This window comes from Rhodobacter sp. 4.3.4, from assembly GCF_058724655.1.
Window position 1 is genome coordinate 1633055 of record NZ_CM178967.1, and the last position, 55671, is coordinate 1688725.

Here is a 55671-nt window from a genome sequence, read left to right on the forward strand (position 1 = left end):
AGGCCGCCGAAGTGGTCGAGACCGCGCATGCCGAACTGCTTTCGGCGCTGCTGGCCGATCTGCCCGGGGGGGCGGACGAGGTGTTGGTCGGCTTTCACGGCCAGACCCTGGCGCATGATCCGAACGGGCAGCACGGGGCGCGGCGCACGCATCAGGCGGGCGATGGCGCGGTGCTGGCCGAGGTGCTGGGCCATCCGGTGGTCTGGGATTTCCGCTCCATGGATGTGGAGCTGGGCGGGCAGGGGGCGCCTCTGGTGCCGTTCTTCCATTTCGCCTGTGCGAAATGGGCCGGGCTTTCGGCGCCTTGCGCCTTTCTCAATCTGGGCGGGGTGGGCAATGTCACCTGGCTTGACCCGCGCCTGCCCGCGCCCGAAGCCGAGGGCGCGGTGCTGGCCTTCGACACCGGCCCGGCGAATGCGCCGATCGACGATCTGATGCGCCGCCGTCTGGGGGCTTCCTGCGATGTCGGCGGCGCGCTGGCGCTCTCGGGCCGGGTGGACGAGGCCGCGGTGAGGGCTTTCCTTGGCCATCGGCATTTCTTCCGCATGCCGCCGAAGTCGCTCGACCGCAACGAATTTGCCGAGGCGCTGGCCTTTGTCGACAGTCTCGACGATGCCGATGCGGTGGCGACGCTGACCGCCTGTGCCGCCGCCGCGGTTGCGCGCGGCTTCGAGCATTTCCCCAGCCCGCCCGGGCTGGTGCTGGTCTCGGGCGGCGGTCGGCGCAATGCCGCGATGATGGCGGAGCTGGCGGCGCGGCTGCCCTGTGCGGTGGCGCCGGTCGAAGAGATCGGCCTTGATGGCGACATGCTCGAGGCGCAGGCCTTCGCCCATCTGGCGGTCCGCGTCGCGCGCGGCCTGCCGACCTCGGGGCCTTCGACGACGGGCGTTGCCGCGCTGGTCGGCGGCGGCAAGGTCAGCCGGCCGCGCTGACCCGGTTCCGGTCAGCGCCCCTTGGGCGGGGGCTGGCCGATCTCGATCCCCGGTGCCGCCATCTCGAACCCTTCGAAGCGAAAGCCGGGGCTGACGGTGCACCCGACCAGCGTCCAGTCTCCCAAGGTCCGCGCCGCCTGCCAATGGCCCGCGGGCACGATGCCCTGCACCACCTCGGCGCCCAGCACGTCGGGGCCGAGCCGCAGCCGCGTCACCGGCCCGGCGTCGCTGGCGGCCATCCGCAGCTCCAGCGGGCTTCCGGCGTGAAAATGCCAGATCTCGGCGGCGTCGACGCGGTGCCAATGGCTGGCCTCGCCCGCTTTCAGCAAAAACAGGATCGCCGTGCCCACTGGGCGCGCGCCCGGTTCCGCCTCGGCCACCCAGGTCTGGCGATACCAGCCGCCCTCGGGATGCGGTTCCAGCCCCAGTGTCGCAATGATCCGATCTGCTTCGCCCATGATCCCTCCCTTGTTTTTTCTTGGCGCAAATACGCCCGCCGGAGGCTTGAAAGTCAAAGAAAAACCGCCGCCGGCGCAGGGCCAACGGCGGAATTTGCGTATTTGGACCAGGAAAAAGCCGAGGCTTATTTCAAAATCGCACGGCCCATGTATTCGGCGGTCTCGCCCAGCATTTCCTCGATGCGGATCAGCTGGTTGTATTTCGCCAGCCGGTCCGAGCGCGCCAGCGAGCCGGTCTTGATCTGGCCGCAGTTCGTAGCCACGGCGAGATCGGCGATCGTCGCATCCTCGGTCTCGCCCGAGCGGTGCGACATGACGTTGGTGTAGCGCGCCCGATGCGCCATATCGACCGCCTTCAGCGTCTCCGAGAGCGAGCCGATCTGGTTCACCTTCACCAGCATCGCATTGGCGACGCCTTTCTTGATCCCCTCGGCCAGACGCGCCGGGTTGGTGACGAACAGATCGTCGCCCACCAGCTGCACCTTGTCGCCCAAAGCATCGGTCAGCAGCTTCCAGCCTTCCCAGTCATCCTCGGCACAGCCGTCCTCGATCGAGATGATCGGATATTCGGTGCAAAGCTTGGCCAGATAATCGACATTCTCGGCCGAGGTCAGCGACAGGCCCTCGCCCTTCATCTCGTATTTGCCGCCCTTGAAATATTCGGTCGAGGCGCAGTCGAGCGCCAGATAGATGTCCTCGCCCGGCTTGTAGCCCGCCTTTTCGATCGCCTTCAGGATGAAATCGAGCGCGTCGCGGGTCGAGGCGAGCATCGGCGCAAAGCCGCCCTCGTCGCCCAGACCGGTCGAGAGCCCCTTGGCCGACAGTTCTTTCTTCAGCGTGTGGAAGACTTCCGAGCCCATGCGCACGGCGTCGCGGATATTGCCCGCGCTGACCGGCATGATCATGAATTCCTGAATGTCGATCGGGTTGTCGGCATGTTCGCCGCCGTTGATGATGTTCATCATCGGCACCGGCAGGATGCGCGCCGAAGTGCCGCCGACATAGCGATAAAGCGGCTGCGCGGTGAAATCGGCGGCGGCTTTCGCGCAGGCGAGCGAGACGCCAAGGATTGCATTCGCGCCCAGACGGCCCTTGTTGTGGGTGCCATCCAGCTCGATCATCAGCTTGTCGATGCCTTCCTGATCGGTGACATCCTCGCCCACCAGGTTTTCGGCGATCTCGCCATTCACCGCCATCACGGCTTCCAGCACGCCCTTGCCCATGTAGCGCGCCTTGTCGCCGTCGCGGCGTTCCACCGCCTCATGCGCGCCGGTCGAGGCGCCCGAGGGCACGGCGGCCCGGCCCATCGTGCCGTCTTCGAGGGTCACATCCACCTCGACGGTCGGATTGCCACGGCTGTCGAGAATTTCGCGCGCGTGGATGTCGATGATCGTGCTCATGCGAGTGCTCCGATTGGTAAATCGCCTTCTGCTTAGCCCAATGCAGCCGCAGCGAAAAGGCCCTTGCCTGTGGTAACGGCGCTGTTAGCGTCCGACTTTTCGTGAATTTTTCGCGTCAGGCGGCGGGGGGCGCGGCCTTGGCGCGGGACCGTTCGCGCGCCAGCGTGTAAAGCCCAGAGGCGACGATGACCGCACCGCCGATCAGCGTCCAGCGGTCGGGGGTTTCAGCGAAAACCGCCCAGCCGATGATCAGCGCAAAGATCAGCCGGGTGTAGCGGAACGGGGTGATCACCGAGACCTCGCCCAGCCGCATCGCTGCGATCAGAGCGTAATAGCCCGCCGTGCCAAAGATCAGCGCCCCGGCGATGCCCGCCAGATCGAAGGCGGTGGGCACGACCATCGGGCCCTGAAACGGCACAAGCAGCGCACCCGCGGGAATCACCGAGGCAAATCCGTAGGTTGCAAGCTGCATCGAGGTGATGGATTTCGGCACGCGACGGGTGACGACATCGCGCGCGGCCAGGCCCAGCACGCCGACGACGGCGAAAAGCGAGAGCAGCGAAAAGCCCTCGGTGCCGGGGCGGATTACGATCAGCACGCCCAGAAAGCCGACGCCGATCGCCGACCAGCGCCGCCAGCCGACCTGCTCGCCAAGGAACAGCGCGGCGCCCAGCGTCACCGCCAGCGGCGTCGCCTGCAAGATCGCCGAGGCCTGCGCCAGCGGCGTGAAGGCCACGGCGCAGACGAAGGCCAGCGTGCCGATCAGCTCGCCGAAATTGCGCCCGATCACCGCCGGCGCCAGCAGATCGCGCGAAAACAGCCGGTCGCCGTTGCGCAGCGCCAGCGTCGCAAAGATCGCCGTGCCGCCGACGCCCAGCAGCATCAGGATTTCGCCCACCGGCAGATGCCCGGCCAGGAGTTTAACGCACATGTCCTCGATGGCGAAGCCCGCCATCGCAAGCACCATCAACAGACTTCCGCGGAGATTTTCAGCACCATGTCCCATGGCGGTCCCCTGCCAGCGCGCCGCCGAAAGGTCCAGAGCGGGATTGTATCCGCCACAAGTCAGGTGCCGCAGAAGGTGCGGGTGACGCGCTCCCCGGCTGTGGGGGCGGCCTCATAGGCGGCAAATTCGGGCGCGGGATCAAAGGGATGGGCAAGTGCCGCCTGAAGCTGCCGGAACGGGGCGAAATCGCCCGCGACGGCGGCGGCGATCACCTCTTCCAGACGGTGGTTGCGCGGGATCCGCACCGGATTGGCGGCCGAGAGCACGACTTGCGGCACCACCTCGCGCGAAAGCCGCGCCTGCCAGGCGGGCGCCCAGCTGTCAAAGGCGGCGGGATCGGTGAATTCCGCGCCCGCCCGCCCGGTGGCCAGCCCGCGGAAGGTGCGGGTGAAATCGGCGCCCTCGCTGGCCATGCGCGACAGCAGGCTGTCGATCAGCGGCCGGTCCTCGGGCGTGGCGCGGGCGATGCCGATCTTCCGCCCCATCCGATAGAGCCATTCCGCCTGATACGCGGGGGCAAAACCGTCGAGCACCGCCTGCGCCTCGTCCACCGCCGCCGCCTCGGGGCCGATCAGCGGCAAGAGACACGAAGCGAGCTGCGTCAGGTTCCACAGCGCGATCTGCGGCTGGTTCGCATAGGCGTAACGCCCCAGACGGTCGATCGCGGAAAACACCTTTTGCGGCTGATAGGCGTCGAGAAAGGCGCAGGGGCCATAATCGATCGTCTCGCCCGAGAGCGCGCAATTGTCGGTGTTCATCACGCCATGGATGAAGCCGAAAGACAGCCATTGCGCCACCAGACTTGCCTGTGCGGCCACCGCGGCGGCCAGCAGGCCAAGTGCCCCACCGGCCTCGGGGTAATGGCGGGAAATCGTGTATTCGCAAAGCGTTGCAAGCGCCTCTTCATCCTGCCGCGCGGCGAAATATTCGAAAGTGCCAACCCGGATATGGCTGGAGGCGATGCGCGAGATCACCGCGCCCGGCCGGGAAAACCCGTCGCGATAGACGCTTTGCCCGGTCAGCACCGCGCCAAGCGCCCGCGTCGTCGGCACGCCAAAGGCCGCCATGGTTTCCGACACCAGATATTCGCGCAGAACCGGCCCGATCCAGGCCCGCCCGTCGCCCCCGCGCGACCAGGGCGTGCGGCCCGCGCCTTTCAGCACCCAGTCGAACCGGGCCCCGTCCGGAGCGACGACCTCGCCCAGCAGGATCGCCCGTCCGTCGCCCAGCTGCGGCACGAAGGCGCCGAACTGATGGCCCGCATAGGCCTGCGCGATCGGCGCGGCGCCCTCTGGCACCAGATTTCCGGCCAGAACCGCCGTGCCCTCGGCGCTTTCGAGCCAGTCCGCATCCAGCCCCAGCCGTTCGGCCAGCGCCCGGTTTACCACAACTGCAGCGGGTGCCGTCCCCGGTGTCGGAGCCTGCCGGGCAAAGAACCGCTCGGGCAGGCGGGCATAGGACGGGTCAAAAACCGGATGCATGCGTTAACATTTGGACCGGGCGCGTCTTTGGTCAAGGAAAACTGCGTCTTTTCCGCAAGAAAAAGCGGGCGTTTCCCCGGGGCAAATACGCTTCTGTCTCAGAGCCGGGACAGCCGCTCGGTCAGCAGGCTGTAGAAGCCCTCGGCGTCGATGTCGCGCAGGAACAGCGCATTCGGGTCGCGCGGCGTCACCCGCCACCAATCGGCGACGGTCATGCCCATGGTCAGCTCGGACTGGGTCTCGATCTCGACATTGATGAAGCGGCCCTCGAACAGATCGGGGCGGATCAGCCAGGCGATGACGCAGGGGTCATGCAGCGGCGCCCCGTCCGAGCCATATTTCGCCCTGTCGAAGCGTTCGAAGAAATCGGCCCAGCTCGCCACCGCGGTGCCGACCGGGGTGTTCAGGGCGCGGAAGGCCTCGATCCGCGGCCTTGTGGTCAGCGCCTTATGCGTGGCATCGAGCGGCACGACCACCAGCGGCGCCCCGGATTTAAACACGATTTCCGCGGCTTGCGGGTCGACGTAAATGTTGAACTCGGCCGCCGGGGTGGTGTTGCCGGCCTCGAAACAGGCGCCGCCCATCAAGACGATCTGCGCGACTTTCGAGACGATCTCGGGGGCGCGGCGGAAGGCCGTGGCGATATTCGTCAGCGGCCCGAGCGGGCAGAGCGTCACCGTGCCCGGCGCCTCGGTGCGCAGCGTCTCGATGAGGAAATCGACCGCATGCATGTCTTGCAGGGCCATCGTGGGTTCGGGCAGGGCGATGCCGTCAAGCCCGGTCTTGCCATGCACATATTCCGCCGTCACCAGCGGGCGCAAAAGCGGCCGGTCGCAGCCCGCGAAAACCTTCACATCCCGCCGCCCGGCCAGCTCGCAGACGATCCGCGCGTTCCTTGTCGTCAGCGCCAGCGGCACATTGCCCGCGACACAGGTGATGCCGAGAACCTCAAGCTCCGGGCTGCCCAGCGCCAGAAGGATTGCTACGGCGTCGTCCTGGCCCGGGTCGGTGTCGATGATGATCTTGCGCGTCATGTTTTGTCTCTGCTTCCCGGCCTCTGCCTTCGGGCCGTGCCCTCAGCCCGCCATCGCGGTTTCCAGCGCCTCCAGCGCCGCCATCCAGAGTTCCTCGGCCCGCGCCATCGCTTCGCGCGCCTCGGCGTGTTTGAGCATCCATTTCTCGCGCTCGGCGGCACGGGCGGCTTCGTAAAGGGTAGGATCGGCGAGCTTCTCGTCAAGCTTGCCAAGCATCTCGGCCAGTTTTTCGACCCGGTCTTCGCATTTGCGCGCCTCGGCGCGCAGCGCCAGAATCCGCTCGCGCGAGGGCGGCGGGGCCTTCTTTTCCACCGCTTTCGGCGCGGGCTTGTCGTTGGGATCGCCCGCCAGCAGCTCGGCGCGATAGGCTTCGAGATCCGCGGCATAGGGCGCCACCGCGCCGCCCTTGACCAGCCAGAGCCGGTCGGCGACGAGCGACAAAAGGTGCATGTCATGGCTGACCAGGATCACCGCGCCGGAATAGGCGGTGAGCGCCTCAACCAGCGCCTCGCGGCTTTCGATGTCCAGGTGGTTTGTCGGCTCGTCGAGGATCAGCAGATGCGGCGCGTCCAAAGTGGCCAGAAGCAGCGAGAGCCGCGCCTTCTGCCCGCCCGAGAGCTTGCCCACCGCGGTTTCCGCCTGATCCGCCAGCAGCCCGAAGCCCGCAAGACGGGCGCGCAGCTTCGCCTGATGCTCCTCGGGGCGCAGGCGTTGCAGGTGCAAAAGCGGCGTCGCCGCCAGGTCGAGTTCGTCCACCTGATGCTGGGCGAAATAGCCGATCCGCAGCTTCGACGAGCGCGCAATCCGCCCCTCGCAGGTCTCGAGCTTGCCCGCGAGCAGTTTCGAGAGCGTCGATTTCCCCTCGCCGTTGCGGCCCAGAAGCGCGATCCGGTCATCCTGATCGATGCGCAGATTGAGCCGCCGCAGGATCGGCTTGTCGCCATAGCCCACCGCCGCGCCGTCAAGCGTGATGATCGGCGGCGAAAGCTGTTCCGGCACCGGGAAGCTGAAAACCTGTTTTGCCGCCTCCTCGGGGGCGGTGATCGGCTCCATCTTTTCCAGCATCTTGACGCGCGCCTGCGCCTGCGCGGCCTTCGTCGCCTTGGCCTTGAAGCGATCGACGAAGCTTTGCAGATGCGCGCGCCGCGCCTCCTGTTTCTTCGCTGCCGCCGCCAGATTGGCCCGCGCCGCGGCGCGTTGGCGGGCGAATTGATCGTAAGGCCCGTTCCACAGCGTCAGCTTGCGGTTTTCCAGATGCAGGATCGCGCCCACGGCACGGTTGAGCAGATCGCGGTCGTGGGAAATGATGATGACCGTATGCGGGTAGCGGGCCAGATATTGTTCCAGCCAAAGCGCGCCTTCGAGGTCGAGATAGTTCGTCGGCTCGTCGAGCAGCAACAGATCGGGCTGGGCAAACAGCACCCCCGCCAGCGCGACGCGCATCCGCCAGCCGCCCGAGAAATCCGAACAGGGGCGGCGCTGCGCCTCGGCGTCAAAGCCCAGCCCGCGCAGGATCGCGCTCGCCCGCCCCTCGGCCGACCAGGCGTCGATATCGGCAAGGCGCGTCTGGATTTCCGCGATGCGACCCGGATCGGTGGCCGTCTGCGCTTCCGCCAGCAGATCCGCGCGTTCGGTATCGGCGGCCAGCACCGTATCCAGAAGGCTGGTCGCGGAGGAGGGCACCTCCTGCGCGACGCCGCCGATGCGGGCGCGCTGGGGCAGGCTGATCTCGCCCGATTCGAGCGCAAGCTCGCCCCGGATCAGCCGGAACAGCGTGGTTTTCCCCGCGCCATTGGCGCCGACAAGGCCGACCTTGTGGCCGGTGGGAATGCGGGCCGAGGCTGCGTCGAACAGCGGGCGGCCCTCGATGGCATAGGTGATGGCGTCAAGCGTGAGCATGGTCTGGCTCTGCCTCAGCCGGGCGCGCGCGTCAATGCCGATGCGCCCCCGGCCGCCTTTTGCGCATTTGTCGCATTTCCTGCCCAAAACGGCAGTTGCCCGGGGGTTTTCAACATCCCTGCCGCATGATAGCAGGCGCCAGACGCTTTTCTGACCGGCTCTCCGGTCCCCAACCAAAGAGGCTTCCCCTCATGGCCATCGAACGCACGCTTTCGATCATCAAACCCGACGCGACCCGCCGCAACCTCACCGGCAAGATCAATGCCAAATTCGAGGAAGCGGGCCTGCGCATCGTCGCGCAAAAGCGCCTCAAGCTGAGCCTGGAACAGGCCGGCAAATTCTACGAAGTGCACAAGGAACGCCCCTTCTATGGCGAGCTGTGCGAATTCATGGCGTCCGAGCCGGTCGTCGTGCAGGTGCTCGAAGGTGAAGGCGCGATCGCCAAGAACCGTGAAGTGATGGGCGCCACCAACCCGGCCAATGCCGCCGATGGCACCATCCGCAAGGAATTCGCCCTCTCGGTCGGTGAAAACTCGGTCCATGGTTCGGATGCGCCGGAAACCGCCGCGGCGGAAATCGCCTTCTTCTTCTCTGGCCTCGAACTGGTCGGCTGAGTGCTCAAGCTTTCGGCCTGCGGCTAGCGCCGAAGGCCGACACCGATTTCGTCAAGGGCCGCCTCGATCCCGGGGTGGCCCTTTTCGCTGCCCCGGGTCCGGGCTTTCAGCGCCTCGAAACTGACCCGCAGCGCGTCTTTTTCGGCGCCCCGGCAATCGTTCCAGGGGCGGCCCTGCAGCGCCATCACCAAAGCATAATAGCCGATGAAATGCGGCGGATTGCCCGCGCGCAGCCAGGCTTCATAGGCGGCATCGGCGCCCATGGCGCGCAGCGCCCCGGCGCTGGCGATGCCCGCCCGCAGGAAGCCTTCGGCGGTGGCGGGGCCGATGCCGGGAATGTCGGTCAGCGGAGAGGAAGAGGGAAGGGGGGACTGCATGGGACGCTCCGGATCAGAAGAACTCTCTTCGATCAGGAGCTGCCCCGCAAGTCTGCGCGGCCTTTGGCCTGCGCGGCGGAGCCGGTCAGCGGCCCCGGTCCGAGGGCCTCAGATCGAGGCCCAGTCGGTAAAGGTCTTGCCAGCCTGCACGGGCTTTTCCGCCTGGCCCTGCTGCTGCACCGACGCTTTCGCCTCGGTCTGCTGAGGGTGCACGCCTTCCTGCCGGTCGGAAGACACCATTCCCATTTGTTGCGTCTGTTGCATGTCGGGCCTCGCTTTGTCGCCTTGCCCCGGCATGGGGCGCCTCAATTGCGGCGACACTATGACGCAGCTAAACAGGCCCGCGCGAAAGTTCAACTCACGATGAAAGGAGCGTTAGCGTTACCCGGAAGGGCCGGGCGGAAAATGGCCGACCCCGCGCGCCGAAACGCCGCGGGGCTGCCGGAATCCCGTTGATTTTGAAACATTTCCGTGAGGCGCGCTCAGGCCTCAAGATCCGCCGTCAGCGTCGTGCGCGCCCGCGCCCCCGCGCCGCAAATGCCGATCCGCGGCGCCCCGGGCAGGCGCAACAGATGCTCCAATGCGACGTTGTCGCGCACCAGATCGCCCACGGAATGGCTGTCCATCGCGGTGTAGAAGGCCTCGAGCGCCGCCTCGATCGCATCGCGGAAGCGGCAGGCCCCGCAGAGCGGGCAGGTGTTGTTCTCGCCGTCCAGACATTCGACGAAGGGCAGCACCGCCTCGAAAGCGCGCAAGACCTCGCCGACGCCGATCTGATCCATCGGACGCGCCAGCCGCAACCCCCCCGACCGGCCGCGCTGCGTTTCGATGAAGCCGCGCTGCGCCAGCGTGTTCACCACCTGCGCCAGATGGTTTTCCGAGGCGTTGCAGGCCTCGGCGATTTCGTGCTTGCGCACGATCCTGTCGCCGTTCACGGCACAGAACATCAGGGTGCGCATTGCCAGGTTGGTCCGGGTCGTCAGTCGCATGCTGGCTCCAGAGGTTGCCGAAGACGGAATAGGCATGTCACAGATATTGTTTTGACATATGTCAGGATTTTGCGGCGATTGACAGTGCAACGGTGTCCTTGCGGCAATATGTCTGCAAGGTATTCCTTTTGCTGCAAATCCTGGCGCGGTCCGCATCGGGCTGACGCCAAAAGAACAGGCGCGGGGAAGATCCCCGCGCCTTTTGTGCCGCAAATTTGCGCAGACCTCAGTTCATGTGCTCGGGCCGGGGCGTCTGGGCGCTGCGCACCGGCAGGATCGGATGCACCACCTCGGGCTGCTCGCCGGTCAGCGTGCCAAGGAAGGCGGTGATCTGATCGACCTGGGTGTCGTCGAGCGTCGCGCCCAGCTGCGAATTGGCCATCACCGACACCGCCTCGCGCAGATCCCAGACCTTGCCGGAGTGGAAATAGGGCGCGGTCAGCGCGATGTTGCGCAGCGGCCCGGCGCGGAAGACATATTCGTCATCCGCCGTCGCGGTCACCGCAAAGCGGCCCTTGTCGCCCGCGGGCAGCACCTCGGCGCCGGGTTTTTCCACCACGCCGAAGGGATAATAGCCGTTGCCGCCGATGTTGATGCCATTGTGGCACGCCGCGCAGCCGGTATCGATGAAGAGCTTCAGCCCGGCCTTTTCATCCGCGCTCATTGCCCCGTCGGCGCCCATCAGCCATTGGTCGAATTTCGAATTCGGCGTGATCAGCGTGGCCTCGAAAGCCTCGATCGCCAGCGCGAAATTGTCAAAGCTGATCGGGTCTTTCTGCCCCGGGAAGGCCTTGGCGAAGGCCTCGACATAGCCCGGCATCGATTGCACCGTGGCGACCAGATTCTCGGGCGTGTTGTTCATCTCGACGCCCGCCTGCACCGGGCCCTTGGCCTGCGCCGCCAGATCGGGGGCACGGCCATCCCAGAATTGCGCCACGTTGAAGACGGCGTTCAGCGCGGTGGGCGCATTGCGCGGCCCCTTTTGCCAGCCATGCCCGATCGAGGTTTCCAGCCCGTCCACCCCGCCCAGACCCACATTGTGGCAGGACTGGCACGAGAAGACGCCCGATTTCGACATCCGCGGATCAAAGAACAGCATCGCCCCCAGATCGATCTTGTCGCGGGTAACGGCGTTGTTGTCAGACAGTTGCGGCGCCTGCATCGGGATCACTTCGAACAGGCCCCGGGCCTCTTCGCGCAGCGCCGCATCTTCGGCAAGGGCGGGGGTGGCCAGCAGCGTCGCCACGGCCAACAGGCGGATCTGGGTGCGTTTCATCTGTGTCCCTCCGGGTCTTTTGAATATGGAATACTTCTAAACAGGGCGGGGTTGCGGGGTCTTGATCTGCGTCAAGTTGGAATAAGTCCAGATGTGGCGGGGTGACGCAGGGTCGTGATGCAGGTTCTGGGCCTTACGCAACTCTAGCAAGGCGCCATGGGATGAAAAGGGGGCATGGCCTGCGATGGCGGGCGCGCAGGTCGCCATCTGGTTGATCGCGCTTTGCGCTGGCACACCCCGCAAGGGCGTCAACGCATCGTGACGAAGCCCGAGGGGCTTGCACAGTCCCGTTCCCCTGCCTACATCGCGCTGACCACCTCGCGCCCCCGGGCGGCAACACGGAGACATCATGCGCAGCACCTTGCACTATTTCAGCTGGGCATTCGGGTTCACCGCGGTCGGCCTTGCCCTGGCGATGTGGCTTGGCTTCACCTATGAGCACACGACCCACGGGGCGCTGTCCTTCTTCTTCGTCGCCTGCGTGCTGGCGGTGCTGGAAATCTCGCTCTCTTTCGACAATGCGATCATCAACGCCAACAAGCTTGGGCAGATGACGCCGGAATGGCAGCGCCGCTTCCTGACCTGGGGGATCCTGATCGCCGTCTTCGGCATGCGGATCCTGTTTCCGCTGCTGATCGTCGTCATCGCCGCGGGCATCGGCCCGATCGAGGCGCTTCGCATCGCCGCGACGCAACCGGCGGAGTATTCGCGCATCATCGGCGAGGCGCATCTGTCGATCGCGGCCTTTGGCGGCGCCTTCCTGATGATGGTGGCGCTGAGCTATTTCGTCGATGAAAGCAAGGAAGTGCACTGGTTTGTCGCGCTGGAACGGCGGCTCAGCTCCTGGGCCTCGATCCGCGGCATTGAGGTCGGTTTCCTGCTGGCGATCGTGCTGGGCTTTGCCTGGTGGCTGCCGGTGAAGACCGAGGGCACCTTCCTTGTCGCCGCCTGCACCGGCCTTCTGACCTTCCTCGCGGTCGAGGGGCTGGGGCAGGTGCTCGACAAGGCCTCGCTCTCGGGCGATGTCGCCAAGGGCGGGCTGGGCGCCTTTCTTTACCTCGAGGTGCTTGACGCCTCGTTCAGCTTCGACGGGGTGATCGGCGCCTTCGCCTTGACGCAAAACCTGTTCCTGATCGCCATCGGCCTTGGCATCGGCGCGTTCTACGTGCGCTCGATGACGGTGATGCTGGTCGAACGCCAGGCGCTGAGCGAGTTCCGCTATCTGGAACACGGGGCGTTCTGGTCGATTCTGGTGCTCTCGGTGGCGATGTTTGCGCAGACCCTGATGCATGTGCCGGAATGGGCGACCGGGCTTCTGGGCGTCGTCTTCATCGGGCTGAGCCTGATGTCCTCGCTGCGCTGGCGCCGTTCCAATCCGACCTGACCCCCGGGCCGATATCCCCAAGCAGCGAAAAGGGCCGGTGCAGACCGGCCCTTGGTATGTGTCACGCGCCTGCGGTGTTTTTCACGAGGCGCGGCGGAAGCCCTGCGCCCCCGCGCCCTCGTTGCCGGTGCGGAACACCGCGCCGCGCGCCGACAGATGCCCGGCCTGATCGCGCAGCACCGCCACCGCGGCCGAGCTTTCCTCGAACATCGCGGCGTTTTGCTGCGTCACCTGATCGAGCTGGTTCACCGCCGTGGAAATCTCGCCCAGACCCGTCGCCTGCTCCGTCGCCGAATTGGCGATCGCCTGCACCAGCGTATCGACCTCGGCGACGAGATGGTCGATCTCGTCCAGCGCCTGGCCCGAGGAATTCACCAGATCCACCCCCTGCCGCACCTGCCGGCCCGAGGTTTCGATCAGCTCCGCGATCTCGCGCGCCGCTTCCGAAGAGCGCTGCGCCAGCGCCCGCACCTCGGAGGCGACAACGGCAAAGCCGCGCCCGGTCTCGCCCGCGCGCGCCGCTTCCACCCCCGCATTCAGCGCCAGAAGATTGGTCTGGAAGGCGATGTCGTCGATGACGCTGGTGATGCGCGAAATCTGTTCCGAGCTGCGGGCGATGTCGTTCATCGCCGAAATCGTCTCCTGCACGACGCGCCGCCCCTCGGTCGAGCGGTGCCGCGCCTTGCCGACCGCGCCCGCCGCATTGCGCGCCCCCGAGGACGAGCTTTCCACCGAGGAGGCGAGCTGGTTGATCGCCGCCGCGGTTTCCTCAAGCGAGGCGGCCTGGGTTTCGGTGCGCCGCCCCAGCTCCGCCGAGGCCCCGGACAGGCTTTCGGTTTCGCTCTGGATCGATTGCGCGCTGTCGAGGATCGAGCCGACCAGTTCGGCCATGCGCCGGATCGCCTCGTTGTAGTTCTGCCGCAGCGCTTCGAATTCCGCCGCCATCGGCCGGTCGAGCCGGTGGTCAAGCTCGCCCGCGCTGAGCGCGGCAATGGCCTGTTCGAAGTCGAGAATCGCCTCCTTGCGCGCGGTGACATCGGTGGCGAATTTCACCACCTTGTAGGGCTTGCCCTCGGCGTCAAGGATCGGGTTGTAGCTGGCCTGAATCCAGACCTCCTGCCCGGATTTTCCGATCCGGCGGAATTCCCCCACTTGCGGCTTGCCGGCGCGCAGATCTTCCCAGAAGCCGCGATAAGCGGGATTGTCGCGCTCGTCCGCGCTGAGGAAGGTGGAATGGTGCTTGCCGACGATGTCCGGCAACGCATATCCCAAAGCCCGCAAGAAGATATCGTTTGCCGTCAGGGTGTTGCCGTTCATGTCGAATTCGATCATCGCCTGCGACCGGTTCAGCGCCGTGATCTGCCCGGCCTGATCGAGAGAGACCCGCTTCACTTCGGAGATGTCGAAGGCGAATTTCACCACCCCGTTCAGCTTGCCGTCCAACCCGAACAGCGGGTTGTAGGTGGCACGCAGCCACAGATCCTTGCCGCCCTTGGCCACGCGCTGGAACTCTCCGTCGATCACCTCGCCCGCGTGCAGCCGGGCCCAGAACTGCGCATAGTCAGGCAGATCGGCTTTGCCCGCGGGCATGAACAGGGCATGGTGCTGGCCGATCAGTTCGGCGCGCGTGTAGCCCGAGGCCTTGAGAAAGTTCTCGTTCACCTCGGTCACGATGCCGTCCAGGTCGAACTCGATCACCGCGGCAGAGCGGTGGATGGCCCGGAGCATCGCCTCCATCCGTTTCGCGTTCCGTGTCTTTTCCGTGACATCGGTGGCGAAGTTCACAATGTGACCGACCTTGCCCGCGTCGTCCTTGACCGGCACATAGGTCGCTTCGAGCCAGATCGTCTCGCCGTTCTTGCGCCGACGCGCGACAGTGACATTCTGCGCCTTGCCCGCGCGCAGCTCCTCCCAGAACGGCCCTTTTCCAATCTGTCCAGCCTCTTCGGGCGGCATCAGCACGGCCACGGGCTTGCCGATCAATTCCTCCGGCGCATAGCCCAGCAGTTCGGCATAGACCGCATTCACATGGCGGATCGTGCCGCCGATGTCGATGACGACAACCGCAAGCACCGTATCAATGGCGCTTCGCTTGGCTCTTTCGAGAATCGACTCGGTAGCGGGCTTCGGGCGGAAGAACATGACGACTCCGGTGAGACATTGCAGCGCACCTACCTTAAGCACCGGGTCTTGCCGTGACGTTAATCCGCGTCGTTTTTTTACGCCCGGTCCGCGTCCTTCGCCCAGCTTTGTATCACCTTGATATAATTCGCCCGCTCATAGCCTTCGGGGTCCTCGATCGCGCCATGCGCCAGCATGCCGCGCACCGCGCCCAGATGGGTCATTCCCCGCGCCGCCAGCCAGTCTTCAAGCCCGCGCACCAGCACCTCCATATGCCCCGGCCCGTGCCGCAACAGCGCCGAGGTGCTCATCACCACATCCGCCCCGGCCAGAAGATAGCGCACCACATCCTCGGCGCTTTCGACCCCGGTCGAGGCCGCAAGCGAGCCGCCCAGCCGCCCCGAAAGCACCCCCACCCACAAAAGCGGCAGCCGCATCTCGTAGCGGCTCGACAGCTGCAGCGCGGGCGTGACGCTCAGCCCGACCGGGTCGATCTCGGGCTGATAGAAGCGGTTGAACAGCACCACCCCCTTCGCCCCCGCCGCAACGATGCGCCGGGCCATATGCGCGGGCGATGAAAAATAGGGCCCGATCTTCACCGCCACCGGGATCTTCACCGTGTCGCAGACCGCGCGGACCACATCGAGCGTGCGCCGCTCCACATCCGCGCCCGAGACATGCGGATCGGTGGGCAGGAAATAGACGTTCAGCTCAATCGCGGCGGCGCCCGCTTCCTCCATGTCATGCGCGGTGTCGGTCCAGCCGGTGTCGGTGGTGCCGTTGATCGAGGCGATGACCGGCACGCTCAGCGCCGTCGCCGCCTTTTCCACCAGCGCAAGCGTGTTCGAGCTGTCGAAGGCAAAGGCCGCCTGGGCCGGAAAATAGCTCAAGGCCTCGCCGTAGCTTTCGGTGCCATGTTCGACCAGCTGATCAAGGATGCGCTGCTCGTGCCAGATCTGCTCCTCGAAGACCGAGGGCAGCACCACCGCGCCGGCACCACACTCGGCCAGCTGCTGGAGCACATCCAGCCGCGCGTTCATCGGGCTGGCCGAGGCGACGATGGGGCTTGGCAGCTCAAGGCCCAGATAGCGGGTTTTCAGATCCATTCCGGGCTCCTCACATCTTTCCGGCCGCGCCCAGGGCCCGGGCCGGGTCCGGTCCCGCATCCATACGTGTAAACTCCTCGTAACTGCGATATTTTTCAAGCACCGCCTGCTGCGCCTCGTCAAGCAAGGCGGCGGCCTCTTCGGGGCGGGTGGCGGTCAGCGCGGAGTAGCGCAGCTCGTTATAGGCATAGTCCTTGAAGGGCAGGGTCGGGCGCGGACTGTCGAGCCGGAACGGCGCTTGCCCCGTGCCGCGCAGCTGCGGGTCATAGCGCAGAAGCGGCCAGTAGCCCGAGGCGACGGCGCGGTCCTGCTGATCGAGCCCGCGGCGCAGGTCGAAGCCATGCGCGATGCAATGGCTATAGGCCAGGATGAGGGACGGGCCGTCATAGGCCTCGGCCTCGCGGAAGGCCTGCAGCGTCTGTTGCGGATTGGCCCCCATCGCCACCTGCGCGACATAGACATTGCCGTAAGCGACGGCCTGCAGTGCCAGATCCTTGCGCGCGGTGCGCTTGCCCGCGGCGGCGAATTTCGCAATCGCGCCCAAGGGTGTGGCCTTCGACGCCTGACCGCCGGTGTTCGAATAGACCTCGGTGTCCATGACCAGCACGTTCACGTTGCGCCCCGAGGCCAGAACGTGATCGAGCCCGCCATAGCCGATGTCATAGGCCCAGCCATCGCCGCCGACGATCCAGATCGAGCGCCGCACCAGATGGTCGATCACGCTCATCAGATGTTGCGCGCGGCTGTCGTCGCGATGGGCCAGAAGTCGCGTCTTCAGCGTCGCCACAAGCTCGCGCTGCGCCCGGATCTCGCTTTCGCGGATCTGCGGCGCCGAGAGGATCGCGGCCACCAGCTCCTCGCCGACCTCGGGCGCCATGTCCTGCGCAAGGCTTCGGGCCAGCTCCAGATGCTTGTCGGCGGCCAGCCGGAAGCCCAGACCGAATTCGGCGTTATCCTCAAAGAGCGAATTCGCCCAAGCCGGGCCGCGGCCTTCGCAGTTCTTCGTCCAAGGCGTCACCGGCAGGTTGCCCGAATAGATCGAGGAACAGCCGGTGGCATTGGCGATCATCAGCCGGTCGCCGAAAAGCTGGCTGAGCAGCTTGACGTAAGGCGTTTCCCCGCAGCCCGCGCAGGCGCCCGAAAACTCGAACAGCGGTTCCAGGAATTGCACGCCTCGGACATTGCCGAAATCGACGCGGGCGCGGTCATTCACCGGCAGATGCGCGAAGAAGGCCATCGCTTGCCGCGCCTCGTCCAGCAGCGGCGCCTTCTCGGTCAGGTTGATCGCCTTGACGCCCGGCTCGACCGGGCTTTGCGCCGGGCAGGCCTCGATGCAGAGCCCACAGCCGGTGCAATCCTCGACATGGAATTGCAGACTGAACCGCGCGCCCGGATAGCCGCGGGCATTGACCGGGGCGGATTTGAACCCCTCGGGGGCGCCTTCCAGCAGGTCCTCGTCGAAATATTTCGCCCTGATGACGCTGTGCGGGCAGACAAAGCTGCATTGCCCGCATTGGATGCACAGATCGCTGCGCCAAGCCGGAACCTCGTCGGCGACGTTCCTTTTCTCCCAGGCGGCGGTGCCGGTCGGGAAGGTGCCATCCGCAGGCAACAGGCTGACCGGGATCTCGTCGCCGCGGTCCTCCATCATCGGCGCGGTGACGCGGCGGACGAACTCGGGCGCATGGGGCGGCACGACGGGCGGCCGCTCGAAGCTTGAGGTGACGGCGCCTGGCACTTTCACCTCCTGCAGCCGTGCGAGCGTGCCATCGACGGCGGCGCAGTTCTGCTCGATCACCCGTTTGCCCTTGCGGCCATAGGTTTTCCTGATCGCGGCCTTGATCTGCGCGATGGCGTCCTCGCGCGGCAGCACGTTCGAGAGCGCAAAGAAACAGGTCTGCAGGATGGTGTTGGTGCGCCGCCCCAGCCCCACCTCGCGCGCGGCGGTGTTGGCGTCGATGACGAAAAGCTTCAGCCCCTTGTCGAGGATCGTCTGTTGCATGGACCGGGGCAGGCGGTCCCAGACCGTGTCGGGGCCGAAGGGCGCGTTCAAAAGCACCGTCGCGCCGGGCGCGGCCACGCGCAGCACATCGATTTTCGACAGGAAGGGGAATTGGTGGCAGGCGACGAAATTCGCCTGATGGATCAGATAGGGCGCCTTGATCGGCCGCGGCCCGAAGCGCAGATGCGACACCGTCTGCGCCCCCGACTTGTGGCTGTCATAGACGAAATAGCCCTGCGCACAAAGCCCCGCCTCCTCGGCCAGGATCTTCACCGAATTCTTGTTGGCGCCCACCGTGCCATCAGATCCAAGGCCGAAAAAGACTGCGCGAACAACATCTTCCGGCTCGGTGTTGAAATGCGCATCGACGCTCAGGCTGGTGAAGCCGAGATCATCGGTGATGCCCAGGGTGAAGCCCTGTTTCGGGGCGTCTTGCGCCAGCGCGTCGTAAACCGCCTTCACCTGCGCCGGGTCGAAATCCTTGGACGAAAGCCCGTAACGCCCGCCGGTGATGCGCGGCAGGGTTGCGCGCGCCCCGGTGGCGACCGCCTCGCACAGCGTTGCGACGACATCGAGGAACAGGGGCTCGCCGGGGGCGCCGGGCTCCTTGCAGCGATCGAGCACCGCAAGCTTCGTGCAGGACGCGGGCAGGGCGGCCAGAAAGGCCGCGCCCGGGAAGGGGCGGTAAAGCCGCACAATGAGCGCGCCCAGTTTTTCGCCCGTGGCGTTCAGCGCGGTCAGGGCTTCTTCGACCACCTCGGCGCCCGAGCCCATGATGACGATCACGCGGGTTGCCTCGGGATCGCCCAGATAGTCGACCAGCGCATAGCGCCGCCCGGTCAGGGCACCCAGCCGCGCCATTTCCGCGGCGACGATCCCGGGCACGGCGGCGTGGAACGGATTGCCCGCCTCGCGGCCCTGAAAGAACACATCGGGGTTTTGCGCCGTGCCCCGCACGACCGGGTTTTCGGGCGACAGCGCCCGGGCCCGATGCGCACGCACCAGATCATCGTCGATCATCGCGCGGATCGTTTCGTCGGGGATCAGCCGCAGCGTGTTGACCTCATGGCTGGTGCGGAAGCCGTCGAAGAAATGCACGAAGGGCACGCGGGCGCGCAACGTGGCGGCCTGCGCGATCAAGGCCATGTCATGCGCCTCCTGCACCGAGGCCGAGGCCAGCATCGCAAAGCCCGTCGCGCGCACCGCCATCACGTCGGAATGATCGCCAAAGATCGACAGCGCATGCGTGGCCAGCGCGCGCGCCGCGACATGAAACACCGTCGGCGTCAGCTCGCCCGCGATCTTGAACATGTTCGGGATCATCAGCATCAGGCCTTGCGAGGCGGTGAAGGTCGTCGTCAGCGCGCCGGCCTGCAACGCGCCATGCACCGCGCCCGCCGCCCCCGCCTCGGACTGCATTTCCTGAATCACGGGCACATTGCCCCAGATGTTCGTCACCCCGCGCGCCGCCCATTCGTCGGCCAGTTCCGCCATCGTCGACGAGGGCGTGATCGGATAGATGCCGCAGACCTCGTTCACCCGATAGGCGACATGGGCGGCGGCGGTATTGCCATCCATCACCGCCTTTGGCCCAAGCGCGGCGGGGCTGTGCTGTTCCGCCTTGCTGTCACGCATCGGGGGCCTCCTCGGGGATCATCGCAAGCGCCCCGCAGGGGCATTGTTCGGCGCAACTGGCGCAGCCGGTGCATTTCGTCAGCTCGATGCGGTAGCCGCGGCCGGGGCCGTGCTTGACGATCGCCTGTTCCGGGCAGGCGGCAAAGCAGTTGTCGCATTCGTAGCACTGGCCGCAGGAATAGCAGCGTTGCGCCTCGTAGCGGGCTTCCCTTGTGGTCAGCCCCTTGCGGATTTCCTGAAAGCCCCCCAGCCGCGCCGCCTCGGCCAGACGGCGCTGCGCGCTTTGCGCGGCATCGGCATAGACCGGCAGGTTGAGACAGGAAAACCCGGCCAGAGGGGCAGGGGGTTCGGGCCGATGCGTGCCGCCCGCCAGCCAGGCGTCGATATGGCGCGCGGCCAGTTTGCCATGCCCGGTCGAGATCGTCACCGATTGTTGCGCAGGCACCATGTCGCCGCCCGCGAAAATCCCCGCAGCCCCCGTCTGCATGTCGGGGCCGACGACGACCGCACCATCCGGCGTGAAGGCAAGCCCCGGCACGGCTTGCAGAAATCCGCTGTCCGATTGCTGACCGAGCGCCAGCACCAGCGCATCCGCCGAAAGCGTCTCGATCTCGCCCGTGGGCTGCGGACGGCCCTCGGCATCCAGCTCCATCCGCTCGATCTGCAGATCGGAGCCCGAGATTTCCTTGATCGTCGAAAGCCAGCGGATCTTCACCCCCTCTTCCAGCGCCTCGTCGGCTTCAAACCCATGCGCGGGCATATGGGCGCGGTCGCGCCGGTAGACGATGATGGTTTCGGTGGCGCCCAGACGCTTGGCCGTGCGCGCCGCATCCATCGCGGTATTGCCGCCGCCATAGATGACGACGCGCCGCCCCAGCATCGGCGGGGCCGCAGACGAGGTGTCGCGCAGAAGCTTCACCGCATCGAGCACCCGGGCGGCATCGCGCGCCGGGATCTCGACCCGCTTGCCCATCCCGGCCCCGATCGCCAGAAACACCGCGTCAAAGCCGCCCGCGGTCTTTTCCGCCATCAGGTCCGTGACCTTGTGGTTGAGCGTGATCCTGACGCCGAGCGCTTCGATCCGCGCCACATCCGCGGCCAGCTCCGCCCGCGGCATCCGGTAGGCGGGAATGCCGAAATGCATCATCCCGCCCGCCACCGGCCCGGCCTCGCGGATCTCGACATCATGGCCAAGGCGGGCGAGGTGATAGGCGGCCGAAAGCCCCGCGGGGCCTGCGCCGACGATCAGGACGCGTTTGCCCGTGGCATCGCGCAGGCGGTGGAAGGCCCAGCCCTCGCGCGTGGCCATGTCGCCCAGAAAGCGCTCGACCGCATGGATCGACACGGCGCTGTCGACCTCGGCGCGGTTGCAGCCCGACTCGCAGGGGTGATAGCAGACGCGCCCATGCACGGCGGGCATCGGATTGTCTTCGGTCAGCTTTTCCCAAGCCTGGCGGTAGCGCCCCTCCTGCGCCAGCGACAACCAGGCGCGGATGTTTTCCCCCGCCGGGCAGGCGGCCTGACAGGGCGGCGTCAGCGAGACATAGGCGGGATGCTGGCGGCGCACCGGCCCCGTGCTGCCCCGCGATCCGTTTGGAACGATCAGGGGCGTCAAATCCCGTAGCCGCGTGCCCATGCTCTTCTCCGGTGCTGGTGTCCCGACCGGGAAAGCCTAGCCCGCCCGGGCAAGGGCGTGCATGATTTGGATCACGTCCAAATCAGCAGGCCCGGACCGATTGTTGCGGACCGGGCCTTCGATATTGCGGGCCGTTGCGCCCTCAGGCGGAAATCGGGTGCTGCCAGTCCGAGCCCGAAGGCCCGTCGAAGAAGCCATCGGCAAAGCGGCCGCCGGGCGCCTCGGGCAGAAGTTTCGCCACCAGATCGGCGGGCGCGATCTTGCCCGCCAGACGATCCGCATAGCCTTGGCACAGCCCGTTGAAATCGCCCGTCTGCGGCGAGAGCCGCAGCGCCGAAACCCCCGCCTCGGCCAGAGCCTCGGTGTAATAGGCCGCGCAGCCCGTCGCGGCGGAGAGCGTCTGCACCCCGTTCACCGACAGGAAGGCCTGACCGTCGAGCGTGTCGACCTCGCGCCCATCCAGATCGGCGCCGCAGATGAACTGGCAATTGTCCTTGGCCCGGTCATGCAGCCGCGCATGATAGCAGCGCGCCGACATGGCCAGCGGCAGCCGCCCGTGGCCCCAGACCTCGACCGCCACGCCCGCCTCCTTGCCCGCCTTGCACAAAGCCGCAATCGACTTCAGCGGCAGCTCGGGCGGCAGACAGATCCGCGTCGCACCGCGCCGCGCCAGATAGGCCAGCGTGCCCTCGTTATAGACGTTCACCAGCGGACCAACCCAGAAGGGCGTGCCCTCGGGGATGTGCTTGAGCGCGGTGATATCGTTGATCTCGACCGGCAAACCCATGTCGAACAGGTCTTTGGTCTTGGCGCGTTCGCGGTTGAGCGTGATCAGGCCAAGCGTGGAGAGCGCCACTTCCTTGCCCGCATCCCGCAGCGTCGCGACGATCAGCGGGATGTCATGTTCCCAAAACGGCAGCCGTTTCGAGCAGACCACCTCGCCCACCACGACACGCGCCACCGGCGCCGCGCGCAGGCGTTCGTAAAAGCCCCGTGTCGCATCGGTGGTCCAGAAAAACAGGTTGGCACCAACCGTGAGGTCCATCGTCATCTTCAAATCCTCAACGCCAGGTCTTCGCATAGGCCCCGGCCGTGGCCTGCTGGCCCTCGGTCAGACGGGCCAGTTCGGCCAGCGGCAGATCGCGGCCCTCGGCCAGCGCATCGGTGGCGGCGCGGAAGGCGCGCACCACCTCGGCCACATAGGCGCGCGAGCGCTGCCGCCCCTCGATCTTCAGCGCCGTCACCCCCGCCTTGGCCAGCGCCGGGATCAGGTGGCGGGCGTCAAGGCTCACCGGATCTTCGAAGACATGGCCGGTCTGCTCGCCAGAGGTGAAACAGCCCTTGCACAAGGTCGGATAGGGCGCGGGTTGCTCTTTCGGCGTGCGGTGGATGGTGAAGCCGCCCAGCTTCGCCGCCAGATCCGGGCCTTCCTCGGCATAGACGACGTGAGAGGCGGGCGAGCAGACGCCGTTCATGTTCGGCGACAGCCCGGTGGCATAGGAGGAGAGCGCGCAGCGCCCCTCGGCCATCACGCAAAGCCCACCAAAAACAAAGGCTTCCGTCTCGACGTTGATTTCCTTGTTGATCGCGGCAATCTCCTGCACCGTCAGCACGCGCGGCAGGACAACCCGTTTCACGTCAAAGGTTTCGGCGTAGAAGTTGATCGCATCGGGGTTCGAGGCCGCCGCCTGCACCGACAGATGTCGGCGCAGCTTCGGGTGATGCGTCGCGGCGTAATCCAGCAGCCCGATATCGGCAAGGATCACCGCATCGACGCCCGCGGATTCGGCATCGGCCAGCCGCTGATGCCACAGCTTTTCGGCGCCCGCGCGCGGGAAGGTGTTCAGCGCCACCAGAACCTTGGCGCCGCGCTTGTGCGCCCCGGCCACGGCGGCGGTCAGTTCCTCGGTCGAGAAGTTCAGCCCCGGGAAGTTGCGCGCGTTCGTCTCGTCCGAGAACCCGCAATAGACGGCATGCGCCCCCGCCTCGACCGCGGCGCGCAGGGCGGCCGGGGTGCCCGCGGGGCAAACAAGTTCCATCATGTCCAGTCTCCTGCCAGCGTATCGACGCGGTGCAGCACCACGCCCGAGCCTTTTTCGGCGAGGCTCACCGCCTGTTGCACGAAGGGTTTCAGCGGACCCGCCATCTCGGCCAGTTCGGCGGCAAGGTCAAGTTCCGCATCGTCAATCGCATTGCGCAGCGCGACCACGGCCGAGGTGTCGCCCTCGACCACCAGATCGCGCGAAAAGAACAGCGCATCGCCGTCATAGGCGCCATGCATCATGCCAAGGAAAGCCGCGATCGGCCCGGCAATCCGCGCCTCGGCCATCGGTGCGGTGCGATGCGCGCTGACCTTCACGCCGCCCGCGCGCAGATCCAGAAGCAGCAGGAAGGGCAGGTCGGTCGGGTCGAGCAGGAAGCGGCTTTCGCGATAGTGCCCCAACCGGGCGAACAACCCGGGGTGGCGTGTGGCAATCCGTCGCGCCAGCATCGAGAGCGTCACCGAGAGCGGTGCCAGCGGCAGCGGCCGCATCGCCTGTCCCAGCAGGCTGGGCAGGCGGGGAATCGTCTGGTCATGGTCGGACATGGCGCTCCTTTCGTCGGGCGGATGGCCCCTCCGCTAGATGAGCCGCTTTAACGCGGCTCACAATGCGGCAACTTGATCAATGTCAAACCTCTCTTTAACCGGGGATGCTAGCCGACCCAAGACCTTCCGGAGGATTTCATGCGCAGCCTGCCCGTTTTCACCGATCTGCGGTCCTTCCTTGCCTGGGCGAAATCGAAGGGCGATCTGCGCGCGATCCCCGAGCCTGTCGCGACCGATCTGCAGATGTCGGCGGTGCATCGCGCGGTGCTGGAACAGGGCGGGCCGGTCTTGCGGTTTGACGCGCCGGTGCTGCCTTCGGGGGCGCGCTCTGCGATTCCGGTGGTGACGAACCTGTTCGGCACCACCGACCGGGTGGCCGCGGGGCTGGGGCTGCGGCTCGATCAGGTGCCCGAGCTTGGGCAGTTTCTGGCGGATCTGAAATCCCCCGCTCCGGTCGAGGGGATGCGCGATGCCTTTTCCCGCCTGCCGATGCTGAAGGCGGCGCTCTCGACGCGGGTGAATGTCTCGAAGAAAGGCCCGGTGCAGGATGTGGTGCTGGAGCCGGGCAAGGGGCTGAACCTGGAGGATCTGCCGGTGCAGAAGCTCTGGCCCGGCGATGGCGGGCGGCTCTTCACCTGGCCTGTCGTGATCACGCGGCCCTATGGCAGCGCCGCCGATGCGGTGATGAGCTACAATCTGGGCATCTATCGCGCGCAGCTGCATGGGCCCGAAAGCATCATCATGCGCTGGCTGGCGCATCGCGGCGGGGCGGCGCATCACCGCAGCTGGCTTGCCGCGGGGCAACCGATGCCCGTCGCGATGGTGCTGGGCGCGGATCCGGCGACGCTGCTTTCGGCGGCGCTGCCCTTGCCTGAACAGGTGTCGGAACTGACCTTCTCGGGCGTGTTGCGCGGCGCGCGCAGCCATCTGGTGCCCGCGAAAACCGTGCCGCTGATGGTGCCCGCCGAGGCCGAAATGGTGATCGAGGGCTGGATTCATCCCAATGACACCGCGCCCGAAGGCCCCTTTGGCGATCACACCGGCTACTATAACTCGGTCGAGCCTTTCCCGGTGCTGCGCGTCTCGGCGCTGACCCATCGCAAGGACCCGATTTATCTGTCCACCTACACCGGCCGGCCGCCGGACGAGCCCGCGATCATCGGCGAGGTGTTCAACCAGCTTGCCATGCCGGTCTTCCGCCAGCAGATCCCGGAGATCCGCGATCTGTTCCTGCCGCCTGCCGCCTGTTCTTACCGCATCGCCGTGGTGCAGATCGCCAAGCGCTACCCCGGTCAGGCGAAGCGGGTGATGATGGCGCTTTGGGGGATGCTCGCCCAGTTCAGCTATACGAAGATGATCATCGTGGTGGATGAGGACATCGACCCGCGCAACTGGGACGACATCGCCTGGGCGATGGCGACGCGGATGGACCCGGCGCGCGATACCGTCATTCTGGACCGCACGCCGATGGATTATCTCGATTTCGCCTCGCCCATCGAGGGGTTGGCGGGCAAGATCGGCATTGACGCGACGAACAAGATCGGCACGGAAACCACGCGCGAATGGGGCACGGTGATGAAGATGCGCCCCGAGGATACGGCTTTCGCCGAGACGCTGCTGAAGCGCCATTTCCCCGGCGGTGTGAAATGAATGCCCGCGTCGTTCTGGGGGTTTCCGGCGCCTCTGGCGCGCTTCTGGCGCTTGCCGTGGCCGAGGCGCTGGTCAAGGTCGGGGCGGAAATCGATCTGGTGGTCTCCTCCGCCGCGAAGCTGACCTTCGCGACCGAGATCGACATGGGCGCGCTCGAGCGACTGCAGGGGATGGCGGCGCAGGTGCATGCGATCGGCAATGTCGGCGCGGCCATCGCGTCCGGGTCTTGCCCCGTTGCGGGGATGATCATTGCGCCCTGTTCGATGCGCTCGCTGGCCGCCGTTGCCCATGGGCTGGATGACAACCTGCTGACGCGCGCGGCCTCGGTGCAGCTGAAGGAGCGCCGTCCGCTGATCCTGCTGGCGCGGGAGGCGCCGCTGACCTTGGCGCATCTGCGCAACATGACGGCGGTGACGGAAATGGGCGGCATCATCCTGCCGCCCGTGCCCGCGTTCTATCTGAAACCCCGGACCGTCGAGGAGATCGCGGCGCAGATCGGGGCCAGGGCCGTCGATCTGCTGCGGCTGGGTCCGGCGCAGGCTCAGGCCTGGTCGCCCTCGCCCTGATCCCTGATCTTCGGGCCGTGGCCCAAGGGCCGCGCCCCCGGCGTGCCGGGTTGCAGTTTCTCGCCGGTCAGCGCGGGCCAAAGCCCGACCAGCATCGCCGCATAGGCTGCCGCGAACAGAGCCGCCGAGGCGAGCAGTGCCCGCGGATCTTCGCCCAGCGTGCGCAGCAAGGTTGCCGCGATCAGCAGAAGCCCCGCGGCCTTGAGCGGCGCCGTGGCAACCGAGCGGCGGCCCGATTGGCCGAGGCTCATCTTGATCATCACCGCCGAGGACAGGCCCGCGACAGCGCCGATGGCGAGCAGATGCACGGCGCCCGGATAGATCTGCATCGCCATCACCCCGGCCATGCCCATCGCATAAAGCCCGGTGCCCAGGCACAGAAAGCCGATGTGAAAGCCCGAGAGCAGCGCATCATGCTTGAAGGCCCAGCCATTGCGAAAGCCCATCGCGCGGAACAGGTTCGTCGCCCCGGCGAGCACCAGCACGGCGCCAAAGGCGCGCGGCGGCAGGAAGGCCGCGGGCACGCAAAAGGCGGTGAAGATCGGCCCCCAGGTGTCCAGCCCGCTTGGCCGCGGCAGCGCGGTCTCGCCCTTGTGCACCATGGCGTTGCGGGTCAGCCCCGCGGTCAGCCTGCCGCCAAAGGCCGCGTTCATCGTGGCACAAGCCATCAGCCCCGCCATCGCGCCCTTCGGCGCCAGCCCCGGGGCAACGCCCATCCAGTCCAGATGCATGATCAGATCCGAGACCCAATGCAGCAGGAAGATGCCCAGATAAGAGAGCGTTTCGAGCTTCTTCAGCCGCGCAACCGGCCAGGCCATCTTCGCCACCACCAGAACGCCAAAGCCCAGATCGATCAGCGCAACGACCGGCGCGGGGATGAAGGCCGAAAAGGCGATCGCCAGCCGCCCGGCGAGCCACAGCCCCGCCAGCGCCGGAAAGTAGATCCCCTGCAGCGCTTTCGGCGCCGAGGCAAGGAAGATCCCCGCCAGCACCGCGCCGCCATAGCCAAAGATCATCTCATGCGCATGCCAGTCGACGGGCATCGCGCGGCTGGGCAGCAGATCGGTGCGCAGCCCGGCGGCGATCCAGTGGCCCCAAAGCGCCATCGCCCCGATGGCAAAGAGGATCGCGGCAAGGTAGAAGGTGCGGTGACCTTCGCGGAAGATGCGGGACATGGGGCCTCCTTGGTCTTTGGCCTTTCCTGCCTGCACCTTTGCCGTTTCGCAAGCCCCCGGGCAGGCGGCACGTTGGCTCACCCGGGTCTTGATGGCGGGCCTTGATCCGCGGCGGCGGCGGCGCTAGGGCAGGGGGATCACAGCTTCGAGAGCCGCATGACCGCCACCGCCGCCAAGACGCAACGCCTGTTCGGGCTGGATCTGCTGAAACTCTTTCTGGCGCTTCTGGTGGTGACGATCCACGCCAACCCGTTTCGCGGTGTCAGCGACGAGGCGATGTGGGCGCTTGGCAATGGTCTGGCGCGGATTGCGGTTCCGGCGTTTTTCGTCGTCGCGGGCTATACCTTTCGCCCCGAGGTGCCGGGGCGGTCGGTGCGGCTGGTGGGGCGCTATCTGAAGCTGCATTTCCTCTGGCTGGCGATTTACCTGCCCGCCTGGTGGCAGACGGTCTGGGACCACGGGCTGATCGAATATGCGAAATTCTGGGTCTTCGGCTATTGGCATCTGTGGTTTCTGGTCGGCCTCGCGATCGCGGTGGGGCTGTCGCAGCTGGTCTGGCGGCTGTCCGACCGGGTGATCTGGACGATTGCGATTGCGGTGCTGCTGGCGGGCTTTGCGCTGCAATGGGCGATCGGCTTTTACATCCTGCCGCGCGGCTTCTGGCCCGATGCGAAGAACGGCGTGCTGATGGGCTTCCCGTTCTATCTGATCGGCTACATGAGCCGCCGCAGCGGGCTGGTCGAGCGCATTCCCTTGCGGGTGGCGTTTTGGGGGTCGTTGATCGGGCTTTGCGCGGTCGTGGGCGAATCCGAACTGATGAAGGCCTTGGGCGGCGCGCATCCGCTCGCCCCCGAGACGCTTCTGACCGCCGCCGTCACCGGCCCGCTTCTGGTCGCGCTTGGGGTGAAGGCGCGGGGCTTTCCCGACTGGCTTACGCGGTGGCCCGTGGGCACGCTCTCGGCCGGGATCTATTTCCTCCATGTCGGCATCGTGATCTGGCTGAACCACTTCACCCTGCCGCGGGTCGAGGTCTATCTCATCGCCGTCACCGGGGCGACGCTGATCACGCTCGGCCTGATCCGCACCGGGCTGGACAAGAAGCTGTTCTGACGGGGATCTGACCGAGGCCATCGCCGAGGTCCGGCGCAACGGCTGTCCTGTGACCGCCGAGGGACCAAAGGCCCTCGGCCAGCGCCCGCCCCGCCCCCGGCGGGCGCTTCTCGCCCGCCGGGACGGGCGCTGGCCTCTGTTGCGCCTGGGGATGCTATCTTGTGTCCGCGGTCGCGCACGGGCGGGGAAACGCGGGTCGCGTTTCCTGTTCCGCCCGAAACTCCACCTGAAGCCCGGATCGCCGCCTCACATCCCCTTGGCCCGATCCCGCAGCGCGGTGCCAACCTCCGCGATCACCGCCGCAACCCCGGTCAGCTGCTCTGACAGCGGCGAGGAGCGGCGCCACACCAGCCCCACCCGCCGCGACGGCGCAGGCGCGGCCAGACGCGCCACCGACACCGGGGCCGAGCGGGTCTCGACCGGCAGCGCGATCTCGGGCAGCAGCGTCACCCCGATCCCGGCGCCGACCATCTGCGTCAGCGTGGCCAGCGACGAGCCCTCCATCACCGTGCGCGGGGTCACGCCGCCCACCTTGCAGAATTCCAGCGCCTGATCGCGGAAGCAATGCCCCTCCTCCAGCAGCAAAAGCCGCATCTGCGGCAGCGCCTCGGCCGAGGGCACGGGCCTGCCCGCCTCCGCCGCGGGCCGCACCAGCACGAAATCCTCGGTGAAAAGCGGCACCTCGGCCAGCGAGGGCTCCGAGACCGGCAGGGCCAGGATCGCCGCATCCAGCTGCGCCTCGGTCAGCGCCGCGATCAGCTTGCCCGTCACCGCCTCGCGCGGGGCCAGTTCAAGCCCCGGATGGCTTTGCGCCAGCGCGCCGACCAGCGCGGGCAGAAGATAGGGCGCGATCGTCGGAATGACGCCCAGCCGCAGTGGCCCCGAGAGCCGCCCCTGCGCCGCGCGCGACAGATCGGAGAGCTCGTCCACCGCGCGCAGGATCGCCCGCACCCGCGGCACCATCGCCGCGCCCAGCGCCGTCAGATGCACCTGCCGCGGGCCGCGCTCGAACAGCGCCGCCCCCATCGTCTCTTCCATCTCGCGGATCTGCACCGAAAGCGCGGGTTGCGAAATCGCGCAGGCCTCGGCGGCACGACCGAAATGGCCGCTGCGCGCCACCGCATCGAAATAGCGAAGCTGTTTCATTGATAGGTTTAGCATAGTGAAAAGTTATCGCATACTTCAGATAATGCAATTGGAATTTATCAAAATCGCCTTCTAGTTTCATCGCAACAGCAACAAACCCAGCGGAGGACGCGATGGACAGCAAGGACAGGGCGACCGGCAAATGCCCGGTGATGCATGGCGCGGTGACGGCGGCGGGGGGGTCGAACACCGGCTGGTGGCCGAATGCGCTCAACCTCGATATCCTGCATCAGCATGATGCCAAGGGGAACCCGTTGCACGGGTTCGATTATCGCGCCGCGGTCAAGGGGCTGGACGTGGCGGCGCTGCGTGCCGATCTGACGCGGCTCATGACCGACAGCCAGCCCTGGTGGCCGGCCGACTGGGGCCATTACGGCGGGCTGATGATCCGCATGGCTTGGCACGCGGCGGGCAGCTATCGCGCGGCGGACGGGCGCGGCGGCGGCAATACCGGCAACCAGCGCTTTGCGCCGCTGAATTCCTGGCCCGACAACGTCAGCCTCGACAAGGCGCGGCGTCTGCTGTGGCCGATCAAGAAGAAATACGGCAATGCCGTCAGCTGGGCCGATCTGATCCTGTTCGCGGGCACGGTGGCTTACGAGTCGATGGGGCTGAAGAGCTTCGGCTTCGGCTTTGGCCGCGAGGATATCTGGGCACCGGAAAAGGATGTCTATTGGGGCGCGGAACAGGACTGGCTGGCGCCGTCCGAGGGGCGTTACGGCGATCTGAGCAAGCCCGAGACGATGGAAAACCCCTTGGCCGCGGTGCAGATGGGGCTGATCTATGTGAACCCCGAGGGGGTGAACGGCGAGCCCGACCCGGCGCGCACAGCGCTTCATGTCCGCGAGACTTTCGCGCGGATGGGGATGAATGACGAGGAAACCGTGGCCCTGACCGCGGGCGGCCATACGGTCGGCAAGGCGCATGGCAATGGCGATGCCAAGGCGCTGGGGCCGGACCCGGAATCGGCCGATGTGACCGATCAGGGGCTGGGCTGGTCGAACCCGCATCAGGGCGGGCAGGCGGCGCAGGCTGTCACCTCGGGGATCGAGGGCGCCTGGACGACGCATCCGACGCGCTGGGACATGGGCTATTTCGAGATGCTTTTCGGCCATGACTGGGAGCTGACGAAATCCCCCGCGGGTGCCTGGCAGTGGAAGCCGGTGACGATTGCGGAAGGTGACAAGCCGCTCGATGCGACCGACCTGACCACCCGCCACGATCCGATGATGACCGATGCCGACATGGCGATGAAGGTCGATCCGGTCTATAACGCGATTTGTCAGAAATTCATGCGCGATCCCAAGGCCTTCGACGACGCTTTTGCGCGCGCCTGGTTCAAGCTTCTGCACCGCGACATGGGGCCGAAGGCGCGCTACATCGGCCCCGATGTTCCGGCCGAGGATCTGATCTGGCAGGACCCGGTGCCGCAGGGCCCGACCGGCTGGGACGTGGCTGCGGTCAAGCGCGCGATTGCCGCGGCGGGGCTTTCGGTCTCTGATCTGGTGGCGACGGCCTGGGATTCGGCGCGCACCTTCCGGCAGTCGGATTATCGCGGCGGCGCGAATGGCGCCCGCATCCGCCTTGCGCCGCAAAAGGACTGGGCGGGCAACGAGCCCGAGCGTCTGGCGCGGGTGCTGTCGGTGCTTGAACCGATCGCGGCGGCGGCGGGGGCCTCGGTCGCAGATGTGATCGTGCTGGCGGGCAATCTGGGCGTCGAACAGGCCGCGGCGGCGGCGGGTTTCGCGCTGGAGGTGCCCTTCACCCCGGGCCGGGGCGATGCGACCGCGGAGATGACCGACGTGCCAAGCTTTGACGTGCTGGAGCCGGTGCATGACGGGTTCCGCAACTGGCTGAAGGCGGATTACGCGGTCTCGCCCGAGGAGCTGCTGCTGGACCGGGCGCAGCTGATGGGGCTGACGGCGCCGGAAATGACGGTGCTTCTGGGCGGTCTGCGGGTGCTTGGCGCCAATCACGGGGGCAATCCGCAGGGCGTCTTCACCGACCGGCCGGGCGTTCTGAGCACCGATTTCTTCACCACGCTGACCGACATGGGGCTGAGCTGGCACCGGGTCGGGGGCGGCTACGAGCTGCGCGACCGCGCGACCGGGGCGGTGAAATATAGCGCCAGCCGGGTCGATCTGGTCTTCGGCTCGAACGCGATCCTGCGCGCCTATGCCGAGCTTTACGCGCAAGATGACGCCGCGGCCCGGTTCGTGGCCGATTTCACCGCCGCCTGGGTCAAGGTGATGCAGGCTGACCGCTTCGATCTGCGCGCCTGAGCCCCCCGAAGGCCGGTCGCAGATCCGAAAGGCCCCGCCGCCTGCGGGGCCTTTTGGCGCGCGGGGGCGGCATCGCGTGCCATTGACTTTGCCCCCGCCTTGGCAAAGATTTTGCGCGCAAGGTGCAAGGGGCGCCTTGCGCAAGCCTCATACCGACCCGAGGGAGGGACCATCCTTGGCCATTATCGATCATCCCATGCTGCGCCCGCTGCCGATGCGGCTTTTGCCCGTGATCTTCCTTGTCGGCTGGGCCGTGTTCGAGGCGGTGTTCCTGGGCGGCATCGTCTGGCCGATCCTGTTCATCGGGGCTGCGGCCTATTGCTATTATGTGCTGATCCACACCTATACGCCGCCGGGCGAAAAACCGTCGAAAGACGCCTGAGCCCCGGTTCCGCACCATCCCGGCCCGGTCCCCCCGCGGGACCGGGCCTTGTCTTGCGCCGCCCCCCGGGAACCGATCAGGAAACGATCCCGCCGCGGTGTTTCCCCGCCGCGATGCCCTCGCCCGTGGCAATTTCCGGTCGCCGCCCCATATCCGGTTCATGCCCCCGCCGGAGACCGCGATGACACGACCCCTCTTTTCCGCATCCCGAGGCCCTTCATGACACCCCGTCTGACGGTCTGGTTCGACAGCGGCTGCCCGCTGTGCCGGCGCGAGATCGCGCTGATGCGGCGGCTGGACCGGCGCGGGGCGATCGCCTTCGTCGATCTTGGCGCGGCCGGGGCGGATTGTCCGATCGACCGGGCCGAGTTGCTGGCGCGGTTTCATGCGTTGGAAAACGGCAGGCTGCTCTCGGGCGCGGCGGCTTTTGCCGCGATGTGGCGGGCGATCCCGCTGCTGCGTCCGCTCGGGCGCCTGGCGGGCTGGCCGCCGCTTGCCCCGGCTTTCGAGGCGGCCTATCGCCGCTTCCTGCGCCTGCGTCCCCGCCTGCAACGGCTGTTGCGCTAGGTCCGGCGCAGGCGACGGCTTTCTTCGCGCCCGGGGATGTCGTATGCGAGGGGAAACGAACCAGGACAGATCATGCGACCTTCTCTTGTGGCTCTTTTCGTTTTCCTGCTGGTGGCCGGCTGCATGGCGGGCAATGGCGCGGTGGTCCGGGGCGCCGGGCCGGATGATCTTCTGAAGCTGCGCGACGGCCCGGGCCTGTCGCACAAGATCATCATCGGCCTGCCGGATGGAACCCGTCTGACACGTGGCGACTGCGTGACGCGGCAGGGCAGGGTCTGGTGCCGGGTCGCCCTGACCGACCGGCCGCAGATTTCGGGATATGTTTCGGCCGAATATCTGGCCCACCGCTGAGCGGCGCGGGCGTCTTGCGGACCGCGGCACCCCGCGCAACCGCATGGCGCCCTTGCGGCACCGAGCCTTGGCTCAAAGAGGCGATGGCTTGTATCAGCCGGATCCTGAGTGAGAAAGATGAGGCGCAAACCGCCATCGTCTGAGCATTTCGAACACGTGTAGCGTTGAAATGGCGGAGAGGGAGCCCGCCAAAGACCGGCTGCGACCTGTCGCACGGCTGCGCATCTCACCCGCATAAGATCAAGGGCATAATGGTTTTCAACTCGCCAAGCGTTGCAATGCGTTGCAAACAAGCGTAACCTTTTAGGAGGGTAGCAGTATGGGTGTTTCAATGCCGCGCATCGCCAAGGAACTTACCCCGCTCGAAGTGAAGAACCTGCGCCACACCGGCAACGGCCAGAACGCGGTTTTCGCGGTGGGCGGCGTCTCTGGCCTTCTGCTCCAGATCACCCGCACCGGGGGCCGCACTTGGCTTCTGCGCGTCACAGTCGGGGCCAAGCGGCGCGAAATCGGGCTGGGTGGCTTTCCCGATGTGACCCTTGCGCAAGCGCGGGAACGGGCGCGGGAAGCCAAGGACCAGATCCGCAAGGGCCTAGACCCGGTGGAAGAACGCAAGGCTGCCCGGTCGGCGCTGATCGCCGCGCAGGGCAGGGGCTTGCTGTTCAAGTACGCGGTTGACCGCTGCCTTGCCTCGAAGCTGGACGGTTTCAAGAACGCCAAACACCGCGACCAATGGCGCAACACGCTCGACACCTACGCCGTGCCGGTTCTTGGCCTCATGACGGTTGAGCAGATCACCACGCAAGACGTGCTGCGCGTCCTGCAACCCATCTGGCAGAGCAAGACCGAAACCGCCTCACGCCTGCGCGGGCGGATTGAGGCGGTGTTGAGTTGGGCGACGGTGGCCGGGCATCGCACGGGCGACAATCCCGCGCGCTGGGCGGGCAACATCAAGGAACTTCTGCCCGCCCCCGACAAGGTGGCCGAGAAGGACAACCACCCGGCCTTGTCCCTGGACGACATGCCCCGGTGGATGGCCGAGTTGCGCAACCGCGCGGGCTTCGGGGCACGGGCGCTGGAATTTGCCGCTCTGACTGCCGCCCGGTCGGGCGAGGTGCGGGGCGCGACATGGGCGGAAATCGACCTAGAGCGGGCGCTTTGGGTGGTGCCTGCCGAGCGCATGAAGATGAAGCGCGAGCACCGGGTGCCGCTCTCGCCCGCCGCCGTGGCGCTGTTGAAAGCCCTGCCGCGCCTTGAGGGCAACCCGCTTGTGTTCCCGGCCCCGAAGGGCGGGCAGTTGTCCGACATGACCCTTTCCGCGACCATGCGCCGGATGCACGAAGCGGAAGTTGCCGCCCAGCGCCCAGGCTTCGTGGATCCCCGCAACAAGCGCCCCGCCGTGCCGCACGGGCTGCGCTCGACCTTCCGCGATTGGGTGGCCGAGGCGACGACATACCCCGGCGAAATGGCCGAGGTTGCGCTGGCACACCGCATCAGCAACGCGGTGGAAGCGGCCTATCGTCGGGGCGATATGGTGGAGAAACGCCGCCGCATGATGAGCGATTGGGCCGAGGCGCTGGGCGGTGAGCGCAAGGGCGGTGAAGTGGTGAGGTTGGGGTGAACGAGCAATCAGAAGCTTGGTTCCTAGAGGCCCTGAGCAATCGAAGCCGTGCGCTGTTGGACCGGCTGAAAACTGGCGAGACAAACGAGGCCTATATCGCGCTTGACCTGATGCGCGCGATGCTCTCTGCCCATCTTGGGGGTATGGCGCCTGAGACTGTCAGAAAAGCCCTTCCGGTTGAGGCGTGGCGCAGTGATTGTTTGCCGGTGCCAGTTGCCTTTCTTCGCGTCTTGGCCCTTGGATGGGAGCAATACCTCTCGGAGCAGGAGAAACCACAAGGCGAAGGTCTTTCTCTCGGTCAATGCCTTGGCATCGAAGCGCGGCGCAGCGGAAGCCGAGGCTCTGCGAAACGAATGCACACCCGCGACCAGCATCAAGCGCTTGCGAATAGCGTTTCACGCCTTTTGCTCAAAGGGCACGGAGGAGCGCAGCTAAAGGAGATGGCTGCATTCGAGCAAGTTGCCTCAGAAAACGGCGTAAGCGTCACGACCGTTCGCAATGCTTTTCGCAAGTATGGCAAGCCGAACATGGGCTTATATAAAGCGATGGCAAAAACCTCCTGAGGTTTTTGCCCCCGCATCAGCGTGAAACCTGAATAGGCCAGGCGCAATCTGTCGCCAATCGCAACACCGATTGGAGGCAACGGCGATGACCTGACCCCGACCGAGGGCGCGCTCATCATGGCGCTGATCGAAACCTTCCGCCGTACCCTCGAACTCACCGACATCGAGAAACGCCTGAGAGAATTGGAGGCGAAGCAATGACCCTGAAAAGCCGGATCGAAACATTGGAACGCCGCGCCGGTGTGAGCCAAACAAGCTTGCCGGAAATCATCCTTCATTGCGGGGTGAGCCAAGATGCCTCGGGGGAGCTGGTTTCCCGCCCCGGCTTCGCGGTGTTCATCGGCTTTCCCCAAGGAAGACCTGATAGCCCTCGACGGCGAGACCAACGAGCAATTCAGCGCCCGCGCCGAAAACCACCTGGCCGAACTCAAACGGGCCAAATCCATCATCGAGCAGAAAGGAGCCTGACAGATGGCAGACCTTCAACAATTCACCGGCGCGACGCCGACCGCGACCGCAGCACCGTTCTACGTCGAGGGGCCAGACGGGGCGATTGTCGAGTTTCCGGCAGGCACCGACATGGCCACAATGGAGCGGGCGATGGCCGGCCATTATGGCACTGCGCCCAGCGCCACGCAGCCTCATTCGCCGCAGCCCACACCAGAAGCCCAGATCATCGCTACGACCAAAGACGGCGGCGTCGTGCGCAGGCGCGAGGATGGCACACTTGGCTTTTCAAGCCCCGGCATGTCCACCAACGACCAAGAGACGATCAAGCGTATCATGGAAGGTGCCACGCCCGCCGATGCGTCAGTTTATTCGGAGGTCTCCACAGGTGGCGGCATTGGTGCTGCGGCGCGCGGGGCGCTTCAGGGCATTTTGTTCGGGTTTGGCGATGAGGTCGTCGCGCGCGGCATCTCTGCTTTGCCGGGCGGCGGATCTTATGAAGCAGAATTGCAGCGCGAGCGGGCGCGACTGGCGAAGGGCGAAGAGGAAAACGCCGCGGCGCACTGGTCCGGACTTATCCCGGGAGCAGTCGCTTCGTCTCTGGCAGGCTGGGGCGCTCTTGGTGTCGGCGCGAAAGGCGCGACGGGTCTTGGAACCGCCGCCCGAGGTGCCGCAATGGGCGCGGCCGAGGGTGGGCTCTATGGCGCTGGGAACGGCGAGGACACGCGCAGCCGCATCAAGGGGATGTTGCAGGGTGCCTTGGCTGGGGGAGTCGTGGGCGCCGCCGCTCCTGCGGTAGTCCATGGCGCCGCCGGGGCGGCCGGAGGTGTCCGCGACATGATCATGGGTGGCGTAGATGCCGCGCTCAACCGTGGCAGTGCGGGCCGGGCGAATTCCGCGCTGATGGAAACCCTGCGCCGATCCGGTCACACGCTCGACGATGTGGCGAACGCGGTCGAGACCGCGGCGCGAGAGGGTCAGCCCGAGTTTCGTCTCATGGACGCGATGGGAATCGCCGGGCAGCGCCGGACGAATGGCATCGTGCGGGCGGGCGGCGATGGGGCCGAGGAAGTCGCGCAATTCCTGCGCCAGCGCCAGATGGACCAGCCCGACCGCATGGCCGGGTTTGTCGATGAGGCTTTCGGCATGGGCGGCAAGAGCGCCAAGCAGACGCAGGACAGCTTGGTGTCAGCGCGCGGTGTCGCCGCGGATGTGGCCTATGATGCAGCGCGCAAGGGGGCTGGGCCGGTGGACATTCGCGGCGTGCTGGCGGCGATTGATGACCGGATCGGCCCCATGCAGGGCAGCGGCGTGACGGGCGATGGGATCGACGCCACCCTGTCGCGGTTTCGCTCGCGCCTCGCCGCGCAGCCGGGCGGGGAGGCATTCCCCGGCGCGTCGTCGGTTGAACTGTCCGATTTTGACCGCGTGCTGGGCGTGAAGCAGGATCTGCAAGACGCGATTGGCGTCGCGGTGCGCGCCGGGCGGAACAATGAGGCGCGCGAGCTTGGCAAGGTGCTGGCGCAGATCGACGGCGCGCTTGAGGGCGCCTCGGGCGGCTATCGCGCCGCGAATGATGGCTTCCGGCAGGCGTCGCGCGTGATCGATGCCGTGGACACGGGCGCGCAGTTCGCCAAGGGCGGGCGCTATTCCGACACGATTGCCGCGTTCCGGTCCATGACGCCGGAAGAGCAGGCCGCGGCCCGGGCTGGGTATGGCGACGACATGCTGGGCCGGATCGAGCGGAACAGCGCCAGCACGGCGAACCGGGCTAAGGTGTTCAGCAGCACGAAAGCGCAGCAGGAAGCCGACGCGATGGCGCTTGACCCGGGCCTGTTCAGGAACCGCCTTGGCCGTGAAAACACGATGTGGGAGACGCAAAACCGCGCTCTCGGCGGCTCCCAGACCATCGGGAACGACGCCGACGTGAAAGGGCTTGAGGGTGCCGCGACCATCGGACGGATGATCCGCGACGCACTGATGGGGAACCCGGCGAATGCGACAATCGGGCTCGTCGGCCATGTCGCGCCGAAGCTGACCGGCCAGAACGAGGCGACGCGCGCGCTGATCGCAAGGGCACTCATGTCGGACGATCCGCGTGCGGCGCTGGCCTCTGCGATGGCGCAGAGTGGGCGGGAAGAGACGCGGAAACAGGTCGCTGCGGCGCTGGCGCGGGCAATCGGGCGCGAGGCATATCAGGCTAGGTGACGCTGGAGTGAAAGCGTGAGGGCGCGGGGGATTGGCCTGCAATGCGGTCTGTTGCTATCATCCTCCGTGCCCAACTTCTGAGGATCCGACGAGATGAACGATTCCGAAGAATTTACTCACCACGAGAGACTGGCCTTTCTGGAAAAGAAAGTCGAAGAGCAGGAGGCGCAAATCGACACTCTGCGCAGTGCCGTGGCTACGCTTCTGATCGACAGCGCATTCAGGGCTAAGGACCCATGTTGCACTCGTGAGCTTGCCGGACTTCGGGATTATGCGAGGCAGAAGGCGGATGCTGGCGGAACGAAGCATCTTTCTGCGAGTTTCTTCAAACATCGCGCGGATGGCCATCAATGGCTGTTAGACGAAGTGGCCTCGTTGGCCAGTGCGATGTCGGGAAACTACCGGCGGCGAAGCGCCATCGGTTTTATCGATGACCGAGAGTACGACCACGCCATGCGGATGGCTGAACGCCTTCAGCGGCTCGCGGATTGATCCCGGCAAGGTTTCGCGCCTTCGGTTTTCACCGCTGTCTTGAATGCCGTGAAGAGGCGCCACACAGGCACACCGCGAGTCATGGCTGAAGCGTAACCGCGCCTGATGTGTAGGTTGTGACATGCTGGTGAGGGCCTAAAGCTTGAGCGCCACCCCCGGCCCGGTCGCAACCTGGCCACCTTCGAGGAACTGAACGCCGCGGGCTTCCAGTGTCAGCCGGACAAGCTGAATGGTTGAAGCTTTGCCCTCGCCCTTGTCCAATTTGTTCAACGTGTTTCGGTGCAGGCCGGTGGACTCTGCAAGCTCCGGGTTGCTCAAGCCCAGCGCGGCTTTTGCCATTTTGAACTGTTCAGGCGTCATTCGCTCTCCAAAATAGTGCTATCGGCACATTTTATGGGTTGACGGCACATGCCAAAAGCCCATTTAATATGCTAGCAGCACATTTGATCGGGGGCAACCGCCATGACCATCAACCGCTCCGAACTCTTCGCCCTCGCGTGGGAACTCGCCCGGCAAGACCTGTGGAGGTTGCGCCTTCCTGCCTCGCGCCTTCGCGGCCTCTTCCCCGCTGCCCTGTCGCGCGCTTGGACGATCATGAAGGGCCGCGCCACCTATCGCGCCCGGTGCATTGCGGCGGCAGCGACGGCCCGCCCGGTCGAAGAGATCCGCACAGAGATTGTCACCCTCGAATGCAAGGATTGCCTGTGCGGGGCCGATTGGCTGCGCCTCGACGCCCTGCGCGCAGAACTCAACGCCGCCTTTGCGATGGCGGCATAACCCGGAGGAAATGATGAACGACCAAACCCCTGACGCCTTCACTGGTTGCCCCGGCTTTGGCGCCCAGGAAGCCCACCGCCTCGCCCTCTTCGCCCAGATCACCGGCACCAATCCGCCGCCCCCGACCGCGGCCGATGGCGAAGAGGCGGTGATCAACCGCGACTTCCTCACCTATTGCCGGGAAACGGGCCTGCGCCTCGATTGGCTGATCTTCGGTGAAGGCAGCATGCTCCGGCAGTCGGCAGACCACAGCCCGGTGATGGCGCTTTTCGAGGAATGGAAGCTTCTCACCAATTTCATGAAGAGCTCGCCCGCTGTCGATGATGATGACCTCGAGCCGCTCGCAATGGAGCAAGAGGCCATCACAACGCGGATGGTCAACACGACTTCGACGAGCGCCCTCGACTGGATCGCCAAAGTCTACGCCTTCACCGAGCGGGGCGACGACTGCGGCATCCTGCGCGATGGCTTTCAAGCGCTCTGGGCCGAGGCGGAAGTGATCCTGAAAAGGCGCGCGCAATGACCCTCGAAGAAGCCGACAAGGAATACAACGAACTGATGGCGAGCCTGGATGAAGTCGAGCGGATGATCTTGCGGGCGGCCATCCTCGGCCGCGGGCGTGGCGTTCTGACCCTCGACCGACTCAAGACTGAGGTGCCCGATATGCTCGATCGGCATCGCGCAGGTAAGCCCGTCTGCATCGAGGAGATTCAGGCGCTTTACATTGCTCCGGCCGCTCCGACCGAGGTGATGCTGAAAGGCGGTGCGCTGTGGACGAGATGAAAGCGGCATCGCCGCAAAGCCCCGTGATGATGCTCTTCGAAGACTGGAAGTCGGTCCACAAGTTCGTGGCCGAGACCCGCCCTCGCGAAGAGGACATGCCCCGGATTCTCGAAGTGCAGGAGGGCATCGCGAAGCGCATGTGCGAAATCCCATCGACCTGCATTCGCGATTGGGTCGCCAAGGTTTACGCGCTTTCCGAACGCGGTGACTGTGCCGGTGCACTTGACCGGCACCAGACCCTTTGGGCCGAAGCGGACGCCTTCCTGAAAGGGGGCGCTCAATGACCGCGAAAACCATCCGTGACCTGCAGGGCGAATGCTGCCAGCTTTCGTGCCTCGCCGCTGGCCTCGAAGTCCTTGAATGGGAAAGCTATGGCGATGGCCCGCAAGCGCAGGCGGCGCGCGGGGCGCTGCGGCCGATCATTCTCGGCCTTGTCGAGCGGCTCAACGCCCTGAGCAACGACCTCGATGAGATCGAAGGGCGTTATCAGCCCAATCCCAAAGCTGCGAAAGAAGGTGCCCAATGACCGTGAAACCCATCAACCCTGAGCGCGCGGCCTATGACGTGCTGAACGGGGCGCAAGCCCTTCGCGGCCTTGCCGGTGAACTCGCTGGGCATGGCGCCGATACGCCCCTGACTGCCGGCGAGCGGGATCATCTGATTTTCGTGATGGAGATGATGGCCGAGCGGGCGGAACTCTGCGCCGCGCATTGGCTCGACAACAAGAAAGGGGAGGCGGCGCAAGCCTGAGATTGATGCAACTGAGGGCCCGCATTCCGCGGGCCTTCTTTCACCGCGAGATGCCCGTAGCGACGAGCCGCACCGATGAACATGGAGTATTCGATCAACCGGCAATGGTCGGACCAATACCTTCCCGCGATCCGGCGAATTGTCGGGGCGCATCTTCTGCGCGCCGCCCCTGACTGGCTCGACATGCGCCACGCCACAGACCTGATGATGCTCGACGGGCGAGACATTCGGGTTGCGGCCCGCGTGCGGCGCCCGGGCTATGCGGCGCGCTATCCCTTCGAATTCACGCTTCGCTCGCAGCTGGCATCCGGCGCGATGACCGAGCTTGAGAAGGTCGTGAACGGCGAAGGCGACTGGCTTTTCTACGGTCACGCGGGGGACGACGGGATGAGCTTCGACCTGTGGTGGCTGATCGACCTGCGCGCCTTCCGTGCGGCACTCATCCGTCACGCCATGAACGGCTACCCGTTGCGGTGCGGGAACAAGGCAAACACCGATGGCACCTGGTTCAAGTGGTTCGACATCCGGTCGTTTCCGGCCGATCCGCCGCTGGTGATTGCGAGGGGTGGGCGCAGGTACGCATTCGACGACTGTGCACTTACCCTTGCCCGCAAAACCGCCTGAACCTCCTGCAAACATCTGATCATATGCAAGAAGCGGTGTTGGAATACTCAACACCGCTAGTGTCGCCGCCAAGGCGCGTCACCTCGCCCCGGTCATGCGCAGCGTCGCATTCCTCGGCCAGGCGCATTTCGGCGCAGGCACTATCGGGGCAGCTGTCGCGCGAAATCGCATCCAAGCGCAAAGCAGAAGGTGGGTGCGTTGGCGGGTGTGGCCGCAAGAGCGGCAAATTTTTCAATCATATCAAGGGTAAGTGGCGGAGAGGGAGGGATTCGAACCCTCGGACCCCTTGCAGGGTCAACGGTTTTCGAGACCGCCGCAATCGACCACTCTGCCACCTCTCCGTCTCAGGGGTCGTCGTGAGGCGGGTGTTTAACGTCAGCCTCGGAGGGCTGCAACCGGTTTTTTCATCCCCGGACAAACTTTTTCATCCGGTCCTTTTCGGCCTGTCCTGCGGACCGGAAATCCCCGCCGCAGACCCGCGGGCGTAAACCGGATCCCATCCGGCGGGGGCATGCCAAAACCCCCGCCGCGGCGGATGATCTCCGACGACCGCAGATTGTCCGTTGAAATCTGCGTCATTTCGTTGAACATCCGGCACAATGGCCAAACAGGCGGACAAATCGGCATCATGGACGAGACAGACAGAAACATCTGCGCGCTGCTGGGCGAGGATGCGCGCCAGTCGATGGCGCAGCTGGGCGCGCGGGTGGGGCTTTCGTCCTCGGCGGTCAATGACCGGCTGCGGCGGTTGCTCGACCGTGGCGTCTTGCGCGGCCTCCGCGCCGATGTCGATCCCGAGGCGGTCGGCCTGCCCGTCGCCGCCTTCGTCTGGATCGCGCTGGCCGAGGGCATCGACGAGGCCGCCTTTCGCGCCGCCATCGCCGAAAACACCGCCGTCACCGCCTGTCATCATGTCACCGGCGGCTGGTCCTATCTGGTGCAGATCCGCGTCGCCTCGCTGGGCGCGGTCGAGGATTTTCTGGCCGCGCTGAAACGGGCGGGCTGGATCGCGCGGACCGAAACCATGCTGGCGCTCTCGACCGTGGTCGAGCCGCCCTTTCGCTACAGGAGATAGAATGGACGCGCTGGTGCTGTTCGGAAAGGGGCTGTTCATCGGGCTGGCGATTGCCGCGCCGATCGGGCCGATGGGGGCGCTGTGCATCCAGCGCACGCTGGCGTGCGGGTTCTGGGCGGGCGTCGCGGGGGGGCTGGGCACGGCCTTGGCCGATCTGACCTTTGCCACCGGCGCCGCCCTCGGCTTTGCCGTCTTCCAGGATCTGGTCGAGCGTATCGCGGTGCCGCTGGGCCTGATCGGCGGGGCGTTCCTGATGGGGCTCGCCTGGAACGGCTGGCCGCGCGGGCAGGGGGGCGAGGCCGTGGCGGCGAAGATCCCCGAGGCGCGCGGCCTGTGGCGCACCACCCTTGTCACCTATGGGCTGACGATCACCAACCCGCCGACGATCCTTTTGTTCGCGGCGATCTTCGCCGGGCTGGGGCTGGCGCAGAGCGGATCGGGGCCGGCGATCGTGGCGCTAGTTCTGGGCGTGTTTCTCGGCTCGATCGGCTGGTGGGCGTTCCTGTCGGGCCTGGTTGCGGCGCTCCATCACCGCCTGCCGCCCGCCTTCGCGCTCTGGACGGCGCGGGTCTCCAGCCTGACGATGGCGGGCTTCGGCCTTTGGGCTTTCGCCTCGGTCTTCTAACTGTCGGGGGCGATCAGGCCAAGGCCGCGCAGATAGACGCCGATGCCGCTTTCCAGCAGATCCTCGGGCGAGAAGGGCGATTGCGTGCCGGGGGCGGCGCGGGCGTAAAGCTCGACGACACCATGCGAAAGCGCGCGCACATGCGCCGCCACCATCGACGGCGGCGGGCGGCGTCCCTCGGGGATATGGGCCGAGAGCGCCTGCGTCGCCTTCAGCGCCACCGCCTCGGCCCGTTCCATCCCCGCCGCCAGCTCCGGCGAGCGGTTGGGGCTCAGCCCGCTTTCGAACATCGCCATGTAATGGCCGGGAAATTTCTGTGCGAAGGCGAGATAGGCCCGCCCCGTCGCGCCAAAGGCCGAGAGCGCCGTCGGCTTGCCGCCGTTCCAGGCATGCTCCATCAGATCGGCGAAGATCGCATAGCCCTGGCGCGCGCATTCGGCGATCAGATCCTCGCGCCCGGCAAAATGGCGATAGACGGCGGCGGGGGTGACGCCCGCCTCCTTGGCGGCTTCCGACAGGGTGAAGCCCTGCGCGCCGCGCGCCGCAATCAGCGCCAGCGCCGCCTCGACCAGGGCTTGGCGGAGGTTGCCGTGATGGTATCCCGCCTTAGCCATCGATGTGATCGATGCCCCCGCAGATCAGCGGATCGGGCGTGCCGATCGCCGCCCGGTCCTTGCCCGGATAATCGAGCGCGCCCAGCACGGTCTGGATCGCGGCGAGGCGGGCGCGATGCTTGTCATCGGCGCGGATCACCGTCCAGGGCGCCGCCGCCGTGTCCGACCGGCGCAGCGTTTCCGCGATGGCACCCGTATAGGCGTCCCATTTGCGCAGACCCTCGACATCGATCCAGCTGAGCTTCCATTGCTTGAGCGGATCCTGCTCGCGCTCAAGGAAGCGCTTGAGCTGCTCGGCCCGGTCCACCGACAGCCAGAGCTTGACCAGCACGATCCCCTCATCGACCAGCATCTTCTCGAAGCCGGGCAGCTGGGCAAAGAAATGATTGCGCTGTTCGGGGGTGCAAAAGCCGAAGACATGCTCGACCACGCCGCGATTGTACCACGACCGGTCGAACAGCGCGATTTCCCCCGCCGCAGGCAGCCGTTCCACGTAACGCTGGAAATACCACTGGCCCTGTTCGCGCTCGGTCGGCGTGGGCAGGGCGACGATGCTGGCCTGGCGCGGGTTCAGGTTTTCGCGCATCCGCTCGATCGTGCCGCCCTTGCCCGCGGCGTCGCGCCCCTCGAACAGCACCACCAGCCGCCGCCCGTCCTGTTTCAGCCCCCAGCTCATCTTCACCAGCTCGACCTGCAGCGACCGCATCTGCGCCTCATAGGTCTTTTTCGCCAGCGCCGTGCGATAGGGGAAAGAGGTCGAGACGATCTCGTCGGGTTGCGCCGTCTCGATCGCCCGGCGCAGGCTTTCGGGGGCGTCATGATGCAGGAACCGGGTGATTTCGCCAACGAAGGGCAGGTCGGGAAAGCCGCTGCCCGCTCTGGCCGCATCCCCGGGCCCGGTCCCCTCCGCGGTGTCGTGATCCTTGCCCATGCGCCGCCCTTTGAATGTGAAGCGCCTTCACTATAGCGGCCCGCAAGCCGGAGGCAAAGGCCAGCCGGCCGGGCGCAGCAGCCCGGAGGGGTGATTCGGTTCGCGGCCCTTCGTCGCAATGCATAAAATGTGATTCGTCACATCGGCAGTGCATTGGCGAACAAACAGGCGGTTTCCTGCGCTTTGATCGCAATGAAAGAACAATGCGGCGGCGGCGATTGTTCCGGCGGCTGCCGAAGAATGGTGCCATATCGGAAACGCGCGCAGTGCCAGATTGTCGACGATCTGGAAACGCCGGATCGGGGGCGCCGCGCCGATGCCCCGGAACCCACCTTGCGGGGCAAGGTTAATGGATCGCAAACGCAATAAATTTTAGCCTTTTTTCTGCTTTTCGGGGTCCCCGGTCCAGGGTCGCGGAAACAATCGCTGCGGCAGAGGTGCCAAATCACCGCGGCGGGCGGACAATTACGGGGTGAGCGGGGAAAGTCAGCGCCGGAATGTGGCAGATTTCCGTTCCCCGCGGCCCGGCCTCTTGCTATCACATAAGGGCCCATGGTGGGCATCGGCCGAGGGGTGGCCGGGGACGTTCGACATCTTCGGATGCTCGGGATGGTTGGGGTTATGCTGCCGTGACCGGGATGATCTGTCATCCCGAAGCGACGGCAAGGTGTTCAAGGCAGAAGTACCGCTTTGGCGGCTGCCGTGTTTCCTCCGCTCTGACCTGGCCGCGCGAAAATGTCGCGTCCTGACAGCTGTGCTGTCCATCTGGACGCGTGACGGGCGCTGCACGGGGCAGGGCCAAAATATAAAGGTTTGCGGGGCATTGTCTTCGCCAATCGGGCCAAGGAGAGGCTGCCATGACCTATACTTTCAGCGACCGCACGATTTTCGCGTGGGACCTGTCGCAGATCACCTCTTCGCGATCCGACCTTTTCGCGCCCAACAGCGCCGGGCTGCCCTATGCCAGAGGCGCGACCTTCACCATCAGCCCCGCCGCGACGGTCAACGAGATCACCGTGCGCGACAATGACGCCTATTTCAACGACGCGGACAGCTACTACGGCGTCGGTGGCGACGATGACGATGACGACGATGACGGCGGCTACGTCTATGGCGTCGACAGCGACCCCGACCAGACGCTGAATTCCTACGAGACCCTCGCCGGCGCGGGCTATGGCCCCGCCTCGGGCCGCATCGCCCCCGAATATGCCTATACCGTCTGCCCCCCCGGCTGTACTGATCCCTCGGGCTACATCACCGTTTATGCCGTTGAAATGGCCGACAATCGCATGGTCGGCCTCGTCTCCTCGGCGCCGCTGCAGAAGGGGGTCGCCTATACGGTCCTCGCCTGCACCAACAACTGCCCCTCGGTGCCCTATGCCTCGCTTGCGACCTATCCGAAGCTTGACGGCATCGTCGACGGCACCGCGGGCGCCGATCTGATCGACGCGGGCTACACCGGCGACCCCGAGGGCGACAGGATCGACGCCAACGACTATCGCGGCGGCCATGCCGACAGCGTTCTTGCGGGGGCGGGCAATGACACGATCCGGTCGGGCGCGGCGGCCGATACCGTCCATGGCGAGGACGGCAACGATCTGATAGACGGCGGCGCCGACAATGACCTGCTTTATGGCGGCAACGGCAACGACACCTTTGTCGGCGGTGCGGGCAACGACACCTTCCACGGCGACACCGGGCTTGATGTCATCGACTATTCGAAGTCGGGCGCGGCGGTGAATGTCAACCTTGGCACCGGGGCGCTTTCGGGCGGCGATGCCACGGGCGATTCCCTTGGCTCGGGCGTCGATGGGGTGATTGGCTCCGGTTTCAACGACAGCCTTGTCGGCTTCGACCATCAGGGCACCTCGCCCGCGGACACCTATACCAACGTCTTCCGCGGCATGGGCGGCAATGACACGATCCGCGGCCTGGGCGGGGATGACAGCCTTTACGGCGGTGCCGACGACGACAGCATCGAGGGCGGCACGGGCAACGACTATATCGAGGGCGACGGCGATCTGGACAAAGGCGCCGCCGCCGTCGATCTGACGATGGACTGGCAGAAATTCGGCCAGAATAACGGCGCTATCGTCAACGGCTCGTCCTATGACATGGGCGGCGTGCGGGTGACCTTCGGCTTCACCGACCAGACCTGGGGCGGCACCGCGACCTCGACCAATGCGGCGCAATATGTCGAGGCGGGCGACGGGCTGAACGGCGCGGGCGGGCTGCAACTTTATGGCAATGGCGGCCAGGGCAACACCTCGACCACGGCGCTGAATTTCACCTCGAGCAATGCTGATTACGCCTCGGCGGTGACCGATGTCAGCTTCCGCATCAACGATATCGATATCGGCCCGAGCGGTGACTTCCATCAGGACATCGTCACCGTCCGCGCCTATGACGCGCAGGGCAATCTGCTGAACGTCACCTACACGCCGGAAGGTGCGCAGACGGTGTCGAACGGTACCGTCTTCGGCCGTGATCTGGATACTGGCGGGTCGCTCTCGCCCACCTCGGCCAGCGGCTCGGTGCTGGTGCATATCGATGGCGTCGTGGCGCGGATCGAGATCGACTACAAGAACGGCGGTCCCTCGGATCAGGGGATCACCGTGACCGACATGACCTGCACGAGCGTTCCGGTGCAAGGCGCGGGCGAGGCGGGCGATGACACGCTCTCGGGCGGCGAGGGCGATGACACGATCCTCGGTCAGGGCGGCAATGATGTCATCAGCGGCGGCGCGGGCAATGACCGGATCTCGGCGGGCGATGGCCGCGACGTGATCCAGGGCGGCGCGGGCGACACGATCGACGGCGGCGCGGGCGGCGACGATTACGACACGCTCGACATCCGCGGTCAGGGCGACTGGCGCGTGGTGAACCGGACCGCCGACAGCAACGGCAACGGCTACAACGGCACCGTGGAATTCCTCGATGCCGACGGCAAGGTGACCGGGTCGCTGAATTTCACCGAGATCGAGAATATCACCGGCGACAAGGTCAACCACCGCCCCGATGCGGTGAACGACAGCGCCACCGTGGCCGAGGACGGCACGAAGACGATCACCGTTCTCGCCAATGACACCGACCCCGATGGCGACAAGCTGACGGTGACCGGCGCCACCGCGCTGCATGGCAAGGTGACGGTCAATGCCGACGGCACGCTGACCTATGTGCCCAATGCAAATTACAACGGCCCCGACACCATCACCTATACGGTGCGCGATCCGGGCGGGCTGACCGATACCGCGACGGTGAATGTCACCGTGACCCCGGTGAATGACGCGCCCGATGCGGTGAACGACAGCGTGGCGACGAAGTTCCAGACCGCAGTCACCGTGCCGGTTCTGGCCAATGACACCGACATCGACGGCGACAAGCTGACGGTGACCGGCGCGTCAAGCCCGAACGGCACCGTCAAGGTGAATGCCGACGGCACCATCACCTTCACCCCGGCCACCGGTTTTTCCGGCGCGGCCACGATCACCTACACCGTCTCGGACGGCCAGGGCGGCACCGATACCGCAACGGTTACCGTCACCGTCGGCGCCGATCCGCGCGACGGCTACGTGGACGGCACGGCGGGCAATGATCTGATCGACACCGGCTACACCGGCGATCCGCAGGGCGACCGGGTTGACGGCAATGACGCGATCCTGCCGGGGGACGGGCCGAATGACGACCGCATCCGCGCCGGGGCGGGCAATGATACCGTGCTGGCGGGGCTTGGCAAAGACACCGTCACCGCAGGCACCGGCAATGACTCGGTCGATGGCGGCGAGGGCGACGACAGCCTTTTGGGCGAGGGCGGCACCGACACGCTGCGCGGCGGCGACGGCAATGACACGCTGGATGGCGGCGACGACAGTGATCTGGCGGTGGGCGGCAAGGGCGACGATCTGCTGATCGGCGGGCTTGGCAACGACACGCTGGAAGGCGGAGGGGGCAATGACACCGCGCAGGGCGGGGCGGGCGATGACAGCATCACCACCGGCCTCGGCTCGGACCGGGCCGAAGGCGGCGACGGCAACGACTATATCAACACCCGCAATGATCAGGCGCTGTCGGATCTGGGCTATCCGGGTTATCTGCCGCGCGACACCGACCCGAACGACGACCGCGACACCGTGCTGGGCGGGGCGGGCCATGACACGATCCTGACCGGCGACGACGCCGACAGCATCGACGGCGGCAGCGGCAATGACGTGATCGACGCGGGCGTCGATGCCGACACCGTTCTGGGCGGCGAGGGCGACGACACGATCACCTCGGGCGAGGGCTCGGACCTGGTCGAGGGCGGCGCGGGCAATGATGTCATCTATGGCGGCCTTGGCCCGACCGTGCCCGACGTCATCAACATCCCCGACGCCACCGATCTGGTGCAAAACAACGGCATGGACACGATCCGTGGCGGCGACGGCAATGATGTCATCTATGGCGAGGATGACGACGACCTGCTTTACGGCGATGCCGGCAATGACACGATCGACGGCGGCATCGACGAGGACACGATCTTCGGCGGCACCGGCAATGACAGCCTGACCGGCGGCGACGGGGCGGACCAGATCTCGGGCGGTGATGACCGCGACACCATCCGCATCGCCACCGCGGCGGCGGGCGCGGGCGACGTGATCGACGGCAACGAGGGCGGCGACGATTACGACACGCTGGATCTGACCGGGGCGGGCCGGACGAATATCCTTTATGACCCGAACAACCGCGAAAACGGCACGGTGCAGTTCCTCGATGACCATGGCGCAGTCATCGGCACGCTGACCTTCACCAATATCGAAAAGATCATCTGCGACCGCGATGGCATCGTCAGGGGCACGGACGGCGCCGATCTGATCGACTATGACTACACCGGCGATCCCGACGGCGACCGGATCGACCACAATGATGCGATCATCCCGGGCGACGGTTCGCAGGATGACCGCGTTGTGGCCGGGGCGGGCAATGACACGATCCGTTCGGGGCTTGGCAACGATACCGTGGACGCGGGCACCGGGGATGATCTGGTCGAGGCGGGCCTGGGCAATGACTCGGTGCTGGGCGGCGACGGCAAGGACACGATCTTCGGCGGCGATGGCAATGACACGCTGCTGGGCGGCGCGGGCGATGACAGCCTTGACGGCGGCAATTCCGCGGACAGCCTTGATGGCGGCGCGGGCAATGACACGCTTTTGGGCGGCGAAGGCAATGACACGCTCTCGGGCGGGGACGGCGACGACAGCCTGGATGGCGGCAATTCCTCGGACAGCCTTGCTGGCGGCGCGGGCCATGACACGCTTCTGGGCGGCGAGGGCAATGACACGCTCTCGGGCGGGGACGGCAATGACAGCCTGGATGGCGGCAATTCCTCGGACAGCCTTGACGGTGGTGCGGGCCATGACACGCTTTTGGGCGGCGAGGGCAATGACACGCTCTCGGGCGGCGAGGGCAACGACAGCCTTGATGGCGGCGCTTCCTCGGACACGCTGGATGGCGGGGCGGGCGATGACACGCTGATCGGCGGCGAGGGCGACGATTCGATCCTGGGCGGGGACGGCAACGATCTGGCTGCGGGCGGGGCCGGGCAGGATACGATCCGCGGCGGCGCGGGCGATGACACGATCACCGGTGACGATGGCGATGACCGGCTTTATGGCGATGCGGGCAATGACAGCCTCTCGGGCGGTCTGGGCCAGGATCTGCTGGAAGGCGGGGCGGGCAACGACACGCTGATTGGCGGCGAGGGGGTCGACACGCTTTCGGGTGGCGATGACCGCGACGTGTTCGTGGTGGTCAACCGCGATGGCGGCAACCATGATGTCATCGACGGCAACGAGGGCGGCGACGACTTCGACACGCTGGATCTGACGACGGCGGGGCCGCTGCGGATCAACTACGATCCGACGAACCCGGAAAACGGCACCGTCACCTTCCTTGACGATCACGGCAATGTCACCGGCTCGCTGACCTTCCGCAACATCGAGAAGGTGATCCCGCCCTGCTTCACCCCCGGCACGCTGATCGCGACGCCGAAGGGCGAGCGGCTGGTCGAAGAGCTGCGCGAAGGCGACAAGATCCTGACCCGCGACAACGGCATTCAGGAAATCCGCTGGATCGGCCGCACCGATCTGACCCGGGCGCAGCTTATGGCGACGCCGCATCTGAAGCCGGTGCTGATCCGGGCGGGCAGTCTGGGCAACGGTCTGCCGGAACGCGACATGCTGGTGTCGCCCAATCACCGGATGCTGGTGGCGAACGAACGCACGGCGCTTTACTTCGAGGAGCATGAGGTGCTGGTGGCAGCCAAGCATCTGATCGACAACCGCGGCGTGAAGCCGGTGGAGACGCTGGGCACCAGCTACATCCACTTCATGTTCGACCGGCACGAGGTGGTTCTGGGCAACGGCGCCTGGACCGAAAGCTTCCAGCCCGGGGATCAGTCGCTGCAGGGGCTGGGCAATGCGCAACGCGCCGAGATCCTCGAGCTGTTCCCCGAGCTGCGCAGCCGCGACGGAATTGCGGGCTATGGCGCGGCGCGCAAGATCCTGAAAAAGCACGAGGCGGCGCTGCTTCGGCATCGCTGAGCCCCGGCTTTGATCGAAACGACTGCGGCGCCCGGGGCCTCCCCCGGGCGTTCTGCTGTCGGAGCGCGATCAGGCAGGACCGGGAAAGTTCCGACAAGTTGTGACAATTTCGGGATTTTTAACCCGTTGGAAAGGCGCAGGCCGGAAGATGCCGGAAAGCCGGGGCCTCGGGTGTCCCCGGTGGTTCCGGGTCAGGATGCGCGGCATGATAGCGACGGGCAATTTCACGCAGGGGGCGGCGTTCCTCGGCAGTCCCCCCGGGCCGTGGGGCAACACCGGCGCCATGGCCGAGGTCCGTTTTCAGTTCGACGGCTATGACGGTCTGGGCGGCCGGGTCGAAGGCCGCGATGCCGCGGGCCTGCAGTTGTTCGCACAAGAGATCGCGCAGGTCACCGCGGCGGTGCCCTGTTTCACCGCCACAAGCCTGATCGCCACGGCGCAGGGGCTGCTGCCGGTTTCGGCGCTGCAGCCGGGGGCGCGGGTGATCACCCGCGACAACGGCATGCAGGAATTGCTCTGGGTCGGGCGTCGTCGCTTCGGCTGGCAGGCGCTCGGACTCAATCCGCTGCTGCGCCCGGTGCGAATCGCCGCCGGGGCGCTGGGGCAGGGCCTGCCCGAACGCGACATGCTGGTGTCGCCGAACCACCGTTTCCTGACCTGTCTGCCGGGCAGGGGCGAAAGCGGCGAATCGCTGACGATGGCGCGCGATCTGGTCGGGCTTGACGGCATCACCCGTCACGCCGCCGCCGGGGTCGACTATTGGCAAGTGCTGTTCGCCCGTCACGAGCTGGTTCTGGCCGATGGCGCCTGGTCGGAAAGCTTCCTGCCGACCGAGACCAGCCTGGCGGCGCTGGAAAGCGACAGCCGCGACGCGGTGACCCGGGTCCTGCCGGAGCTGTCGGCCGCATCGGGTCCTCCCGGACCCGCCGCGGTGCGTCCCTTTGCCGAGATCGGCTCGGCGGCCTGAGGCGCTGCCGTTTTCCCGCCATCATAGCGCACCGGCTTTGCCGCTTTTGCGGCCCTGATCTGCCATTGTGCTGACCCATCGTTGCGGAAACCCCGATCCGGGCAGGCAAGACCCAATGGCGATCACCGGCACTGACCAGCACGATACCCTGACCCGAACGGCTGTGGCTGATACGCTCCTTGCGGCGATGGGCCTGGAGAGCTGGGCCGACAGCGACGGGCCGGGCGCCGTCCTCTGGCGGAGTGGCGCGACGCCCCCCCTTCCCATGATCGAAAACGTTGAAGTCTTTCGCAATCTGCCCTGTTTCACCTCCGGCACGCTGATCGAGACCAAGCGCGGTCAGGTGGCGGTGGAAAAGCTGCGGCCGGGCGCGCGGGTGTTGACGCGCGACAATGGCTATCGGCCGATCCGCTGGATCGGGCGGCGGCGGCTGGGGGCGGCAGATCTGGCGGCGGCGCCGCAGTTGCAGCCGGTGCGGATCGCCGCGGGCGCCCTGGGCGAGGGCCTGCCCGAGACCGACATGCTGGTGAGCGGGCAGCAGCGGATGCTGATGTCAGGGGCGCGGGCAGAGCTGCTGTTTGGCGAGGCCGAAGTGCTGGCGGCGGCGGCGCATATGCTGGGCCAGCCCGGCATCACGCGGCACCGCTGCGCCGAGGTCACCTATCTCTATCTGATGTTCGACGCACATGAGATCATCCGGGCCGATGGCGCCTGGACCGAGAGCTTTCAGCCCGTTGAGCCGACGCTTGCCCATCTGGATGCGCCGCAACGTGCGGAATTGGCGGCGATTTTCCCCGATCTCGAGAAGACGCTGCCGCGCGGGCGCTGGACGGCGGCGCGGCGCGCGCTGGAGCCGCATGAGGTGCGGGTGCTGATGCGCCGCAACGCCGCCTGAATGGAAAAAGGGCCGGATGCGATGCACCCGGCCTCAGGAAGAGGCCGACAGGGGACTGCGGCGCTCGGGATCAGAAGGCCGAATACTGCGGCGGCAGCGGTTTCACCGCGCCGCGGGGCGCAAGGCCAATGTCGCGCAAAAGGTGATCGTCAAGGCGGGCCAGCGCCAACCGGGCGCGGCGGTCATCGCGCCAACGGGCAACCACGCCCAGCACGACCGCAAGCGACGACGGCGCGGAACGACGCGACAGCGACGGGACGGGGTGGGTGAGGCTGAGCATGAGGCACCTTTTCTGTATTGATACAATTCTATATTTGCTGCTAAAAAGAGATTACAATTCCCGCACAAGCGGCGCGAGGGAAACATTGTGACTGATACAAGTTGGAAGCCCGACTTGCCGGTGCAATCCGGCCCGAAATATCTGGCGCTGGTGCGGGCGCTGCGCGAAGGCGTGCGGCGGGGCGATCTTTCGCCCGGATCGCGCTTGCCGACCGTGCGCGATCTGGCGTGGAAACTGGGGGTTACGCCCGGAACTGTTGCCCGTGCCTATCAGATCGCCACGCAGGAGGGGCTGCTGGAGGCGGCGGTGGGGCGTGGCACGTTTGTATCGACACAATCGCGCCGTCTGGGGCCGACCGAATCGCTGTATCAACAGCCGCTCTCGGACCCGGCGGCGGATGGGGTGATCGACCTGCGCTCGCCGCAATTGCCCGATGTCGGACAATCGGTGGCGCTGTCGCAGGCGATGGCCGATGCTGCGACCGAACTGGGCGAGCATTATCTGGAATATCCCGGTCTGCGCCGCGACCGCTATTGCCGCGAGGCGGCGCTGGAGTGGTTTTCGCATTGCTCGCTGCATGGGCAGATCGGCGCCGATGACCTGGTGCTGACGCATGGCGGGCAGAATGGCATCTCGATCGTGCTGCAATGCTGCCTGCGCGGTGACCGGCCGGTGGTGCTGTGCGAGGAGCTGGCCTATCCCGGTTTTCGCCATGCCGCGCGGCTGAGCCGGGCCGAGGTGGTGCCGGTCAAGCTTGATGACGAGGGGATGATCCCCGAGGCGCTGGATGCCGCCTGTCGGCGCTATGGCGGGCAGGTGGTCTGTGTGACGCCCGATGCGCAGAACCCGACCACGGCGCGGATGTCGAACCGGCGCCGCCAGGCCATCGCCGAGGTGGCGCGCAGGCATGATCTGCAGATCATCGAGGACGATTGCTACACCGCGCCGGTCTCGGGGCTGGAGGCGATCCGGGTGATCGCGCCGGAACGGACCTGGCATGTGACCTCGCTGTCGAAGACGATCTCGGCGGGGATGCGCTTTGGTATCGTCATCGCCCCCGAGGGCATGGGCGAGGCCGGGCGGCTGACGGCGCAGCACAGTTTCTTCGGCCTGCCGCGGCCGGTGACCGACATCATCACCCGGCTGTTCAGCAGCGGCGAGGCGATGCGGCTGCGCCAGGCCGCGCAGGAGGTGATGAGCCGCCGTCTGCAGATGGTGGTGCAGGCGATGGAGGATCACGACATCGCCTGGCAGCCGGGGCTGAGCTTTGTCTGGCTGCGGCTGCCGGCGGGCTGGCGGGCCTCGACCTTCGCCCGCATCGCCGAGGCGGAGGGGGTGCTGGTGCGCTCGGCCGATGAATATGTGCTGGCCGATGGCCATGCGCCCAATGCGGTGCGCTTCGCGCTGGCGGGGGGCGTGCCCGAGGACCGGCTGATGCGGGCGATTGCGAAACTGCGGGCGCTGCTGGAGAATCCGCCCCGCGATCTGCCGGTCTGAAACTGCACGTTTCGGTTGCAAAACGACAGCAATGCTGCCGCTTTACCGGGCGCTCGCGGGAATTTTCCCGATGCCGGGGGCAGGCCGGGACATCGCCCCCCTTTCCTCTGCCGAAACCTTGTGCAAATTTGGCCCAAACGCGCCTGAGACGCGCTGAGGGAGAATAGAGGATGTCGGTATCTCCAACCCGGCGGTGGGCGCGCTCGGAGGCGGCCAGCGGCTGGTTCATGGTCAGCCCAACGCTGATCTATGCGATTCTGTTGCTGGCGGCGCCGCTGGTGACGATTGTCGCCTATTCCTTTTTCAAGGACGGCTATCTGGTCGTGGTGCATGAATTCACCACGCAAAACTATGTCGAGGCCTGGTCGGACCCGATCTTCCGCACCATCCTGTTGCGCTCGGTGCTGGTGTCGGCGCTGGTGACGCTGGTCACCGTGCTGCTGGCCTTTCCGATCGCCTATTTCATCTCGTTCAACGTGCCCGCGGCGCAGAAGTCGCGCTGGCTGTTCCTGATCACCATCCCGTTCTGGACCTCGTATCTGATCCGGGTGTTCCAGTGGAAGGTGATCCTGAACTTCAACGGCGTGGTGAACTCGACGCTGATGGGGCTTGGGATCATCGACAGCCCGTTGCAGATGCTGAACTCGGTGGGGGCCATCGCGATCACGCTGGCGCATGCCTATGCGCCCTTTGCGATTCTGCCGATCTTCGTCAGCCTGGAAAAGATCGACCGCTCGCTGCTGGAAGCCGGGCAGGATCTGGGCGAAAGTCGGCTGAT

General features: G+C 66.2%; 52 protein-coding genes and 1 tRNA gene (2 of these 53 only partly in view). 29 read left to right on the plus strand and 24 right to left on the minus strand.

Annotation, left to right across the window (positions count from 1 at the left end):
* Nucleotides 1–932, plus strand: the 3' portion of a protein-coding gene (locus tag AC4PTB_RS07925; RefSeq protein WP_492192469.1) for an anhydro-N-acetylmuramic acid kinase. The gene continues 211 nt to the left of window position 1, outside the view; only the last 932 of its 1143 coding nucleotides appear in the window; its start codon lies off the left edge, out of view; the stop codon is at nt 930–932.
* Between the two features lie 11 nt (nt 933–943).
* Here the strand turns inward: AC4PTB_RS07925 and AC4PTB_RS07930 are convergent, their stop codons facing one another.
* From AC4PTB_RS07930 to AC4PTB_RS07955, 6 genes are all read right to left on the minus strand, one after another.
* A complete protein-coding gene (locus tag AC4PTB_RS07930) occupies nt 944–1390 on the minus strand; it encodes a cupin domain-containing protein (protein ID WP_492192470.1) in 447 nt (148 codons plus the stop codon).
* Between the two features lie 125 nt (nt 1391–1515).
* Nucleotides 1516–2790, minus strand: coding sequence for a phosphopyruvate hydratase (eno, locus tag AC4PTB_RS07935; protein WP_492192471.1), 1275 nt, complete (start codon nt 2788–2790; stop codon nt 1516–1518).
* A 115-nt stretch (nt 2791–2905) separates the two neighbouring features.
* Nucleotides 2906–3757 carry a DMT family transporter gene (locus AC4PTB_RS07940; RefSeq protein ID WP_492192472.1) on the minus strand — a complete coding sequence of 284 codons (852 nt, stop codon included), beginning with the start codon at nt 3755–3757 and terminating at the stop codon, nt 2906–2908.
* 98 nt (nt 3758–3855) lie between these two features.
* Nucleotides 3856–5277, minus strand: a complete 1422-nt coding sequence (locus AC4PTB_RS07945; RefSeq protein ID WP_492192473.1) for a protein adenylyltransferase SelO — start codon at nt 5275–5277, stop codon at nt 3856–3858.
* A gap of 98 nt (nt 5278–5375) precedes the next feature.
* Nucleotides 5376–6311, minus strand: coding sequence for a nucleoside hydrolase (locus AC4PTB_RS07950; protein WP_492192474.1), 936 nt, complete (start codon nt 6309–6311; stop codon nt 5376–5378).
* Nucleotides 6312–6353: 42 nt separating this feature from the next.
* Nucleotides 6354–8210: an ABC-F family ATP-binding cassette domain-containing protein gene (locus AC4PTB_RS07955; RefSeq protein ID WP_492192475.1), complete on the minus strand. Its 1857-nt coding sequence runs from the start codon at nt 8208–8210 to the stop codon at nt 6354–6356.
* 191 nt (nt 8211–8401) lie between these two features.
* Here AC4PTB_RS07955 and ndk point away from each other — a divergent pair, with 191 nt between their 5' ends.
* Nucleotides 8402–8824, plus strand: a complete 423-nt coding sequence (ndk, locus tag AC4PTB_RS07960) for a nucleoside-diphosphate kinase (protein WP_136905568.1) — start codon at nt 8402–8404, stop codon at nt 8822–8824.
* 23 nt (nt 8825–8847) lie between these two features.
* Here the strand turns inward: ndk and AC4PTB_RS07965 are convergent, their stop codons facing one another.
* From AC4PTB_RS07965 to AC4PTB_RS07980, 4 genes are all read right to left on the minus strand, one after another.
* Complete coding sequence (locus AC4PTB_RS07965; RefSeq protein ID WP_492192476.1) at nt 8848–9201, minus strand: TfoX/Sxy family DNA transformation protein; 354 nt, start codon at nt 9199–9201, stop codon at nt 8848–8850.
* 108 nt (nt 9202–9309) lie between these two features.
* Nucleotides 9310–9441, minus strand: coding sequence for a hypothetical protein (locus tag AC4PTB_RS07970; protein WP_492192477.1), 132 nt, complete (start codon nt 9439–9441; stop codon nt 9310–9312).
* 242 nt (nt 9442–9683) lie between these two features.
* Complete coding sequence (locus AC4PTB_RS07975) at nt 9684–10190, minus strand: RrF2 family transcriptional regulator (RefSeq protein WP_492192478.1); 507 nt, start codon at nt 10188–10190, stop codon at nt 9684–9686.
* 226 nt (nt 10191–10416) lie between these two features.
* The gene (locus tag AC4PTB_RS07980) at nt 10417–11466 is read right to left on the minus strand and encodes a cytochrome-c peroxidase (RefSeq protein ID WP_492192479.1); all 1050 of its coding nucleotides are present in this window, start codon (nt 11464–11466) and stop codon (nt 10417–10419) included.
* Between the two features lie 349 nt (nt 11467–11815).
* Between AC4PTB_RS07980 and AC4PTB_RS07985 the strand changes: the two genes are divergently transcribed.
* Nucleotides 11816–12850 (plus strand): DUF475 domain-containing protein, encoded by a 1035-nt coding sequence (locus AC4PTB_RS07985; protein ID WP_492192480.1) that lies wholly within the window; start codon nt 11816–11818, stop codon nt 12848–12850.
* Between the two features lie 81 nt (nt 12851–12931).
* Here AC4PTB_RS07985 and AC4PTB_RS07990 read toward each other — a convergent pair whose 3' ends face one another.
* The 7 genes from AC4PTB_RS07990 to ubiT form a co-directional block, all read right to left on the minus strand.
* A complete protein-coding gene (locus AC4PTB_RS07990; protein ID WP_492192481.1) occupies nt 12932–14923 on the minus strand; it encodes a methyl-accepting chemotaxis protein in 1992 nt (663 codons plus the stop codon).
* Nucleotides 14924–15069: 146 nt separating this feature from the next.
* Nucleotides 15070–16077: a dihydroorotate dehydrogenase-like protein gene (locus AC4PTB_RS07995; RefSeq protein WP_492192482.1), complete on the minus strand. Its 1008-nt coding sequence runs from the start codon at nt 16075–16077 to the stop codon at nt 15070–15072.
* Nucleotides 16078–16087: 10 nt separating this feature from the next.
* Entirely contained in the window at nt 16088–19714 is a 3627-nt protein-coding gene (gene nifJ, locus AC4PTB_RS08000) for a pyruvate:ferredoxin (flavodoxin) oxidoreductase (protein ID WP_492192483.1), read from the minus strand.
* A complete protein-coding gene (locus AC4PTB_RS08005; RefSeq protein WP_492192484.1) occupies nt 19707–21350 on the minus strand; it encodes an NAD(P)-binding protein in 1644 nt (547 codons plus the stop codon). The genes nifJ and AC4PTB_RS08005 overlap by 8 nt, the downstream gene beginning before the upstream one ends.
* A 142-nt stretch (nt 21351–21492) precedes the next feature.
* On the minus strand, nt 21493–22395 hold the full coding sequence (gene ubiV, locus AC4PTB_RS08010) for a ubiquinone anaerobic biosynthesis protein UbiV (protein ID WP_492192604.1): 903 nt from the start codon (nt 22393–22395) through the stop codon (nt 21493–21495).
* 16 nt (nt 22396–22411) lie between these two features.
* On the minus strand, nt 22412–23389 hold the full coding sequence (gene ubiU / locus AC4PTB_RS08015) for a ubiquinone anaerobic biosynthesis protein UbiU (RefSeq protein ID WP_492192605.1): 978 nt from the start codon (nt 23387–23389) through the stop codon (nt 22412–22414).
* Nucleotides 23389–23937 carry a ubiquinone anaerobic biosynthesis accessory factor UbiT gene (gene ubiT, locus AC4PTB_RS08020; protein WP_492192485.1) on the minus strand — a complete coding sequence of 183 codons (549 nt, stop codon included), beginning with the start codon at nt 23935–23937 and terminating at the stop codon, nt 23389–23391. The genes ubiU and ubiT overlap by 1 nt, the downstream gene beginning before the upstream one ends.
* Before the next feature lie 138 nt (nt 23938–24075).
* On the opposite strand from ubiT, the gene AC4PTB_RS08025 reads away from it, so the two are divergent.
* Both AC4PTB_RS08025 and AC4PTB_RS08030 read left to right on the plus strand, forming a co-directional pair.
* On the plus strand, nt 24076–25587 hold the full coding sequence (locus AC4PTB_RS08025; protein ID WP_492192486.1) for a UbiD family decarboxylase: 1512 nt from the start codon (nt 24076–24078) through the stop codon (nt 25585–25587).
* A complete protein-coding gene (locus tag AC4PTB_RS08030; RefSeq protein WP_492192487.1) occupies nt 25584–26153 on the plus strand; it encodes a UbiX family flavin prenyltransferase in 570 nt (189 codons plus the stop codon). The genes AC4PTB_RS08025 and AC4PTB_RS08030 overlap by 4 nt, the downstream gene beginning before the upstream one ends.
* On the opposite strand, the gene AC4PTB_RS08035 is transcribed toward AC4PTB_RS08030, so the two are convergent.
* On the minus strand, nt 26129–27328 hold the full coding sequence (locus AC4PTB_RS08035; RefSeq protein ID WP_492192488.1) for an NnrS family protein: 1200 nt from the start codon (nt 27326–27328) through the stop codon (nt 26129–26131). The genes AC4PTB_RS08030 and AC4PTB_RS08035 overlap by 25 nt on opposite strands.
* 156 nt (nt 27329–27484) lie before the next feature.
* Here AC4PTB_RS08035 and AC4PTB_RS08040 point away from each other — a divergent pair, with 156 nt between their 5' ends.
* Nucleotides 27485–28438, plus strand: a complete 954-nt coding sequence (locus tag AC4PTB_RS08040; protein WP_492192489.1) for an acyltransferase family protein — start codon at nt 27485–27487, stop codon at nt 28436–28438.
* A 246-nt stretch (nt 28439–28684) separates the two neighbouring features.
* On the opposite strand, the gene AC4PTB_RS08045 is transcribed toward AC4PTB_RS08040, so the two are convergent.
* Nucleotides 28685–29599 carry a hydrogen peroxide-inducible genes activator gene (locus tag AC4PTB_RS08045; protein WP_492192490.1) on the minus strand — a complete coding sequence of 305 codons (915 nt, stop codon included), beginning with the start codon at nt 29597–29599 and terminating at the stop codon, nt 28685–28687.
* 98 nt (nt 29600–29697) lie between these two features.
* Here AC4PTB_RS08045 and katG point away from each other — a divergent pair, with 98 nt between their 5' ends.
* The 8 genes from katG (at nt 29698) to AC4PTB_RS08085 (ending at nt 38497) form a co-directional block, all read left to right on the plus strand.
* Nucleotides 29698–31866 carry a catalase/peroxidase HPI gene (katG, locus tag AC4PTB_RS08050; protein WP_492192491.1) on the plus strand — a complete coding sequence of 723 codons (2169 nt, stop codon included), beginning with the start codon at nt 29698–29700 and terminating at the stop codon, nt 31864–31866.
* A 196-nt stretch (nt 31867–32062) separates the two neighbouring features.
* Nucleotides 32063–32248 carry a hypothetical protein gene (locus tag AC4PTB_RS08055; protein WP_492192492.1) on the plus strand — a complete coding sequence of 62 codons (186 nt, stop codon included), beginning with the start codon at nt 32063–32065 and terminating at the stop codon, nt 32246–32248.
* Between the two features lie 219 nt (nt 32249–32467).
* Nucleotides 32468–32815 carry a thiol-disulfide oxidoreductase DCC family protein gene (locus tag AC4PTB_RS08060; protein WP_492192493.1) on the plus strand — a complete coding sequence of 116 codons (348 nt, stop codon included), beginning with the start codon at nt 32468–32470 and terminating at the stop codon, nt 32813–32815.
* Nucleotides 32816–32887: 72 nt separating this feature from the next.
* A complete protein-coding gene (locus AC4PTB_RS08065; protein ID WP_492192494.1) occupies nt 32888–33166 on the plus strand; it encodes an SH3 domain-containing protein in 279 nt (92 codons plus the stop codon).
* 319 nt (nt 33167–33485) lie between these two features.
* Nucleotides 33486–34787 carry a tyrosine-type recombinase/integrase gene (locus AC4PTB_RS08070; RefSeq protein ID WP_492192495.1) on the plus strand — a complete coding sequence of 434 codons (1302 nt, stop codon included), beginning with the start codon at nt 33486–33488 and terminating at the stop codon, nt 34785–34787.
* Nucleotides 34784–35350: a hypothetical protein gene (locus AC4PTB_RS08075; RefSeq protein WP_492192496.1), complete on the plus strand. Its 567-nt coding sequence runs from the start codon at nt 34784–34786 to the stop codon at nt 35348–35350. Before AC4PTB_RS08070 ends, AC4PTB_RS08075 begins: the two co-directional genes overlap by 4 nt.
* Nucleotides 35351–35938: 588 nt before the next feature.
* Entirely contained in the window at nt 35939–38005 is a 2067-nt protein-coding gene (locus tag AC4PTB_RS08080) for a hypothetical protein (RefSeq protein WP_492192497.1), read from the plus strand.
* A 93-nt stretch (nt 38006–38098) separates the two neighbouring features.
* Complete coding sequence (locus AC4PTB_RS08085) at nt 38099–38497, plus strand: hypothetical protein (protein WP_492192498.1); 399 nt, start codon at nt 38099–38101, stop codon at nt 38495–38497.
* A 135-nt stretch (nt 38498–38632) separates the two neighbouring features.
* On the opposite strand, the gene AC4PTB_RS08090 is transcribed toward AC4PTB_RS08085, so the two are convergent.
* Nucleotides 38633–38857, minus strand: coding sequence for a transcriptional regulator (locus AC4PTB_RS08090; RefSeq protein WP_492192499.1), 225 nt, complete (start codon nt 38855–38857; stop codon nt 38633–38635).
* Nucleotides 38858–38959: 102 nt separating this feature from the next.
* On the opposite strand from AC4PTB_RS08090, the gene AC4PTB_RS08095 reads away from it, so the two are divergent.
* The 7 genes from AC4PTB_RS08095 (at nt 38960) to AC4PTB_RS08125 (ending at nt 41431) form a co-directional block, all read left to right on the plus strand.
* Nucleotides 38960–39274: a hypothetical protein gene (locus tag AC4PTB_RS08095; RefSeq protein ID WP_492192500.1), complete on the plus strand. Its 315-nt coding sequence runs from the start codon at nt 38960–38962 to the stop codon at nt 39272–39274.
* 13 nt (nt 39275–39287) lie between these two features.
* Nucleotides 39288–39797, plus strand: a complete 510-nt coding sequence (locus AC4PTB_RS08100; protein WP_492192501.1) for a hypothetical protein — start codon at nt 39288–39290, stop codon at nt 39795–39797.
* Nucleotides 39794–40057: a hypothetical protein gene (locus AC4PTB_RS08105; RefSeq protein ID WP_492192502.1), complete on the plus strand. Its 264-nt coding sequence runs from the start codon at nt 39794–39796 to the stop codon at nt 40055–40057. The genes AC4PTB_RS08100 and AC4PTB_RS08105 overlap by 4 nt, the downstream gene beginning before the upstream one ends.
* 26 nt (nt 40058–40083) lie before the next feature.
* Nucleotides 40084–40341, plus strand: a complete 258-nt coding sequence (locus tag AC4PTB_RS08110) for a hypothetical protein (RefSeq protein WP_492192503.1) — start codon at nt 40084–40086, stop codon at nt 40339–40341.
* Nucleotides 40338–40583, plus strand: coding sequence for a hypothetical protein (locus tag AC4PTB_RS08115; RefSeq protein ID WP_492192504.1), 246 nt, complete (start codon nt 40338–40340; stop codon nt 40581–40583). Before AC4PTB_RS08110 ends, AC4PTB_RS08115 begins: the two co-directional genes overlap by 4 nt.
* Entirely contained in the window at nt 40580–40807 is a 228-nt protein-coding gene (locus tag AC4PTB_RS08120; protein WP_492192505.1) for a hypothetical protein, read from the plus strand. The genes AC4PTB_RS08115 and AC4PTB_RS08120 overlap by 4 nt, the downstream gene beginning before the upstream one ends.
* Nucleotides 40808–40888: 81 nt before the next feature.
* Nucleotides 40889–41431, plus strand: coding sequence for a hypothetical protein (locus AC4PTB_RS08125; RefSeq protein WP_492192506.1), 543 nt, complete (start codon nt 40889–40891; stop codon nt 41429–41431).
* 251 nt (nt 41432–41682) lie between these two features.
* Here AC4PTB_RS08125 and AC4PTB_RS08130 read toward each other — a convergent pair.
* A tRNA-Ser gene (locus AC4PTB_RS08130) sits at nt 41683–41772 on the minus strand.
* Between the two features lie 287 nt (nt 41773–42059).
* Between AC4PTB_RS08130 and AC4PTB_RS08135 the strand changes: the two genes are divergently transcribed.
* Together AC4PTB_RS08135 and AC4PTB_RS08140 are read left to right on the plus strand one after the other, a co-directional pair.
* Nucleotides 42060–42506, plus strand: coding sequence for an Lrp/AsnC family transcriptional regulator (locus tag AC4PTB_RS08135; protein ID WP_492192507.1), 447 nt, complete (start codon nt 42060–42062; stop codon nt 42504–42506).
* Nucleotide 42507: 1 nt separating this feature from the next.
* Complete coding sequence (locus AC4PTB_RS08140; RefSeq protein ID WP_492192508.1) at nt 42508–43131, plus strand: LysE family translocator; 624 nt, start codon at nt 42508–42510, stop codon at nt 43129–43131.
* Here AC4PTB_RS08140 and AC4PTB_RS08145 read toward each other — a convergent pair.
* Both AC4PTB_RS08145 and ppk2 read right to left on the minus strand, forming a co-directional pair.
* A complete protein-coding gene (locus AC4PTB_RS08145) occupies nt 43128–43745 on the minus strand; it encodes a TetR/AcrR family transcriptional regulator (RefSeq protein WP_492192509.1) in 618 nt (205 codons plus the stop codon). The genes AC4PTB_RS08140 and AC4PTB_RS08145 overlap by 4 nt on opposite strands.
* Nucleotides 43738–44676 (minus strand): polyphosphate kinase 2, encoded by a 939-nt coding sequence (gene ppk2 / locus AC4PTB_RS08150; protein WP_492192510.1) that lies wholly within the window; start codon nt 44674–44676, stop codon nt 43738–43740. Before ppk2 ends, AC4PTB_RS08145 begins: the two co-directional genes overlap by 8 nt.
* A 129-nt stretch (nt 44677–44805) precedes the next feature.
* Between ppk2 and AC4PTB_RS08155 the strand changes: the two genes are divergently transcribed.
* The 4 genes from AC4PTB_RS08155 to AC4PTB_RS08170 all read left to right on the plus strand — a co-directional run bounded on the left by AC4PTB_RS08155 (nt 44806) and on the right by AC4PTB_RS08170 (nt 53116).
* On the plus strand, nt 44806–45045 hold the full coding sequence (locus tag AC4PTB_RS08155; RefSeq protein WP_492192511.1) for a hypothetical protein: 240 nt from the start codon (nt 44806–44808) through the stop codon (nt 45043–45045).
* A gap of 488 nt (nt 45046–45533) precedes the next feature.
* Nucleotides 45534–51254, plus strand: a complete 5721-nt coding sequence (locus tag AC4PTB_RS08160) for a Hint domain-containing protein (RefSeq protein WP_492192512.1) — start codon at nt 45534–45536, stop codon at nt 51252–51254.
* 205 nt (nt 51255–51459) lie between these two features.
* Nucleotides 51460–52221 (plus strand): Hint domain-containing protein, encoded by a 762-nt coding sequence (locus tag AC4PTB_RS08165; RefSeq protein ID WP_492192513.1) that lies wholly within the window; start codon nt 51460–51462, stop codon nt 52219–52221.
* 163 nt (nt 52222–52384) lie between these two features.
* Nucleotides 52385–53116: a Hint domain-containing protein gene (locus AC4PTB_RS08170; RefSeq protein WP_492192514.1), complete on the plus strand. Its 732-nt coding sequence runs from the start codon at nt 52385–52387 to the stop codon at nt 53114–53116.
* Between the two features lie 70 nt (nt 53117–53186).
* Here the strand turns inward: AC4PTB_RS08170 and AC4PTB_RS08175 are convergent, their stop codons facing one another.
* A complete protein-coding gene (locus AC4PTB_RS08175; RefSeq protein ID WP_492192515.1) occupies nt 53187–53396 on the minus strand; it encodes a YjiS-like domain-containing protein in 210 nt (69 codons plus the stop codon).
* Nucleotides 53397–53483: 87 nt separating this feature from the next.
* Between AC4PTB_RS08175 and AC4PTB_RS08180 the strand changes: the two genes are divergently transcribed.
* Both AC4PTB_RS08180 and AC4PTB_RS08185 read left to right on the plus strand, forming a co-directional pair.
* Nucleotides 53484–54893: an aminotransferase-like domain-containing protein gene (locus tag AC4PTB_RS08180; protein ID WP_492192516.1), complete on the plus strand. Its 1410-nt coding sequence runs from the start codon at nt 53484–53486 to the stop codon at nt 54891–54893.
* Nucleotides 54894–55063: 170 nt separating this feature from the next.
* Nucleotides 55064–55671, plus strand: the 5' portion of a protein-coding gene (locus AC4PTB_RS08185) for an ABC transporter permease (RefSeq protein WP_492192517.1). The gene runs 274 nt beyond the window's last position; 608 of the gene's 882 nt are visible here — the first part of the coding sequence; its start codon is at nt 55064–55066; its stop codon lies off the right edge, out of view.

What these genes read in the sequence shown, in the direction of transcription:
- AC4PTB_RS07930 (WP_492192470.1), bottom strand. Translation starts at nt 1,390, where the DNA reads ATGGGCGAAGCAGATCGGATCATTGCGACACTGGGGCTGGAACCGCAT.
- eno (WP_492192471.1), bottom strand. Translation starts at nt 2,790, where the DNA reads ATGAGCACGATCATCGACATCCACGCGCGCGAAATTCTCGACAGCCGT.
- AC4PTB_RS07940 (WP_492192472.1), bottom strand. Translation starts at nt 3,757, where the DNA reads ATGGTGCTTGCGATGGCGGGCTTCGCCATCGAGGACATGTGCGTTAAA.
- AC4PTB_RS07945 (WP_492192473.1), bottom strand. Translation starts at nt 5,277, where the DNA reads ATGCATCCGGTTTTTGACCCGTCCTATGCCCGCCTGCCCGAGCGGTTC.
- AC4PTB_RS07950 (WP_492192474.1), bottom strand. Translation starts at nt 6,311, where the DNA reads ATGACGCGCAAGATCATCATCGACACCGACCCGGGCCAGGACGACGCC.
- AC4PTB_RS07955 (WP_492192475.1), bottom strand. Translation starts at nt 8,210, where the DNA reads ATGCTCACGCTTGACGCCATCACCTATGCCATCGAGGGCCGCCCGCTG.
- ndk (WP_136905568.1), top strand. Translation starts at nt 8,402, where the DNA reads ATGGCCATCGAACGCACGCTTTCGATCATCAAACCCGACGCGACCCGC.
- AC4PTB_RS07965 (WP_492192476.1), bottom strand. Translation starts at nt 9,201, where the DNA reads ATGCAGTCCCCCCTTCCCTCTTCCTCTCCGCTGACCGACATTCCCGGC.
- AC4PTB_RS07970 (WP_492192477.1), bottom strand. Translation starts at nt 9,441, where the DNA reads ATGGTGTCTTCCGACCGGCAGGAAGGCGTGCACCCTCAGCAGACCGAG.
- AC4PTB_RS07975 (WP_492192478.1), bottom strand. Translation starts at nt 10,190, where the DNA reads ATGCGACTGACGACCCGGACCAACCTGGCAATGCGCACCCTGATGTTC.
- AC4PTB_RS07980 (WP_492192479.1), bottom strand. Translation starts at nt 11,466, where the DNA reads ATGAAACGCACCCAGATCCGCCTGTTGGCCGTGGCGACGCTGCTGGCC.
- AC4PTB_RS07985 (WP_492192480.1), top strand. Translation starts at nt 11,816, where the DNA reads ATGCGCAGCACCTTGCACTATTTCAGCTGGGCATTCGGGTTCACCGCG.
- AC4PTB_RS07995 (WP_492192482.1), bottom strand. Translation starts at nt 16,077, where the DNA reads ATGGATCTGAAAACCCGCTATCTGGGCCTTGAGCTGCCAAGCCCCATC.
- nifJ (WP_492192483.1), bottom strand. Translation starts at nt 19,714, where the DNA reads ATGCGTGACAGCAAGGCGGAACAGCACAGCCCCGCCGCGCTTGGGCCA.
- AC4PTB_RS08005 (WP_492192484.1), bottom strand. Translation starts at nt 21,350, where the DNA reads ATGGGCACGCGGCTACGGGATTTGACGCCCCTGATCGTTCCAAACGGA.
- ubiV (WP_492192604.1), bottom strand. Translation starts at nt 22,395, where the DNA reads ATGGACCTCACGGTTGGTGCCAACCTGTTTTTCTGGACCACCGATGCG.
- ubiU (WP_492192605.1), bottom strand. Translation starts at nt 23,389, where the DNA reads ATGGAACTTGTTTGCCCCGCGGGCACCCCGGCCGCCCTGCGCGCCGCG.
- ubiT (WP_492192485.1), bottom strand. Translation starts at nt 23,937, where the DNA reads ATGTCCGACCATGACCAGACGATTCCCCGCCTGCCCAGCCTGCTGGGA.
- AC4PTB_RS08025 (WP_492192486.1), top strand. Translation starts at nt 24,076, where the DNA reads ATGCGCAGCCTGCCCGTTTTCACCGATCTGCGGTCCTTCCTTGCCTGG.
- AC4PTB_RS08030 (WP_492192487.1), top strand. Translation starts at nt 25,584, where the DNA reads ATGAATGCCCGCGTCGTTCTGGGGGTTTCCGGCGCCTCTGGCGCGCTT.
- AC4PTB_RS08035 (WP_492192488.1), bottom strand. Translation starts at nt 27,328, where the DNA reads ATGTCCCGCATCTTCCGCGAAGGTCACCGCACCTTCTACCTTGCCGCG.
- AC4PTB_RS08040 (WP_492192489.1), top strand. Translation starts at nt 27,485, where the DNA reads ATGACCGCCACCGCCGCCAAGACGCAACGCCTGTTCGGGCTGGATCTG.
- AC4PTB_RS08045 (WP_492192490.1), bottom strand. Translation starts at nt 29,599, where the DNA reads ATGCTAAACCTATCAATGAAACAGCTTCGCTATTTCGATGCGGTGGCG.
- katG (WP_492192491.1), top strand. Translation starts at nt 29,698, where the DNA reads ATGGACAGCAAGGACAGGGCGACCGGCAAATGCCCGGTGATGCATGGC.
- AC4PTB_RS08055 (WP_492192492.1), top strand. Translation starts at nt 32,063, where the DNA reads ATGCTGCGCCCGCTGCCGATGCGGCTTTTGCCCGTGATCTTCCTTGTC.
- AC4PTB_RS08060 (WP_492192493.1), top strand. Translation starts at nt 32,468, where the DNA reads ATGACACCCCGTCTGACGGTCTGGTTCGACAGCGGCTGCCCGCTGTGC.
- AC4PTB_RS08065 (WP_492192494.1), top strand. Translation starts at nt 32,888, where the DNA reads ATGCGACCTTCTCTTGTGGCTCTTTTCGTTTTCCTGCTGGTGGCCGGC.
- AC4PTB_RS08070 (WP_492192495.1), top strand. Translation starts at nt 33,486, where the DNA reads ATGGGTGTTTCAATGCCGCGCATCGCCAAGGAACTTACCCCGCTCGAA.
- AC4PTB_RS08080 (WP_492192497.1), top strand. Translation starts at nt 35,939, where the DNA reads ATGGAGCGGGCGATGGCCGGCCATTATGGCACTGCGCCCAGCGCCACG.
- AC4PTB_RS08085 (WP_492192498.1), top strand. Translation starts at nt 38,099, where the DNA reads ATGAACGATTCCGAAGAATTTACTCACCACGAGAGACTGGCCTTTCTG.
- AC4PTB_RS08090 (WP_492192499.1), bottom strand. Translation starts at nt 38,857, where the DNA reads ATGACGCCTGAACAGTTCAAAATGGCAAAAGCCGCGCTGGGCTTGAGC.
- AC4PTB_RS08095 (WP_492192500.1), top strand. Translation starts at nt 38,960, where the DNA reads ATGACCATCAACCGCTCCGAACTCTTCGCCCTCGCGTGGGAACTCGCC.
- AC4PTB_RS08100 (WP_492192501.1), top strand. Translation starts at nt 39,288, where the DNA reads ATGAACGACCAAACCCCTGACGCCTTCACTGGTTGCCCCGGCTTTGGC.
- AC4PTB_RS08105 (WP_492192502.1), top strand. Translation starts at nt 39,794, where the DNA reads ATGACCCTCGAAGAAGCCGACAAGGAATACAACGAACTGATGGCGAGC.
- AC4PTB_RS08110 (WP_492192503.1), top strand. Translation starts at nt 40,084, where the DNA reads ATGATGCTCTTCGAAGACTGGAAGTCGGTCCACAAGTTCGTGGCCGAG.
- AC4PTB_RS08115 (WP_492192504.1), top strand. Translation starts at nt 40,338, where the DNA reads ATGACCGCGAAAACCATCCGTGACCTGCAGGGCGAATGCTGCCAGCTT.
- AC4PTB_RS08120 (WP_492192505.1), top strand. Translation starts at nt 40,580, where the DNA reads ATGACCGTGAAACCCATCAACCCTGAGCGCGCGGCCTATGACGTGCTG.
- AC4PTB_RS08125 (WP_492192506.1), top strand. Translation starts at nt 40,889, where the DNA reads ATGGAGTATTCGATCAACCGGCAATGGTCGGACCAATACCTTCCCGCG.
- AC4PTB_RS08135 (WP_492192507.1), top strand. Translation starts at nt 42,060, where the DNA reads ATGGACGAGACAGACAGAAACATCTGCGCGCTGCTGGGCGAGGATGCG.
- AC4PTB_RS08140 (WP_492192508.1), top strand. Translation starts at nt 42,508, where the DNA reads ATGGACGCGCTGGTGCTGTTCGGAAAGGGGCTGTTCATCGGGCTGGCG.
- AC4PTB_RS08145 (WP_492192509.1), bottom strand. Translation starts at nt 43,745, where the DNA reads ATGGCTAAGGCGGGATACCATCACGGCAACCTCCGCCAAGCCCTGGTC.
- ppk2 (WP_492192510.1), bottom strand. Translation starts at nt 44,676, where the DNA reads ATGGGCAAGGATCACGACACCGCGGAGGGGACCGGGCCCGGGGATGCG.
- AC4PTB_RS08160 (WP_492192512.1), top strand. Translation starts at nt 45,534, where the DNA reads ATGACCTATACTTTCAGCGACCGCACGATTTTCGCGTGGGACCTGTCG.
- AC4PTB_RS08165 (WP_492192513.1), top strand. Translation starts at nt 51,460, where the DNA reads ATGATAGCGACGGGCAATTTCACGCAGGGGGCGGCGTTCCTCGGCAGT.
- AC4PTB_RS08175 (WP_492192515.1), bottom strand. Translation starts at nt 53,396, where the DNA reads ATGCTCAGCCTCACCCACCCCGTCCCGTCGCTGTCGCGTCGTTCCGCG.